The sequence below is a fragment of the Kitasatospora sp. NBC_00458 genome (genome assembly GCF_036013975.1).
GTDB lineage: Bacteria > Actinomycetota > Actinomycetes > Streptomycetales > Streptomycetaceae > Kitasatospora.
Map to the genome: position 1 here is coordinate 4,329,898 of NZ_CP107904.1, position 56,079 is coordinate 4,385,976.

Below are 56,079 nucleotides of genomic sequence, written 5' to 3' on the forward strand. Positions count from 1 at the left end.
CCCAGCGCTCGCGCGAACCGGACCAGGTCCGGCGCGGTGGCGAAGCCGCCGTCCCCGGGGCTGTCGATGAAGCTGCGGCCCGGGTTCCTGCCGAGTACGTCCGGGTACGGGCTGCCCTTGTCCAGTTGGCGGACCGCGTCCACCTGGCTGCCGTCGGCCAGCGTCATGTACGGGTGCGCGACGTGCTCGTCGGTGAGCCATTTCGGCCGGGTGTGGAACGCCGAGCCGGTCATGCCGCAGCGCCCGAAGATGTTCTCCTGCGCGTAGTCCCAGTACGTCTTGCCGCTCACGGCCTCCACGATCAGCGCGGGGATGCCGACATCGGCGCCGGAGTGGCTGGTGCGAGTGCCGGGGGCGGCCACCAGCTCGGACTGCCGGACCCACTGCTCGTAGTACTCGTGCACCTCCTCCCGGCTCTGGAAGATGCGTTGCACGTCCTCATCCGGGGTCTTCAACCCGGAGGTGCCGGAGAGCAGGTGGTGGATGGTCACCTGCTCCGCGATGTCCTCGGCGTAGCCCTTCAGGTGGGTGCCCACCGTGTCCGACAGGCTCAGCGCGCCCTGCTGCGCCAGCTGCAGGACGGCCACCGCGCCGAACGGCTTGCCCGCCGAGCCGAGGCTGAACGCGGTGCCTTCGTGGTTGCGGATCCCCTTCTCCCTGTCGGCCATGCCGTAGCTGCGGGACAGCACCGTCCGGCCCCGGTGCGACAACAGCACCACGCCGGAGAACCTCCCCTCGGCGGCCAGCTTCGCCACGTACTGGTCGTAGGCTCCGCCAGGACGGGTGGCCGGTGGGAGCTCGGAGCCGGCTGAGTCCGGGTCGGCGCGGCCGGGTCGGGCGCCCACCAGCGGCGCGCCGGCAGCCACCACGCCGGCGGCCGCCAACCCGCCCCACCCGAGCAGTCGCCGCCGATCGACACCACGTACGGAATCCGGGTCCATGATCACGGTCCTTTCCTGATCGAGAAATCGACCGGTGCGGGTCTACCGGCAACCGCTGTCGGCAACCGATCACCCGCCCTTGTGGTCCTCGTGCCTCCACTGAAGACGGAGGGCCGTTGCGGTGGCGTAGGCGATTCTCGATACGCCTGCGATACGCCGAATCACCGACGTCCCGGGGCCTGCGGGACGGGTTCGCCGTCACGCCCGCCCGCCTGCCCCCGCCGTGAACGCCCAGGAACCGCGGCGGCGGCACGCGCAACCACCGGGAGGTCTAGTGGCTGCTCGGGGACGGTGCCTGCGGCGTGCCGGGGAGACGAATCGTGACGAGGAGACCGCCGGTGGGGCGGGGCGCGAGGTCGATGGTCCCGTCGTGCGCTCGGACGATGCTGTGCACGATGGCCAGTCCGAGGCCGACCCCGGCATGTTCGTCGGTGCGTGTGCGTTCCGTTCCGCGTCGGAAGGGTTCGGTGAGGGTCGGTAGCAGTTCCCACGGGAGTGGAGGGCCGGTGTTCTCCACCCGCAGCACGCTCGCGTCGCGCTGCGATTCGATGTGGACCGTTACGGTGCCGCCGGAGGGGACGTTGTGGACGATCGCGTTCTGGACGAGGTTGGTCACCATCCGCAGAATGAGCGCCGCGGAGCCGAGGGTCTGCGCCTTCTCTCCGGTGACGTCGAGCGTGATCCGGCGCCTTTCGGCGAGGGGCAGCAGCGTTTCGGTGGCTTCCTCGGCGATGAGGGACAGGTCGACGGGCTCGCGGGTGAAGCTCTTGCGGTCGGCTCGGCTGAGCAGCAGGAGGGCCTCGGTGAGGTCGATCGCCCGCGTGTTGACGGTGTGGAGGCGGTCGATGAGTTCGCCCTGGTCCCGCGTGGGGTCGTTGCGGGCGAGGTCGAGGAGTGTCTTCGAGATCGCCAGCGGGGTGCGCAGTTCGTGGGAGGCGTTCGCGGCGAATCGCTGCTGTTCGGTGACGTGGGATTCGAGTTGTTCGAGCATGAGGTCGAACACGTCGGCGAGTTCACGGAATTCGTCCTGGCGACCTCGCATGCGGACCCGATGGGACAGTGATCCGTTCGCGGCCGTCCGTGCCGCGTCCGCGATCCGTGTGAGTGGTGCGAGCATCCGGCCGGCGAGGATCCATCCTCCCAGGAGGCCGAACGCCAGCAGGAAGGCCAGTGCCACGGCCGCGGCGGGGGCGAACACACGCACGAGGAGGTAGCGGTTGGGTGCGACCCCGAGAAGGCCCTGGGGGCTGTCGGGTACGTGGCGCAGCAGGAACACCCACACCACGGCCAGCAGGAGAGTGCCGGCGATGAGGAGGAATCCGGCGTAGCTGATGGTGAGTTTCAGGCGGGCGCTGAGCCCTGGGCGCCTATTCACGAGTGCCGCTATTCACGAGTGCCGCCGGGGCGAGTGGGGTCCGTACCGGTGTCGATTCGGTAGCCGACGCCGGGCACCGTGGCGATGAGCCATGGTTCGCCGAGTCGTTTGCGCAGACCGGAGACGGTGATGCGGACGGCGTTGGTGAAGGGGTCGGCGTTGGCGTCCCAGGCCCGCTCCAGGAGTTCTTCGGCGCTGACGACACCGCCTCCGGCGGCGACGAGGACTTCGAGCACGGCGAACTGCTTCCGCGTGAGCGCGACGTAGCTCCCGTCTCGGAAGACCTGCCGGCGGAAGGGGTCCAGCCGAAGGCCCGCGATCTCGCTGACCGGGGGTCGGGCGTGCGCGCGTCTGCGGTCCAGCGCCCGCAGCCGCATGACGAGCTCCCGGAGCTCGAACGGTTTGGTGAGGTAGTCGTCGGCGCCGAGCTCGAACCCGGACGCCTTGTCGTCGATCCGGTCGGCAGCGGTGAGCATGAGGATCGGGATGCCGCTGTCGGAGGCGACGATCCGTCGGGCGATCTCGTCGCCGGAGGGGCCGGGGATGTCGCGGTCGAGGACCGCGAGGTCGTAGGAGTTGACGCTGAGCAGCTCCAGAGCGGAGTCGCCGTCGCCCGCGATGTCGGCGGCGATCGCTTCCAGCCGGAGACCGTCCCGGACGGCTTCGGCCAGGTAGGGCTCGTCCTCCACGATCAACACGCGCATACCCGGAGCCTAGGCAGCACGGCATATCGCCGGCATATGCTTCTCCACCCGGCTCGGGCTCAGCCCCGCCGTCGTCCACCGGCCCGTCCCACGCCCCGGCCCGTCCCACGCCCCGGCCGTGCCGCGGCTCGGCCGCGTTGCCGGATGGTGCGACGCTTCAGAGCTCTCCCACCGTCGTCCCGCAGCAGGTGGGCAGCCGCGGGTGAGTGCCGCCTCCCTAGGGGGCTGACCCGGGGTCGGCAGGGTCCAGTTGTGCTGTGATCATCTGATGATGATTCCGGGGCCGTGATCCCGTCCCGCCGGTGGTCCCGGACCGATAGCGTTTGCTCCGGACACGTGAGGCGGGGACGGCCGTGCCGGGCGTCGAGGGGAGCGTGGGCATGCAGCCGCTGGCAGCGGACGATCCGCGACAGGTGGGCGAGTACCGGTTGCTGCGGCAGCTCGGTGCGGGCGGCATGGGCCGGGTCTACCTCGGCCGGACCACGGGCGGGCGGACGGTCGCCGTCAAGGTGGTCCGTCGCGATCTGGCCGGGGACCCAGAGTTCCGGGCCCGGTTCCGTCAGGAGGTGGCGGCGGCCCGGCGGGTCAGCGGCACCTGGACGGCACCGGTCCTGGATGCGGACACCGAGGGCGGGCATCCCTGGGTGGCCACCGGCTACGTCGCCGGGCCCGCGCTCACCGCCGCCGTACGGGAGTTCGGGCCGCTGCCCGAGCCGGCCGTGCGGACCCTCGGCGTCGGCCTCGCCGAGGCGCTCGCCCATGTGCACGGCCTCGGGCTGGTGCACCGGGACGTCAAGCCGTCGAACGTGCTGCTGACGCTGGACGGGCCGCGCCTGATCGACTTCGGCATCGCCCGCGCCTTGGACGCCACCACCGCGCTGACCCAGTCCGGCCAGGTGTTCGGGTCGCCGGGCTTCATGTCGCCGGAGCAGGCGAACGGGCTGCCCGCCGGGCCGGCCGGCGACGTCTTCTCGCTCGGCGCGGTGCTCGCGTACGCGGCGACGGGCACGATGCCGTTCGGCTCCGGGGTGAGCGCGCCCGTCCTCCTCTACCGGGTGCTGCACGAGGAGCCGGACATCTCCGGGCTGGCCGGGCCGCTGCACGCGATCGTGCGCGACTGCCTGGCCAAGGACCCGGCCGCCCGTCCGACGCCCGGTCAGCTGCGGGAGCGGCTCGACGGCGACGGCACGGCCGCCGCCCGGCTGGGGCACGGGGACTGGCTGCCGACGGCGCTTGCCGCGGCGGTCGGGCGCAGTGCCGTGCAGCTGCTGGACCTGGAGGGAGAGCGGGAGGCCGGAGAGGGGACCGTCGCGGGGGACGGGGCCACTGCGGGGACTCCCGCAACGGCTCCTGGCACCCGGGCCCCCGCCGAGGCCCGGACGGTCGCCGAGGCGGCGAGGGCGGCGCGAATGGCCGAGGCGGCGATGGCCGGACCGGGCGGCGGTGTGCCCGGGTTCGGCCCGCCGGCACCGCCGGGCTTCGGCCCGCCGGCGACGGGGCCGGCCGGACCGTACCCGCCGACCCCGCTCCCCACCCCCTTCCCGGCACCGTCGGCACCGTCGGCACCGGTCACGACAGCGGGCTACGGGCCGCCCCCACAGCCGCGCGGCCGGCGGGGGTACGGCGCGCTGGCGGCCGTACTGGCCGTCGTACTGCTGCTGGGCGGTGGATACCTGCTGACCGAGCGGCTGCAGGACAACGACCGGCAGGCCGATGCTTCCGCCGCCGCGTCGAAACCCGGGCCGACCGCCCCGGCCGCGGGCGGGACGTCGCCCGCCGCCCCGGCTGCGGAGAGCCCCGATCCGGCCGACGACAGCCCCGCGCCCGGCGCGGTCCCCACGGACCCGGGGCCGGGCATCGTCCCCACGAAGTACCTCGGGACGTGGGTCGGCGAGCGCAAGGCCGCCAACGGGGACGTCACCACCCTCACCCTCACCATCGTCCAGTCGGCGCCGAGTGAGGAGAAGAGCAGGATCCGCGCCGAGACGCCGAACACCGGCACCTGGTGCGAGGGCGCGTGGACGCTCAGCGAGGCCGACGAGAGCAAGGCCACCTACGCGTCCCGGGAGACCGGCTCCTCGCCCGGTGACACGTGCATCACCGACAGGTCGATCTACCGCCTGATCACGGCGCCGCCGGACGGCACACTCCGCTACAGCCCGGACCTGCTCAAGCCGGAGGAGTACATGGTGCTGCGGAGGAAGGGCTGAGGCGCATGGAACGATGACCGAGCGCGTAGCCACCGGGGCCTACGAGCTCGGGCTGGTCTCGGGTGCGGGGCTCGAAGCCGAGGTGCCGGGTGGCCTCGGGATCGCCGTGGACGGCCAGGAGCGCGGCGGTGTCCCCGGGTTCGGTCTCGCGCGGTGACAGGCGGGGGCCCACAGGTCGACTGGGGTCGTGGCCACGGAGCCCACCTGCGCCGTCACCGGACGAGGACCGGGCACCGACGCCGAACGTGCTCCCGTGTACGGCCGCCCGTCCGCCCCGGCAGGTGCTTCCTGTCGGGGCGAACCGGGAGCGGGGAACCGGGCGGCTGGTCAGCGGAAGTCGGCCGGGTGGTCCGCGGCCCACTGCGCGTACGGGCGGGCCGGACGGCCGGTCAGCCGCTCGACGGTGTCGTTCACCAGGGCCGGCTTGCCGACCGTGTCCGCCATCAGGTCCAGCAGAGCGCCCACGAAGTCGGCGTCCATGAACTGGCTGAGCTGCTCCCGCACGGCCTGCGCGGCCACCTCCTCGAAGCGCAGCTCACGGCCCAGGGCCCGGCCGAGCAGCTCGACCTGCTCGGTCTGGGTGAGCGACTGCGGCCCGGTCAGCTCGTAGACCCGGCCGGAGTGTTCGGCGCTGCCGAGCACGGCGGCGGCCGCCGCCGCGACGTCGAGCTCGTGCACCACCGAGGCGGCCGCCGCGGCGTGCGGCCCGCGGACGACGTCGCCGCCCTGCAACTGCATGGCCCAGGCCAGCGAGTTGATCGCCGGGAAGTACAGGCGCAGGAACGTCCAGTCGACGCCCGTCGCCTTGATCTCCTGCTCCACCCGCGCGTGGTAGGCGGCGATCACATCGGGCTGCGGGTCCGCGCCGTCGGTGACGGCGCCCGAGGACAGGAACACGACCTGCCGCACGCCTGCCTGCCGCACCCGGTCCAGCAGTGGCCGTGCGTCCGTGCCGTAGGGCAGCACCAGGAACAGCTCGGTGACGCCGTCCAGCGCGGGCCCGAGCGTCTCCGGCCGGGTCAGGTCGCCGCGCACCACCTCGACGCCCTCGGGCAGTCCGGCCCGCTCGGGGGTGCGCGAGAGGGCCCGGACCTGCCGTCCGGCGCCCGCCAGCGCCTCCACCGTCTGCCGCCCGAAGTGCGCGGTCGCTCCGATCACGAGGATCATGACGGATCCCTCCAAATCACCGTTCCGGTCAGTGCCTTCGCGACAGACAGTAGGAGGCGTCTAGGACGGTTTCCGTCCTAGAAAGAGCCGACGGGGCACATTCCCGGCGGGCCTGCGCGAGCACGGCCGACTCCGGCGCGTCCGGCGCGTCCGGCGCTTCCGGTGCGTCCGGTGCGTCCGGCGCTTCCGGTGCGTCCGGTGCGTCCGGCGCTTCCGGCGCTTCCGGCGCTTCCGGTGCAAGGAGGCTCCGCGCACCGCCCGCCGGTACGGAGAGCGATCCGATGTCGGAGCGATCACGAATCAGCGAAGGCCGGGCCCGCCGGCACGGGCCGGGGCTTTGATGTCCACCAAGCCCAGCAAGGGCCACCGGTCCCGCGGACCCGTCCCCCCGGAAAGGTGTCGAAACCATGGCCTCCGGAGCAGTAGTCCTGACGAAGGCGTCCCCCGTCGTCTCCCTGGACAAGCACGGCGTGACATCCGGTCTCATCCGGGTCAACCTGAACTGGACCTCGCCGCAGGCCGCCGCCCGGCGGGAGGCCGGGGAGGCGCGGGGCCTGTTCCAGAGGGTGCGGGCCTCACTGCGGGCGGGAACGGCCAAGGACGTGGACCTCGATCTCGGCTGCATGATCAGGTTCAGTGACGGCGGCAAGACCGTCGTCCAGGCGCTCGGGAACTCGTTCGGCGCGGTGGGCCACTTCCCGTACGTCGCGCTGGACGCGGACGACCGGACCGGCGCGCGGGCTGCGGGCGAGAACCTCGTGATCAACCTGGACCACCAGGCCGAGTTCTCGAAGCTGCTGCTCTTCGTCTACATCTACGGCGGCGGCGGGGACTTCCGCGGCCTGGATGCCGTGGTGACCCTCGCCTCCGACCGCGGTGACCGGTTCGAGGTGCGGCTCGACGACTGCCCGCCGCACGCACACGCGTGCGCGATCGCCCTGATCAAGCGGCGGAAGGGCGAACTCGTCGTCGGGCGCGAGGTGAGGTGGTTCACCCCGCAGGACGGTCCGGGCATCCAGGACACCATCTCCCGGGCGTACCGGCTGGGCATGACGTGGACGCCGGGGACGAAGTAGTCCGCTCGGGCGGCGCGCACGTGGCGGTTGCGGCATGACGCTCCGCCAGGCGCCGCCGCCTGGCGGAGCGTCATGCCGGCAGGGGGCGCCCGTCCTCCTCCCGACCGTGCCGCGGAGGGCCGGCTCGCCGGGGGTGGCCGGAGGTCCTAGGGTCGACGGGTCGTACCCGGGATTCGCCGGGACGTTCGAGTTGGGGGCGAGATGGAAACTCAGGGTCCTGGTGCGGGCGCCGGGTCGGATCCCGTGGCGGCGGCCGGTCGGCTGTTGGGGAAGGTCCGTGAGGGCAACGAGTACGCCCGCCGGAAGAAGCGGCGGTTCCGCCGGTCCTCGACGGTCCTCAAGGTCACGACGCTCTCGCTGTCGGCCGCCTCGACGATCATCCTGGGCCTGCAGAGCCTGAACGTCTGGGCCGGCCTGGCCTTCGCCCTCGTCGCGTGCGTCACCCTCCTCGGGGCCATCGAGCCGTTCTTCAACTGGCGGTCGCGGTGGGTCCTGATGGAGGAGACGCAGTACCGGTTCCAGCGCCTCGCCGACGACCTCGAATTCCTCCTGGACTCGACGCCCGCCGACGAGCTCACCCACGACGGGCTGCGGCCGGCCTTCCAGGAGTACCAGGGCGTGTGGGCCGACCTGAGCCGGAACTGGCTGGAGCAGCGCCGCGCCTCGACCGCCTCGACCGACCGTCAGTGACCACGCCCCCGTGCGGGGGAGCGGTCAGCCCTGGTCGGTCCCCGGCCAGGCACGGAGCTTCTCCGGGTTGCGGACGGCCCAGATGCGGGTGACGCGGTCGCCGGTGAGCTCGAAGGCCGCCACGGTCACGGTGACGCCGGTGTGCTGGGCGACCAGGCCGGGCCGGCCGTTGACCGAGCGTTCCAGGAGCGTCAGCCCGGGGGCCTTCTCCGCGATGTGGATCAGGTACTGGGCGATGCGCTCGCCGCCCTGGACCGGGCGGAGGGCGGCACCGACCAGGCCGCCGCCGTCGGCGATCATCGTGGCCTCGGGGTCGAGGAGGCCGACGAGGGCCCTGATGTCCCTGGCCTCCCACGCCTCCTTGAAGTGCCGCACCAGCCCCGCCTGACCGGCCCGCGCCGCCTGCCCGGTCTGCCCGGTCTGCCCGACGGCCGGTGCGGCCGGTGCGGCCGGTACGGCCTGCGAAACCGCCGGACCCTGTGCCGCGCGGACCCGGCGGCGACCCGAGGACGCCAGCTGCCGGCAGGCCGCCGGCGTCCGGCCGACGATCGCGGAGATCTCGGCGAAGGAGTACCGGAAGACGTCGTGCAGGACGAACGCCACGCGTTCGGCCGGCGTCATCGTCTCCAGCACGACGAGGAAGGCCATGTTCACCGACTCGTCCAGGGTGACCCGGTCGGCCGGGTCGGGGGGTTCGGCCCCGCCGCCGCCCGCCGGTCCGCCGATCCACTCCGCCCGGTCGGGCAGCGGCTCGGGGATCCATTCGCCGACGTAGCGCTCGCGCCGGACCCGGGCCGAGCCGAGCTGGTCCAGGCAGATGCGGCCGGCCACGGTGGTCAGCCAGGCGCCGGGCGACTCGACGGCCTCCTGCCGCTGCCGCGACATCGCGTACCAGCGGGCGTAGGTCTCCTGGACGGCGTCCTCGGCCTCGGTGAGCGAACCGAGCAGCCGGTAGGAGAGGTTGACGAGGTGTCGCCGCTCGCCGTCGAGGACCTCGCCCGCGACCGGCCGGGGCCGTCCGTGCCCCGGCCCTGATGTGGTGCTCATGGCCGCGCCCGCTCCCTGGTTCCTCGTTGCCTCCCGTCCGCTCCGCAGGCGCCGCGTCGGCGGTCCCGGTACCGGATGCCGGCGCTTGGCCTCACATTCCGCGGGCCTGCGTCGTCGGACTACCGAGACAGTACCGATCACCGCCGCGAGGCAGAAGAGGGGACCGCACCATGGCCGTGCAGACGCCGATGGAACACCGCAGCTCCACGTTCGTGCAGGTCTCGATAGCCCTGCAGACCCTGGCCCTCTTCTTCCAGGCCGCGACCGCCGGTCTGCTGCTCTCCTCCTCCCACATCGAGGTGCTGCACAGCGTGGGAGCGCGCGTGATGTACGGCGCGTCGATGGTGTACGTGCTCGCCGCGGTCCTCGCGTGGCGGCCGGGTGGCGGACCGGCCCGGCCGGTCCTCTACGCGTCCGGGTTCCTCGTGCTGGCGTCGGCGCAGGTGGTGCTGGGCGTCGCGCACGTGCCGTCGGTGCACGTCCCGCTGGGCGTCCTGATGTTCGGCCTGAGCGTGCTGGTGCTGGGCCGGAGCCTGTCGGGCCGCGCGCCGGGCCGCTCCGGCGCCCGGCCGTAGCCGCCGAGCGCCCGCCCGCCGCCGCCGTCAGTGCTCCGCGGTCCCGGCGGTCCCCGCGCTCCCGGTGCGGAGCCGGTCCGCCGCGCCCTGGTAGGCGTCGGCGGCCCGGGCGAAGTAGTCGAAGAGGACGTCGAGCTGCTCCGCCGAGTACCCGGCGAGGATCTCGCCGACCCGCTGCCGGGCCGGGGCCATGACACGGTCGAGGTCGGCGGGCCCGCCGACCGGTTCGACGATGACCTTGCGCCGGTCGCCGGGATCGGCCGCCCGGCGCACGTAGCCCGCCTGCTCCAGCCGGTCGACGAGCCGGGTGGTCGGGCCGGTGGTCAGTCCGGTACGGCCGGCCAGTTCCCCGGGGGTCATCGGCCCGGACAGCTGGAGGATGTTCAGCGCGTACAGGTCGGTGGCCCCGAGTTCGCACGCCTTGGCGCTCGCGTGGCCGTGGAGCAGCACGGCGCTCAGGTACCGGCGGTAGACCTCGCTCGCGTCGGGCCGCATGGCGGGCGTGGACACGGGCTCCCCCTCTCCGTGGTCCCTCCCCGGCGGGGAGGGGCGGTGTTCGTGCGGTGGCTTCCGGACGGCGGTGGCTTCCGGACGGCGGCCCGCCCGGGAATCCCGTCGGGCCGCCGGGTCCCAGTCCTACACGGCGGACGGCCGGTCACGGAAACGGCGGGCCGCCGGTCACGGCAACAGCGGGGACGGCCGGTCACGGAAACAACGCGGGCGGCCGGTCACGGAAACAGCGGGCCGCCGTTCACCGCAACGCCGAAGGCCCCGGCCGCGCCCGGGTGGGGCGGCCGGGGCCTTCGAGTGGTGGCGCACGGAACCGGTCCGGGGTCAGGAACGGGCCTCGGCCTGCTGCTGCAGGAGGCCGGAGATGAGCGCCTCGTCGTTGATGAGCTGGACGACGCCTTCGATGTCGGGCGCGGAGGCGCCGTTGACGGCCAGGTAGTAGGTGTGGAGGCGGCCGTGGCCCGCGTCGAGGTAACCGCCCAGGGTCTGGGCGCCGACGGCGATGCGGTTGTTGACGGCGTCGAAGCCGGCGACGGTGCCGGGCTTGGACCACACCTTGCCCTTCCCGGGGCAGGTGGGACAGCCCTCGCACACGGAGGCGAGGCTGCCGTCGACGCCGAGGATCGGGAGGGCCTCGCGGAACCGGGTCGCCTCGGGCGTGCCCTGCCAGTAGTGGAGGATCTGGTTCTCGACGCGCGGGGTCACCCGGTCGACGGGGTTGCCGCCGCGCCCGTCGAGGAGCTGCACCTGGGTGGGGTCGATGCCGGCCTGCCGGAGGAAGGCGTTGAGCACGGGGAAGCCGTCCTCGCACTGGTGGCTGCCGGCCGCCACGGCCATCAGGCAGATGCTCAGGTTGGCGCCGAGGTTGTGGCTGACCTTCAGGATCAGCCGGGTGTACTCGGCGAAGACCGGGGAGACGTAGGCGGCGACGCGCTGCGTGCCCTCGTAGGAGTCCGGCAGCGTGCCGTCCGGGTTCGGGCCGGTCGGCGGCGCGGTGACGGTGACGCCGGCCCGGGCGAGGGCCTCGATCAGGGCGGTGCGGCCGAAGGCGGCCGGGTCCTGGACGGGCGAGATCCGGAGCGTCGGGGGCGCGTCGGCGGCGATCGTCCCGGTCAGGGTGATGCGGGTGCCGTCGGGCGAGGCGGAGACGGCGAGCTCGGTCGGGCCGCCGGCGGCGACGGTCTGCACCGTCGACTCCACCTGGTACGGCGCGACCTGCGGGCGCCAGCTGAGCTGGGCGGCCTGGCCGGGGGCGGTCGGGGTGGTGAGCAGGTCGATGACGTTGTCGTTGATGATCAGCGGGGTGGGGCTCGGGTCCAGATCGGGGAACGAGGTGAACAGGCGGGAGTCGACGGCGACGTCACCGTGGACCTCGGTGATGCCCGCCTGCCGCACCTGCCCGGCGATCTCGTCGAGGCCCGCGAGCGGGTTCTCGGGGGTGAGGGTCGCCCCGGGGACGTCGTTCGCGTAGGTGTGGTCGATGGGGGTGAAGGAGACGGAACCGTCGGGTGCCGTCCGGCCGCCCATCGTGAGGTCGCCCTGGGCGATCACGACGAGCGAGCCGTTCAGGACCTCCCCGTCCCGGCTGCCGACGGCCTGGACCGGTGTGGTGAAGCGGTGGTCGCCGCCGAGGGTGTGCCAGGCGCCGGACACGCTGACCAGCTTGGCCGTCGACCCGGGGATGAAGAACTGGTCCGGGTAGATCGAGTGGATGACCTCGCCGGTCGTGTCGTCGATCTCCAGCAGGCCCCACTGGGCGTGCTGGTAGGCCGGTTTGGCCATGATCGCCCGGATCTCGGGACTGAGCGAGCGGTAGGGGTCGTCCTCGGGCGCCGCGGAGGCGGGGGCGGCCGTGCCGAGCGTCGCGGCGGCGAGGAGGACGGAGAGGGCGCCGGCCCGGAGGCGTCGCTGTCTGACGGTCGAACTCATGGATCCACCTGTCCCGGGCCGTGCTTCGGCGCCGATCCGACGGTTGCGCAGGTCCCGGGCAGGGATACCTCAGGGGCGTCCGCGATCGAACCTTCCGGGGCGCAGTTCACCCGCTCGCCCGTCGGCCGGGCCCGGAAACCCGTCGACCGGGCCGGGGAGCCCACCGGAGCGGTAGGGAGCCGAACCCCGCCCCCCACGGTGCCCCGTCACCCCCGGTCGGACGCGGCCCCCGGCCCGGGCCGGTCGTGGTGGAACGCCTGCACCGCGGCGTAGCCGGGGACCTCGGCGCCGGGGCTCGGGGCGGGGGCGCCGGCCCGGATCGCGGTGGCTCCGGCCACGGCGGCGGCCAGCGCGGTGCGGTAGAGGAGGGAGCCGAGGCTGACCCGGGAGACGCCGAGGTCGGCGAGGTGCGGGACGGTCGGCCCCGCGGGGCTGTAGAGGATGTTCAGCGGGACGTCGAGGGTGGCGCAGAGCTCCTCGATCGCGGACGGATCGGTGAGGCCGGGGACGAACACCCCGTCCGCACCGGCCTCCTGGTAGGCGGCGAGCCGGCGCCCGGTCTCCGGACCCGGGTCCGGCACGGCCAGCCAGTGGGTGTCGGTGCGCGCGTTGACGAAGAGTCCGGGGGCGGCGGCCTTGACCGCGGCGATCTTCGCGGCGTGCAGGGCGGCGGGGGCGAGCGTGTCGTCCGCCCGGCCGTCCTCCAGGTTGATGCCGACGGCGCCCGCCCCGGCCAACTCGACCGCCAGGGCGGCGACTTCCTCGGGGTCGTCGCTGAAGCCGTTCTCGACGTCGACGGAGAGCAGGTAGCGGCCGGTGCGGCCGAGGCGGCGGGCCAGCCGGAGGGTCTCCGTGCGGGTGGCGGCGGCGCCGTCGGGGAGTCCGGCGGCTGCGGCGACGCCCAGGCTGGTGGTGCCGATGGCGGGGAAGCCCTGCTCGGCGAGGAGGGCGGCGGAGGCGTGGTCCCAGGCGTTGGGGAGCAGCAGGGGCTCGCCCGCCCGGCGGTGGAGGGCGGCGAACGGAGTGGGGGCCGAGGCGCTCATCGGGTGGTCCTCTCGAACGGGCGGAGGTCGCCGACGGCGTCCGCGTAGTACGCGGACTCCGCGGCGTGGAGGGCGAGTCGGCGGAACGACCAGCCGATGCCCGGGGAGTGGTCGAGCTGGTCGGGGGTGAGTGCGGCGTACCGGGCGGCCCAGATCCGGGCCAGCCGGGTGAGCCGGCTGCGCGCCTCGTCGAGGTCGGCGGCGGTGAACGGCGCGAGGTCGGCCGGGGTGGTGACGGCCGAGGCGTGCCAGTGGTCGGGCTGGGTCGGCTCGCCGGCCAGCCGCGCCTCCAACTCGGCCAGGTGGTCGAGGAGATGGTCGGCGACCCGGCGGATCGCCTTGTGCGGGGTGAAGGTGCGGCCGTCGACGGTGACCGGGCGCCCGTCCCACCCGGTCCAGGTCCCGGCCAGGGCGAGGACGTGGTCGACCATGGCGGGGACGAGCCCGGCGGGGTCGCCGGCGGGCGGTATCTCTCCGGGGGAGGCGGGTACAGGCCCGGTCGGGTCCGAGGCGCCGTGCAGGATGCCGGAGGCGACGGCCAGCGCGTGCGTGCGGCCGGGGCAGAGCCGGGGCGGGGCGCCGAAGGTCAGCGGCGGCAGCCCGGGGCGGCCGGCCTGGGCGGCGGCGACGTCGAGCACCACCTGCGCCCCGGCGGGGACCGGCACTCCGCCCACCTCGGTGTCCCGGGCGGCGTGGCGGCGCATCGCCCGGACGGGCGGGTCGTGGTGCAGCGCCGCCGCAATCGGGTCGGCGGCGCCCGCCCCCTCGGCGGCACGGCGGGCGTTCTCGACCAGGGTGGCGGTGGCGTCGCAGGCCTGGACGAGCAGGCCGATCCGGTTGGCGGCCCGTTCGTCCTCCCCCGGCGTACCGGCGGGACCGGCGGCTCCGCCCTCGCCGCCCGCACCCCCGCCGCCCGCACCCCCGCCATCCGCACGCCCACCACCCGCGCGCCCACCGTCCGCGCCCTCACCGCCCGCGTCCCCGCCGACGGACCGCATCCGGGGCAGCAGCCAGGCCACCGCCGCGTCGGCCTCCGGGTCGTCCGGCTGCTCGACGAAGTAGGCCCGCGCCACCACGGTGACCGCCCTCGCGACCGCCTCCGGCTCGGCCAGCCCCAGTGCCTGCGCCAGCACCCGGACGGTCCGCAACCGGGCGTCCGGCTCGAACCCCGCGGCGGCCGCCACCCGCAGCGCGTCCGGGTCGAGCCGGGCGAGGTCCGCCTCGACACCCGCCCGGCGTACGGCGTGCCGCTCGCCCGCGCTGAACCGGGCGACCGTCGCGCGCAGCCAGGCCATGCCGCCGGCCGGCCCCGGGGCGGCCGGCACCGGCACCAGGGCGGGATCGGCGAGCGCGGCCGTGACGTCCTCGTACCGGTCGAACCGCACCGTCGACGGCGCGGACGCACCCGCACCCGAGCTGGGAGCGGTAGCGGGAACGGGAACGGGAACGGGAGCAGGAACGGGAACGGGAACGGGAACGGCGGTGGACGAAGCGGCGGCGGAACTGACGACCGGGGTACGCATGGCCCTCACGCTAGGCACGGGACGGTTCGGTGTCCGCCGAACCGTCCGCGCGGCACCATGGAGCCATGTCGCTCGCCCAGCTCGCCGGACTGCTCGCCGACCCGACCCGCGCCACGTTCTGCACCGCCCTGCTCGACGGCCGGGCCTGGACCGCCGGCGAGCTGGCCCGGTACGCGGGCGTGGCGCCGTCGACGGCGAGCGAGCACCTGTCCCGTCTGATCGCCGGCGGCCTGCTGGCCGAGGAGCGGCAGGGCCGGCACCGGTACGTCCGGCTGGCCGGTCCGGACGTGGCCACGCTGATCGAGGACCTGTCGACCTTCTCGCCCGCCGCCCCGGCGGACGCCCCGGCCCCGCGCTCCCTGCGCGAGTCCACCCGGATGAGTGCGGAGGCGCGCGCCCGTACCTGCTACGACCACCTGGCGGGCCGGCTCGGCGTGGCGGTCAGCGACGCCGTCCTGGCGCGCGGGCTGGTGGCGGACGACGCCGGACCGGCCCTCACCGAGCGGGGCCGGGCGTGGCTGGCCGAGCTGGGCGTGGAGCTGCCCGCCCGGTCCGGGCGCGGGGGCGGGCGCCCGGTGGTGCGCAGCTGCCTGGACTGGACGGAGCGGCGCGGGCACCTGGGCGGCGCGTTCGGGGCCGTACTGTGCCGGACCGCGCTGGACCGGGCCTGGGTGGAGCGGATCGGTTCCGGCCGGGCGCTGCGGGTGACGCCGGACGGCGACCGGGCGCTGCGCGAGCTGCTCGGGGTGGAGTTCGGGGACGGGGAGCGCCCGCTCAGCCCATCGTCTTCGCGCCGTCCAGCGACTCCCTGATGATGTCGGCGTGCCCGGCGTGCTGCGCGGTCTCGGCGATGACGTGCAGCAGCACCCGCCGGACCGACCAGGAGGCACCCGGTTCGAACCACGGTGCCTGGGGCAGCGGGTGGGCGGCGTCGAGGTCGGGCAGGGTGGCGACCAGTTCGTCGGTGTCGGCCGCGACCCGCTCGTAGGCGGCGAGCAGTCCGGTCAGGGTCTCGTCCTCGGCCATCCTGAACTGGCCTTCCCAGTCGACCTGTTCGGCCTCCATCGCGGTCGCGCCGCCGACCGCGAACCGCATCCAGCGGGCCTCCACCCCGGAGACGTGCTTGATCAGGCCGGCCAGGCTCAGCGCACTGGCCGTGGTGCGCCGGGCGGCCTGTTCGTCGGTGAGGTCGCGGACGGTGTAGCGCAGGAAGCCCCGGTGCTTGTCCAGGGTCTGCAGCAGGTCGGCGCGTTCGGTGTTCCCGCTCACTCGGCCACCATCGCAGGCATGTCGCCGACGGTCGTGCCGAGGTCGATGACGCCGAACGCCGCGCCCTGCGGGTCGCCGACCGCCGCGAACTTGCCGAAGGGGCTGTCCATCGGGCCGAAGTAGAGCTTCCCGCCGCGCCCGGTGACCTTGGCGACGGTGGCGTCGCAGTCGTCGACCGCGAAGTAGACGCTGATGTAGTTCGGCGCCTCGGGCGGCAGGTCGTCCGGGCCCGCCTTCATCCGGCCGAGCGCCGGCGCCCCGCCGACCTGGAAGATCTTGTAGTCGACGTCGCCGGCGTCCATCCGCTGGACGGTGTAGGGGAAGACGGCGGGGAAGAAAGCGTCGGCGGGGCCGGGCTCGCGGGTGACCAGTTCGGCCCAGGTGTAGGCGCCGGTCGCCGCCTGCTTCTCGAAGCCCTCGTGGGTGCCGCCCTGCCAGACGCCGAAGACGACGCCGCCCGGGTCCTTGGCGATCACCATCGTGCCGAACTCGCCGACCTGCATCGGGCCCATCAGGACCTCGCCGCCGTTGCCGCGGATCTTCTCGGCGGTGGCGGCGGCGTCCGGCGAGGCCAGGTAGAGGCACCAGGCCGACGTGACCGTGTCGCCGTCCTGGCCCGGCATCGGCGGGACGATCGCGGCGACCGCCTTGCCGTCCGAATAGGCCTGCGTGTAGTCGCCGTACTCGGACGAGGACTCGCCGAAGGTCCAGCCCAGTACGTCCCCGTAGAACGCCTTGGCGCCCTCCAGGTCGGTGAACATCGCGTCGGCCCAGCAGGGCGTTCCCTCGGGTGGCACAGGCATGGCGAAGCCCTCTCGTGCGGCGTTTTGTCCCTTTTCGCCACCCTAGCCAGTCCCCCGCCCACCCGCGCGTCCACGCGGTCCGGCCCTCCCCGCACCCCCTCCGCAGGCCCGCCGACCGCCTCCCCTCCCTTCTCCCCGCCCGGCCCCCGAACAGGACGGCGGCCCGCCGGAAGACTCCCCGACGGGCCACCGCACGTCCACAGCAGAACCAGCCGCTACCCGCTACCCGCTACCCGCTACCCGCTACCCGACGTGCGAGACCCCGGCGACCGGCAGCGGTTGCGCCCCCACCGTGCCGAACCCGGTCGGCCCGGCCGGCACCGCGCCCGGACGCGGCACCGCCTCCACCGCACCACCGGCCGCTCCCGCCCCCGCACGCGCCACCGCCGCCGGCCGCGCCGCCGCGGTGCCCAGCCCGGTCGGACCGAACCACGCGAACCCCGCCCCGTCCGGCTCCGGCGCCGCACCCCCCGCGGGAACCGCCTCTCCCGCGGCCGCCTCGCCCTCCGCCCGGGCCGCCCCGGTGCCGAAGTGCCGCAGCAGGTCCTCCTCCCGGTACCGCCGGCAGTCCCGGTGCCAGATCAGGATCCCGGCCAGCCAGTTCTCCAGCTCCCGGACGTACCCGTCGAGCATCGCCCGAGCGTCCGCCTCCAGCTCGAAGTCGTCGTACAGCACCGGGAACTCGTTCGCCGCGACGTGCTGGAACTGGGCCAGCCGCGAGTGCATCAGGTCGTCGACGATCCGGACCGCCGCCGGGTAGTCGCAGTCGAAGAAGTTCTGCACCACCAGCACCATGTTGTGCACCTCGCCCTCGAACTGCACCTCCTTCTGGTACGAGTGGAGGTCGTTCATCATGCAGGCGTAGTCGGCGGCCGCGTTCTCCAGCGAGCCCATCGAGCCGCTCGCGTAGACGCCGGCCGGGACGACCTGCCCGTGGGCCAGCCGGCAGAGGCTCATGGTGAGGTCGGACCCGAAGGTGGCCCGGCGCATCTCCAGGTAGTCGACCGGGTCCGGGATCCGGTTCTGGGCCTGGTTGCCGAGCTCCCAGATCCAGCTCAGCGTCATCTTCTCGACGGTCTCGCGGAACCGCCGCCGGGCCTCGACCGGCATCGGTCCGGTGGTCCGCGCCCAGACGTCGGCCAGTCCGCGCTCCAGCGCGTTGCCCGGCACGGGGGCCGGTTCGCCGTCGACCGGCATGAAGTCCGAGAGCCGCGCGTTGACGGCCTTGGCCCCCGCCAGGTCGCGGGTCTGCCCGAACACCGCGGGGAAGTAGTCGTCCGCGTAGGTGCCCCAAGTCAACCAGGCCGAGGTGAGGTCGAGTTGGGCCGCGCTGGCGTCCGGGTGGATGCCGGCCGCGCAGAGCGGGAAGTCGTAGTCGGCGACCTTCTCGGCGGTCCAGATGTCCGAGCCGGGCACGCCCGGCTGGGGCTCCAGCATCCCCGTCCGACGAGCCCACTCGGCCGTGTTGAGCCGTGAGAGGTCCAGGTAGGGGCTCAGCTCGACGGTGAACGGCAGCCGGAACTCGGGCAGTCGGGACGGGCCGACCTCCTGGAACGGCACGTGGGCGTGCGAACGCGCCCGCCGCACCCCGGGCTCGACGTCACCGTGCGATCCGCCGATCAGCCCCGTCCCGGGCGACTCCAGCGACGCGAACGGGAACCCGACCGCGCCGGGCCCCTGTGCCCCGGGGGCCCGCGAGGCCGGTCCGGAACGGCTCAACGAGCCCAGCTCGTCGGCGAGGTCGCTCAGCGCGCCGGAGCGCAGCACGTCCAGCGCCGACGTCCCGACCCCGCCGATCGCGAACGGGTCCCACCAGGTGGCCGCACCGGCCACCGCCCCGCCGCCGTTCATGTACCGGCTGGACCGCATGTGCCACTCGTGCCCGCCGGCCTGCCAGTCCTGCAGCCCCTTGACGTACGCCAGCACCTTGGCGCAGCCCGCCGGGTCGAGGCCGGAGTCGGCGAACAGCTGCGGGAGTTCGGTGAACACGGTGCTCTCGAACTGCTGGAGCCGCGAGGTGAGCAGGCCGTTGACGGCCTCGGCCGCCTCCTGCGTGGTGCAGTCCAGGAACTTCTCCAGCACCAGGACGCCGTTGCTGAGCTCGCCCTCGTCCTCGACCTCGCGCTGGTACGAGAACAGGTCGTTGCGCAGGTGGACCCCGTCCGAGAAGGCGTCCCGCAGCACCCGCAGCGGGCGCGCGCCCGACACCTCCGCCGGCACCTCGGCCCCGGCCGCGTACTCGATCAGCCCGGCCGACCAGGGCGCGCCGCCGACCTTACGGCGCATCTCGATGTACTCGACCGGGTTGGCGATCCGGCCCGCGTTGATGTTGGCGAGCTCCCAGAGCGACTCGTCGAGCAGGTTCCGGGTGCTCTCCGCGAACCGGACCCGCCAGTCCTCGCCCATCGACGGCACCGTGCGCCGCCAGAGGTCGGCCAGTCCGGCCTCGACGGGGTTGGTGGGCTCGGGCAGCGGGGCGCCGGGGTCGGCCGGCATGAAGAGCGGCAGCCGGTCCAGGTACGCCTTCCCGCCCGCCCGGTCGTTGGTCCGCTTGTAGATCTCCAGGAAGTGGTCGTCGAAGAAGAACACCCACACGTACCAGTCGGTGACCAGCGACAGCGCCTCGGCGGAGGCGTCGGGGTGGGTGTAGGCGCAGAGCAGGCCGTAGTCGTGGGCGTCCAGGTCGGCCCGGGTCCAGATGCCCGATCCCTCCAGCATGCCCATCTCCCGCGCCCACTCGGCGGAGTGGGCGCGGGCCTGCTCCAGATGGGGGTTGAGACGCGCCGGGTGCGGCACGTAGAAGGACGGGAGTTCGAACGGCTGTGTCACCGGGCGAGCCTTTCTGGGCGCGTCGACAAGGCCGACCGGCACGGCGGAACGGGGCTCTGCTGCACGGCACCCGCCACCCGGTCGGCTCAGCATTACCCGTCACCAACGATCTCGACCGACGAACAGGAACAGTCATATGAGATAACCCGACCGGCTCGAACACCCGCCCAAAAACCAGCCCCCCACTGGATCACCTGTGCGACTGATCGGCCCCACCCCACCCTTGCGCGGACACGCCCGCCACCCCCGGCTCAGCTCCGGCCCCCGGCTCCCAGGCTGTAGCCGACGAGTCACGAGTGCCCTCGACACGCTCGATACTGCCGACCCCCTCGTCGGCCTCCTCCGACTCAACAGGGCGCACTCGCCCGGCGACGAAGTCCGGCGCAGAATGCGGCGCCGCCAGACCTGACCCGCTGAGGCTCTCCAGGATCAGCGCCGCCGCTTCCGGTCGCCCCGCCGCCTCGGTCAACCGGGCCACCCGGTGCGCATAGACGGTGCGCTCAACCTCCTCAGCCAAGTCGACGTCGTCCATCAGGTCACTCAACGGCCCGATCACCGCCGGCCCCCGGCTCAGCCCGCTCGGGCCCACATGCCCAGGTGGCGGCGCACCCCAACCGGTCGCCTCCGACCCTTCGTCGTGCCCTTCGCCAGCCCGGGGCGCGACATCGTCCAGGAAGGGGATCCCCTGCGGACTCTTCCGGGCCACCAGATGCTCGTAAAGCCCGTCCACCGCACGGTCATTCGCCGCTGCCGAGAGCTGTGCCAGCGGCCCGATCATGTCGACCGCCCCCTGCACCTCCTCGTCGTGCCGGGACAACCACCACACCACTGCACGGCCCGGCGAACTGAGCACGTCCTCTCCCAGGTACGCCCGTTTGCTCCGCTCGTATCGCCTCTCGTGTTCCCAGACCTCCTCCGCCTTCCGAACCTCCGCGAGTTTTCCCAGTCGGTCCCGGTCCGCCTCAGGAAGGCCCAGCGAAACCCTCCCGGCCATCGCCACCACCAGCCCGGAAGTGTCCGGGCTCTGTGTGCCGAGCACACCGTCCAACCGGTGCCGGACGAGGTCCAGGCGACCTGGATGCTCACGCTCGGTCACCGCCCGCGCCCGGGCCAGCACCATCTCGATCGCGAGGCTTCCCGGCGCGGCGTGCACCAGCCCGCTCCCGTTCGGCACCGGTCTCCACCAGACTGTCGCGGAGAAGACGAAGTCGTAGTCCGGCACAGCGCTCGGGAGCGCCACCCCCGACACCACGGTTTCGTGGTACGGCAGTTCGACGGGAGCCACCTGCACCGGTGGCGGCCCCGCCACCGGTGCAGCCGACGGCACGCGCTGCGGCCCAGCTGTAGCCGGCCGAACTCGCGTCGCTGATGTCAGCAGCACAGGCAGCGCGATCCCGACGGCCAACACCACCCACAGCCAGACGGGCCACCCCGCCCATGATCCGAGGGCGACCGGCACCACCGCAGCCGCAGTGACGAGCAGCGCCGTTCGCATCTTTCCCACGGAGTTCACGTGGTCCTCTCCCCAGTCCGCCGCGCCCCTGCCGAGCCCACCGGCCCGATGCCCTGCGCGCTATCGATCTTCTGCCACAACCGCGACGCCACCTCGGCGCGCCGCGCCCGTCCGTCCACGGGCTGCGCGGCAGCGGCCCAGTCGTAGGCCCCCAGGTAGAGCCGGCCGAGCAGATCGGCCCGGTCATCGACGACACCCACCAGGGTGTCCAGCAACCGCTCGCCCTCACGCGGCGGCGCGACGGCGGCCGCCGCCAGCCACCTTCCGACTCCAGCCCTCGACCGCGCTGGCGGGTCCGTAGCCAGTACGCCCCGCAGACAGCGGACCTCCTCATCCGGCTCGGTACCGAAACACGTCGGCTCCATCAGGCTCAGGTACAGCTCGGCGTCCTGCCCGCCGTCCCGATACGCGTCCAGATGATCGGCCATCCGCGCCAGCAGCTTCCGGTAGAGCCGCCTGTCCTGCCTGACGAGGGCGAAGAGCGTGTCGCGAGCCTCCGTGACGACACTGCCGACGGTTCCCCTCGCAAGGTGGTGCAGCCGGACCAGCGCCTGGTCCGGGTGAGTCCGGGCGAGTACCTCGGCGCAGACTCGTGCCAAGACACGGACAGAACTCGGCTGAAGCCCTCCCTTCGTCGCCTGGTCGTAGAGCCAGCTACGAAACCCGGCACCGTAGCGCTCGTCCTCCAACCCCAGCCGGATGACGACGTACGCCTCCTCACCGTGCCGAGGGTCTTCAGCCCACATTCCCGCCAGCCGCTGGAGCAGGGCCCACTCCCCCATCCGTAGGCTCTGCTCCGTGAAGCGGCCGACCAGCCTGGTCCGATCGTCCAGGTTCGGCATGGATACCGGCTTCTCGACCGCCCCCGCCACCCATCTGCCGAACTGCTCGCGCAGACCCGGGAAGTAGGTCCAGAAGTGGGCCCGTACCGCACTGTCGTAGGCCAGCGAGGTGAACCGGATCCGGCCGTCGACAACCCTCAACGGCAGCTTGCCGAGCCGCTCTGCGAGATCAGCCCGTTCCAACTGGGGCCTGCCGTCCGGAGTGTGCTCCACCAGGCCGAGCAGACGGTCGGTATGGTAGAACACCGCGTCCGCCGGCGCGCCCTCCAGCATCGCCGCCGTGAACAACAGCGCTCGCTGATCACCCGAGTCGAGCGCAACCACCTGGGCCGCCACATCGTCACTGCGATCGCTCAGGGCCGAGAGCGTTTCCTGGAGCCAACCACGAATGCCACGGCCACTCCGATCCGCTGCCCGGGCCTGACGTACCAGGACGGCGAGCCGACGCATGTCCCGCATGGCGAGACCACCGAGTCGCCCGGACGGTACCTCCGCCCGGAGGTCGTCGAGGTCGAACGGCACGGCCGCGCCGATGAGGTGCCGGCGAAGCACCGCCTGCTCTCTCGGACGGCCGATCTCCAGCAGCAGGGGCTGGAGCGCGGAATCAACCAAGGCCCTGTCGGTCGAGGGAAGCACCGCAACCATCTTGGCTCCGGCCTCCGCGATCTTGCCCCGCCACCGAAGCAGAAAGCCGGCCGCACGCACGTACTCCGCCTCGGGCAGCCCGGACAGGTTCAGCAGCAGCCGCTCTCCTGGTTCCGGGTCCGGAAGCCGCTCCCGCTCTCCTGGTAGCGGCGTCTCCCGGAACAGCCTGTCGTCACCGCCCACCCGGTGCAGCGCCATGATCCCGGCCGTCCGACGCCCGTCCCCCGGAGACCCGGCCAGCAGCACAGTTGCACCCGCCGATCCAAGCCTCTCCACGACCTCTCCGTAGCCGGGTGGCGGCACAAAGCACTCGGCGAGACCGAGACGCTGGTCCAGCGCCACCCGCCAGGGCTCGGCCGTCGTCCTGTGTTCCAGGTAGTAGTCGGCGCCGATGAAGATCTGATTCCCCGAGCCGAGGTGGACCGGCCCGTTCGTCGTCTCGAACCTGGCACCGCCCCTCTCGTCGCTCACTGCTCGCGGTCGCTGCGGTGGCCGCCGCCGAACCACTGCTGTGCCCTGCCCCGTTCGACGTAGCTACCGCCGTCACCGTTGAACGTAACAGGGCCACCATTGCGGATCTCGTTGTTCTGATCGCCGCTACCCGTGTGCAGAGGGCCGTTTGCAGTGTTGATGAACGTGCCGGAGTTGCTGACGTTGCTGGCCCCGCCGTCCTGCTGGTGGTGATAGTCCCCAGCCTGAACGACACCGCCGTCCACCCGACCGACCCGGCTACCGGCAACGTCGTCTGATTCTGCTTCGATGCGGCTGATCTGCCGCTCGGCCTCGGCAAGTTGGGGCAGCGCCTCGGCCAAGTCATCCCCGAGTCGGGCAAGGTCGGCCTCCGCATTGCGTGTGTCCAGTCGGCGGTACTGGCAGTCGGCCAGCTCGACCAGTTCAGGAGGGAGGTCCCGCCGGTTGAGCCGGGTGGCCCGGCCGATCAGCACCGGCACGACCAAGGCGCCGCTTTCGAAGGCCTCGACGATCTCCCGTCGCGTCCAGTCCTCCGGGTCGTCCAGCGCGCGACGGCCGTCGGCACCCCGCGCATCGGCCCAGCGATCACCGATGACAGCGACCAGCACACTGCTGCGGCGAACAGCGGTGAGCAGTTCCTGCGGAAAGCGCCTACCGGCCTTGATCGACTTGCTGGCGCGGAAGACTCGCTCGCTGCCGAACCGCCGGGACAACTCGCGCTCGATCAAGGTGGCACCGGTGTCCTCGTCGATGGTTCGGTAGTTCACGAAGATGTCAGGCATGACGGATCACCTCTCCAGTGGATGATTACCCGGGCCGGCCCGGGCAGGTTCAGCGCAGACGGCGAAGGGTCCGGTCTGCTGTACGCCGACCTACGGCTGCCCTGGGTGGAGCGCCACGGCGAGCGCGGCCTGCAGGTCGAGCACTTTTCCGTTGGCCCGAAATCGGGCCAACTCGCGGGCCAGTCGGGCAACATCGGTGGCGATCGTCGCCGACCTCAACGCCGTCACGAACGGTAGGAGTTCGGCAGCCAACACACAGGCGTGCTCAACCTCACCGGCGGCCGCGTGCGCGAGGGCCCGCCGCAGCCCGTACCGAGCGCGGCTGCGGACGGCATGCACGGGGATCCGTGCGTACTCACGGTCAAGGGCCTCGGCTGCCTGTGCGGGGCGGCCGAGGTCATGGAGACACCATCCGGCGACCATGGCGGCTGGGTCAGCCAGGTTGCCGGTGCCGAGCACCGGGTCGCCGGCGTCGTCATCGGCCGCCGCCCGCGCCAGCAACTCGCGTGCCCTGTCGAGGCTTCGCATGCTGGAAGCGTGATCGCCGGCCAGAGCATGCCCCTGGGCCTCGCGCTGAGCAGCGAGGCCGCGGATGCGCGGCGGAAGGCCGCTTCCCTGCGCCGAGGCGACGAGTTGGACGGTCTGGGCCGCATCGCCCGCGTAGTACGCGACGAGGGCCCTTCGGACGAGTGCATACGAAGCAAGGTCGCGGTCACCACCGGCCTCGGCCAACTCGACCGCACGCGCGGTCCACCACAGCGCAGACGGATTGTCGTCGGCCTCCTGCGCCATCCACCCGGCGTACTCGGCATACCGGGCGGCCAGATTCAGCAGCCTTGCACGCCCCACCGTGTCAGCCTGGAGCGCGAGTTCACGCAGGGTGTGGGTCTGCACCGTGAGCATCGGCAGCAGCAATGCGGGGTCTGTGCTCTGACCCAGCAGACGCATCTGGTCGAACTGCAAGCGGAAGATCTCGACTGGCGCCGCATCCACCGACTGCCAGGTCGGCGCCCCCACCGCGCCCACCCCGCCCACGTGCTGCTCCACGCCGGTACCAACTGAGCCCAGCCCCAGTATCGAAGTCGCCCCAGCCACGAGCAGTTGGCGCCGCCCAAGGCCACCGGGCCAACGGACACCGTCCCGGTCGACTTTGAGTAGCAGGGGCTCGTCGTCTAACAGGCCGTCGTCCACCCCCGATGCGCGCCCGGTCCCGGCTTCGGGCGGCGCCAGCTTCTCCAGTTCACCACCGGCGCCGAGGCGGGCGTCGCAGCGACGGGCCAGGTCGGGCGGCGGGACCTTTCGTCCGCACTCGATCTTGCTGAGGTGGCCCTTGCTGTAGCTGAGCAACTCGGCAAGCCGGGTGAGTGTCAGTCCGGCAGCGATCCGCCGTCTGCGCAGCTCGGGACCGAATTCATTAGACCTGTGCATGCCAATCCCCTTCCAGGAACCGTCCACCCAGGTGCCTGCGTCTCGGACCGGAAGCGGCTCTCCCCCTGCTTCCGCATGAATATTGACATGCGGGCCAGCGGGGCGAGCGGGGATTGACAGTGTTTCCCGTTTCCTCTTTTCAAGGCACTCGCCATTGCCGATTCAACGACCACGCGACCTGCGGACAAAGGGAATTGGCGACAAGTCCACCAAGGACCAAGCTCCCGCCCCGAGTCGAGAAGCGCCCATCCACCCGACCCATCCGACCCGCCCTTGTCCGGACGCGCCCGCCGCCGCGGGTCAGTAGCCGATCGTGAAGCGGCGCTGGACGAAGCGGGGCAGCTCGGCCTCGTCGACGAGGGCGACGGCGGCATCCTCCGCCGAGATGCGACTCTGCCCGTCGGCGTCGAGGACCGGCTGGTCGCCGCCGATCCGGAAGCGGCCGGTGCGCTCGCCGGGGGCGATGGACTCCGCCGGACTGAAGTACGTCCAGAGCCGGTTGGAGGTCCGCAGGACGTCCAGGGCGTCCCGGTGGCCGCGTACGGCGGCGGCGTAGTCCCGGGGCAGACCGATCCTGTCGAGGGTCTCGTGCAGGAGTTCGTCCGAATCCGCCCGGACGAGGCCCGGCTCGACCTCCAGGCTGCCGGCGCCGCCGATGACGATCAGCCGGGTGCGGGGGTGGGCCTCCAGCGCCTTCAGCAGCGCCCGGGCAGCGGTGGCGTAGGCCGAGGGGTCCGCGATCGACCGGCGCAGGGTGTCGGCCATGTCCCTGGCGGCGTTGCCGGGCTGGTAGGCACTGATGAGCACGTCCAACCCGGGCAGGGCGGCCGCGATGCTGCCGGCGTCGAGGACGTCGACGCTCCGCCAGACGACGTTCTCCCGCTCCTCGTGGATCCAGGCGGCGTCCCGGCTGAATGCGGTGACCAGGTGCCCCCGCCCGAGGGCTTCGGCGACGACACGGCTGCCGATGGTCCCGGCGGCTCCGATCACTCCGATGTGCATGGCTCTCCCCTGTGGTCCGGCACGGCACGTCCGGTGCGTCCGACACGTCCGATGCGTCCGTGCGTTCGACACGACTTGATACGGCGTGGCAAAACTATACGGCGTGCAGTTTCGATACGGCAATCAGAATCGAGGCGCTGTACAGTGATCGACGTGGAGAGCGCGGAGAGCACGACGACGAGAAGCACCCGCGGGCGCCGCGAGCGGCTGCGCGCCGAGACGACGGCGGAGATCAAGGGCGTCGCGCTGGCCCTGATGGCAGCGGGCGGGCCGGACGCCATCACGCTGCGGGCCATCGCCCGGGAGATGGGCATGACGGCCAACGCCATCTACGGCTACTTCGCCACCCGCGACGACCTCGTCACCGCGCTGATCGACGACGTCTACACGGCCCTGGCCGACGCCGTCGACGCCGCGTGGGCCGCCACGCCGATCGAGCAGCCGGCCACCCGGATCCGCGCCTGGGCGCACGCATTCCGGTCATGGGCGCTGGGCAACCCCGAGGGCTTCCGGCTCATCTACGGCGACCCCGTCCCCGGCTACCGCGCCCCCGAGGGCGGCGCCGCCCCGGACGCCGCACACCGCGTCTGCACCGGACTCGCCGGCCTGGCCGACGCCGCCTGGCCGCACGCCGGACACCTCCACGAGAACACCGGGTTCGCCCCACCCGCCGCCGACCCCGCCGCCGCCCCGGCCACCGACTCGGCCACCGCCGACGCGCCCGGCTTCGACTGGTCCGACTTCGACCCCGGCCTCCTGGCCAAGGTCCGCCCGGCCTACCCCGACCTCCCCCCGGCCGGCGTGGCGCTGGCCCTGCGCCTCTGGGGCTCGCTGCACGGCATGGTCTCCCTGGAGATCTACGGCCACCTGAGCCGGCAGACCACCAGTCCCGACAAGCTCTTCGACCAGGAACTCGGCGCACTCGTCCGCTCCCTGGGCCTCACGGTGCCGCACGGCTGACAGAGTGTCGGGTGACCGGACCACCCGGGCGGGCGGTCGACCCGCCCGCCCGCCGCCGACCCCTGGGGGCACCAGCCGTGGAGTACACCGAGATCGAGCAGAAGTTCCGACTCCTCGGCACCCCTGAGGAGTTGAAGGACCGGCTCACCGCCCGCGGCGCCGCCCCCGGCCGGCCGAGCCGCCAGGTCGACACCTACTACAACGCACCGCACCGGGACTTCCTCGACAACCGGGTGGTCTCCGAGTGGCTCCGCGTCCGCGTCGAGGACGGCGCGGCCTCGCTCAACTTCAAGCGCTTCCACCCGCTTCCGGAGCCGGTCAAGACGCACTGCGACGAGTACGAGAGCACGGTCGCCGACGCCGAGGCGGTCCGCCGCCTCCTGGACGCCCTCGACTTCGCCGAACTGACCGTGGTCGATAAGACCCGCGAGGAGTGGCACGTCGACGGGGTCGCCGTCGCCTTCGACACCGTGGCCGGCCTCGGCGACTTCGTCGAGTTCGAGTTCAAGGGGGACGCCCGCACGGTCGAGGAGGCCACCGCCCGCCTGGAGGCGTTCATCGCCTCGCTCGACGCCCCGCTGGGGCCCCGCGTCCACCTCGGCTACCCCCACCTGACCCTCGGCCTGGAGTGACCGGCGTCCGCGCCCGCCACCACGAGGTCCGACGGGCCTCCTTCTCGACAGCAAAACAACTCCGCCGACGAACCACCCGCTCGCGCCGGGCAATCCACCCCTTCTGGCGTGTTGACGCCGTCGCCTCCTCCCCCGTCCAGCAGACTGGGCGCGACCCGAGTCCACGCTCCGAGGAGGTCATCCCCATGAACGTCACCGTGCGGCTTGCCCAGCAGCCCGAGGCCGACGAACTGCTCGGGCGGAGCCCGCTCGCCGCGCTCGTCGGGATGCTGTTGGACCAGCAGGTGCCCATGGAGTGGGCCTTCGCCGGGCCGCTCACCATCGCACAGCGGCTCGGGCACAAGGACCTCGACGCGCACGAGATCGCCGCGTACAACCCGGAGGCCTTCGTCGCACTGCTGTCCGAGAAGCCCGCCGTGCACCGCTACCCGGCGGCGATGGCCAAACGCGTGCAGCAGCTCTGCCAGTTCCTGGTGGCCCAGTACGACGGGGACGCGGCCGCGCTCTGGCGGAGCGCGACGACCGGCAAGGAACTGCTCAGCCGGCTCAACGCCCTCCCCGGGTTCGGGAAGCAGAAGTCGCAGATCTTCCTGGCCCTCCTCGGCAAGCAGTACGGCGTGCAGCCGGCCGGCTGGCGCGAGGCCGCCGGCGGCTACGGCGAGGAGGGGGCCTTCCGCTCGGTCGCGGACATCACCGGCCCGGAGTCGCTGGAGCAGGTGCGCGCCCACAAGCAGGAGGTGAAGCGCGCCGCCAAGGAGGCCAAGGCGGCGGCCGACGCCAAGGCGAAGGTCAGGGCCTGAGCGCCCGTCACCGCCGGTACCCGGCACTCGCTGTGGAGTGCCGGGTACCGGCGGCGGCGGACGTTCCCACCGCTCAGATCAGCAGCAGCGAGGCGACGGCCGGCGCCATGTAGACCAGCGGGAAGGGGACGTGGGCGTACGAGCGGGCGCGGAGCACGGTGATCACGGCGCCGGTGAAGTAGAGCACCAGCCCGATCGCCGCCAGCACTCCGACCACCGGCACGAACAGTCCGGCCAGCAGGCCCAGCGCCCCGGCGGCCTTGGCCACGCCGAGCAGGTTCCACCACGAACGGGGCACGCCGTACTCGGCGAGCGGCTCCACGACGTAGGCGGCGCGGGTGAACACCGACCAGGCCGAGAAGCCCGCCATGAGGGCGGCGACGACGGTGACGATGATGAAGGCGATGGACATCGGGGCTCCTCGTGCGGTGGGCGTTCGCTGCGTTCTCACTCCTCTGACCCGCCGGACCGCGCCCGTGTGACAGCCGTACCGAAAAACTTCCGCGGGCCCGGCCTCACACCCCCGAACAGCCCCGAACACCCCCGTGCGACCCCGTTCGGCCGCGCCCGTCCCCGCCCGTCCCCGCCTCGACCGACATGCCGGCGGGCCCCGGCCGCGCATCGCGACCGGGGCCCGCCCTCCACGGCGGCACTCAGACCAGCACCGGCTCCGACGGCCGCTCCGACGACGCGGCGTCAGCGGCGCCGGGCGCAGCACCCGTTCCGTCCACGCTCCCCGTTCCGTCCACGCTCCCCGTTCCGTCCACGCTCCCCGCACCGGCCGACCGCCGCGCCGGCAGCGCGAACATCAGCAGGAAGACCACCGCCAGCACCCCGAGCACCCACCACATCGCGTGCACGAACGCCGCCCCGAACGCGTCCCCCACCGAGGGGGCCGCAGCCGGAATCGCACCGAAGAACGCCACCGAGACCAGCCCGAGCCCCAGCGCCAGCCCCACCTGGTTCACCGTGTTGATCAGCCCGGACGCCGAACCGGCGTGCTCCTTGGGCACCTCGGCCAGCACCGAGTCCGTGATCGGCGCGACGATCAGGCCCATCCCGGCGCCCATCACCACCAGCGGCAGCGCCATCTGCCAGGGCGCGATGCCCGTGCCGTACCGCTCGGCCTCGCCGATGTACAGCAGCACGCCCAGCCCCATCACCAGCGCCCCCGCCTGGAGCACCTTCCGCCCGAACCGCGGCACCAGCTGCTGGACCGAGAGCCCGGCCGCGACCGAGATCGCGATCGAGAACGGGATGCCCGTCGCACCGGCCTTCAGCGGGCTCCAGCCGAGTCCGAGCTGCATGTAGAGCGTCCAGACCAGGAAGAAGATCCCGGAGACCACCCCGAAGGTCAGCTGCACCCCGATCCCGGCGGCGAAGCTCCTGACCCGGAACAGCGACAGCTCCACCAGCGGCGAGCCGTCCCGCCGCTCCTTCACCCGCTCGTAGGCCACGAACAGGGCGAACACCGGCACGCTCCCGGCCATCACCAGGTGGCCCCAGAGCGGCCAGCCGGCCTCCCGGCCGTGGGTCAGCGGGTAGATCAGCATCAGCAGGGCGGCGCTGGCCAGCACCACGCCCACCAGGTCGAGCTTCAGCGCCCGTTCGGCCTTCGACTCGCCGATGAAGACCCGGCCGAGCAGCAGCCCGGCCACACCGACCGGCAGGTTGATCAGGAAGATCGGCCGCCAGCCCAGCCCGAACAGGTCCCACTCCGTCAGCAGGGCGCCGATCAGCGGACCGGTGACCGCGCCCAGCCCGACCACCGCGCCGAACAGGCCGAACACCTTGCCGCGCTCCTCCGCCGGGAAGGTCGCGTGGATGATCGACAGCACCTGCGGCACCATCAGCGCCGCCGTCCCGCCCTGCAGGATCCGCATCGCGACCAGCATCTCGGCCCCGCCCGCCAGCCCGCACAGCGCCGAGGCGAGCGTGAAGCCGCCCATGCCGATCAGGAACAGCCGCTTCCGGCCGTGGATGTCACCCAGCCGGCCACCGGTGATCAGACCGATCGCGAACGCCAGCGCGTACCCGCCGGTCACCCACTGCACCGCGGAGAACGACGCACCCGTCGACTCCTGGATGCTCGGGATCGCGATGTTCACGATCGTGACGTCCACCAGGTCCATGAAGGAGGCCGTCATCACGATCGCCAGCGCGATCCACCTCCGCCGGTCCGTCGCCCGGTCCGAAACCGCAATACCCACCGCACGCTCCTCGTCGCCGTTCCTCAGCACGGGACGACAGTAGGAGGCATCTAGGCCAGATCCTGTCCCAGACTTCCGGCACCCTGGATCCCATGACCGACACTCCGGCACGACTCCTGAGCCTGCTCTCCCTCCTCCAGACCCCGCGCGAGTGGCCCGGCAGCGAGCTGGCCGGGCGCCTCCAGGTCAGTCCGCGCACCATCCGGCGCGACATCGACCGGCTGCGCGAGCTCGGCTACCCGGTCGAGGCCACCATGGGGCCGATCGGCGGCTACCGGCTGGTCGCGGGCACCGCGATGCCGCCGCTGCTGCTGGACGACGAGGAGGCGGTGGCCATCGCCGTAGGCCTCCGGGCGGCGGCCGGACACGCGGTGGTGGGCATCGAGGAGGCCTCCGTCCGCGCCCTCGGCAAGCTGCTCCAGGTGCTGCCCGGCCGCCTCCGCCACCGGGTGTCCGCCCTCGACAAGGCCACCCTCCCGCTGCTCGGCGGCGACGGCCCGACCGTCGACCCGGAGGACCTCACCGTGCTCGCCAACGCCGTCGCCAACCACGAGCGCCTCCGCTTCGGCTACCGGGCGGGCGACGGCGCCGAGACCCGGCGGCAGGTGGAGCCGAACCGGCTGGTCTCGGCCGGCCGGCGCTGGTACCTGGTCGGCTTCGACCTCGACCGCGAGGACTGGCGGATCTTCCGGGTGGACCGGATCAGCGAGCCCCTCGCCACCGGCGCCCGCTTCACCCCCCGGCCGCTCCCGGCCGAGGACGCGGCCGCCTACGTGGCGGAGAAGCTCCGCCGCCTCGCCCCCGCCTACACCCTGGACGCCACCCTGCACCTGCCCGCCGCCGAGGTCGAGCGCTGGCTGAACCGCAACGGCGACACCGAGGTGGAGCCCGTCGACGAGCACACCTGCCGGCTCCGCTCCCGCGCCGACTCCCTGGAGTGGCTCGCGATGCGGCTGCTCATGCTGGGCTGCGACTTCGAAGTGCACGAGCCACCCGAGATGCACGCCCACCTGCGCGCCCTCGCCGCCCGGGCCGCGCGCGCGGCCGACGCCGGGAGCTGACCCACCCCGCCGAGCCCGCCACTCCGAACACGCGCCGCCGAGCCCGCCCCGCCGAACCCGACGGCCCGCCGCCCGGCCCGGAACGCCGGACGCCGCCGCCCGCGGTCGAACGGGCGGCGGCGTCGGCGAAGGCGGCGGCAGCGGGTAGGCGGCCGGGGACCGGGGCCGGGCGGTCCTCAGACCCCGTACTCGGCGGTGAGCACCGCGCGGGCCAGGGTGTGGAAGGTGATGTTGAAGCCGATCTGGGCCGGCGGGAGGTCCGCGGCGACGTCCAGCGCGTCCACGTCCAGCGCGTGCACCGCGAAGGCGTAGCGGTGGGCCGGTCCGGGCGGCGGGGCGGCGCCGTCGTACTTGTTGCCGGGGAAGTCGTTGCGCCCGTGGAAGGAGCGCTCGCCCGGCAGGTCGGCGTCGGAGGCGCCGGCGCCGCGCGGCAGCCCGGTGGTGTCGGCGGGCAGGTCCAGGGCCAGCCAGTGCCACCAGCCGGAGCCGGTCGGGGCGTCCGGGTCGTAGCAGGTGACGGCGATGGAGCGGGTGCCCTCGGGCAGGCCGGACCAGGACAGCTGCGGCGAGAGGTTGGCCCCGGCGTGGATGAACTCCTCGGCCAGCGTGCCGCCTTCGGTGACGTCCTCGCTGGTCAGCTCGAAGGACGGGACCTGCGGCAGGAACTCGTACGGGAGCGGCGGACGGACGCTCATGGGGAGGGTCACCTCTCGACGGGTCGGGAACGGCCCGGGACCGGGCCGGGGTTGATCGGCACGATTCACCTTAGTGGGGTGACCGATCCCCCGGCCCGGCCCTACAGTCGGTTCCATGGCCCCCCGATTCGCCCGTCTGCTCCGCGACTCCCGTCTGGCGCTGTTCACGATGCTCGGCGCACTGGCCGTCATCTGGGCGGTCCAGGTGGCGAACTGGCTCGACGACTACCGCCTCTCCTACGAGTACGGCATGAGCTCGGGACGGCTGGACGAGCTGCCCGACATGTTCACCATGCCGCTGCTGCACTTCGGCTGGGACCACATCCAGGCCAACTCCTGGCCGCTGTTCGCCTTCGGCTTCCTCGCCGCGTACCGGGGCATCAAGCGGTTCCTGCTGGCGACGCTGCTGATCGTGGTGGCCGGCGGGCTCACCGTCTGGCTCTTCGAGCGCCCGGAGGCCGTGACGGCCGGGGCCAGCGGCCTGGTCTACGGGTACTTCGGCTACGTGGCGCTGCGCGGGATCTTCGACCGCAACCTGCTGGACACCGCCATCGGCCTGGTCGTCGGCGCGCTGTACTCCTACCTCCTGCTGGGCGTCCTGCCGAGCGCGCAGGGCGTCAGCTGGCTGGGTCACCTCGGTGGGCTGGTCGGCGGACTGGCCGGAGCCTGGCTGCTGCGCGACCGTACGCCGAAGCCCCGGCCCGCCGCCGCGGGCACGGGCGGCGGCGGCACCGGCACGGCCGGCGGCACCGGCACGCACTCCGGCGCCCGCGCCGATCTGCTCAAGGAACTCGACGATCTGGGCATCTAGGGCGTCTCCCGGCCCTCCGGTGCGCCCCGAGCCGGGTCCCGACGTGCGCCGCGGCACCGAACCGCCAGGTCAGGTATAGACCATTCCCGCCCCTGCGGTTAGCGTGAGTACGCACCTCGCCCCCTGCTCCGGAGCCGCACCGTGGAGTCGTCCGTCCTCGCCTTCGCCACCGACCTGATCGACGAGGGGGCCGACACCTTCTTCGGCAACCTCACCGACCGGGCCGGGGTCGGCGGCGTCACCCTCGCCTCGGTCTACCACGAGGCCCGCGACGTCTTCCCGCACAACCCGCACCGGGTGATCCGCTACCTGGAACCGGGCGCCGCCTACTTCCGCCCCGACCCGGCGCTCTGGTCCGGGCAGCGGCTGCGGCCGGTGCCGTCCACCGCGATCGGCGACCGCGACCCGTTCGCCGAGGCCGCCGCCGAGGCCGACCGCCGGGGCATGAAGCTCCACGCCTGGACGGTCTTCTGCCACAACGACCGGCTCGGCTTCGAGCACCCGGACTGCGCACCGGCCAACGCCTTCGGGGACCGCCACCTCACCGAGCTCTGTCCGGCCAACCCGGAGGTCCGCGCCTACGCCGTGACCCTGGTGGCCGAGCTGGCCCGGTACGGGGTGGACGCGATCCGGGCCGAGTCGCTGCACTTCCACGGCCTGCGCCACGGCTACCACCACGAGCGCTACTTCGAGGAGCTGGGCCCGGTCACCGAGGCACTGCTCGGCCTCTGCTTCTGCGACCACTGCCGCGCCGCCGCCGTCCGCGCGGGCGTGCCGGCCGACGAGGTGGCCGGGGCCGTCCGCACCGAGCTGCGCCGCCGGCTGGCCGACGACGCGGCCGCCGCCGAGCCCGCCGCACTGGACGAGCTCGCCGACGGCGCCGTCGCCGCCTACGTGGACGCCTCCGCGGCGACGGTGACCTCGCTGGCCGCCGAGGTCGCCGGGGCGGCGCGGCAGCACGGCATGCGGCTGAGCTTCATGGACGGCGGCGGCCCGGGCACCGGCTGGCTGTCCGGCATCGACCTGCCGGGGCTGGCCGGGGCGGCCCACCAGATCGAGACGCTCGGCTACGCGCGCACCCCGGAGGCGGTCCGCGAGAAGATCGCCGCCTTCGCCCTGCACGGGGTGCGCCCCCAGGACATGGCGGTGATCCTGCGGCCGATGGCCTCGGACTGCGACGGCCCGGCGAACCTCGCCGCCAAGATCTCCGTCCTCCGCGAGCTGGGCGTGCCCGAGGTGGAGTTCTACAACTACGGCCTGATGCGGCTCTCCTCGCTCGACCGGATCGGCGCCGCGCTCGCCTGACCCCGGTCCGCCGGGCCCCCTTCGCCTCCGCCCCGCCCCTCCCCGCCCTCACCTCACCTCACCTGCGCCGCCGGGACGTCCCGAACAGGCTCCGGGAGATCTCCCGCCCGAGCTGCGTCCCGGCGGACCGGGCGAAGGACTTGAGCGCCGGGTTGCTCAGCAGCGACCCGAGCAGCCCGCCGCCCGCCTTCTCCCCGTCACCCTCCCGCGCACCCTGCGACTCCCGCCGCGGCCCCTCCCCCGAACCCGAACCCGAACCCGAACCCGGACCCTGCCCGGCACCCGGCCCCGGGACGGGCTCCGCCTCCGGCCGGGCCGCCCGCGCCGCCAGCTTCTCGTACGCCGACTCCCGGTCGATCGCGTCCCGGTACTTCGCCGCGATCGCCGACCCGTCCACCGCCGCCCGCAGCGCGGCCGGCTCGATCGGCCCCATCAGCGACTGCGGCGCGCGCAGCCTGGTCGCCGCGACCGGGGTCGGCGCGCCCTTCTCGGAGAGCACCGTGACCACCGCCTCGCCCGTCCCGAGCGAGGTCAGCACCTCCCCCAGGTCGTACGCGGGCGACTTCGGGAAGGTCGAGACGGTCGCCCTGAGCGCCTTGGCGTCGTCCGGGGTGAAGGCCCGCAGCGCGTGCTGCACCCGGTTGCCGAGCTGCGCCAGCACGTCCGCCGGCACGTCCTTCGGCGTCTGGGTGACGAAGAAGATCCCGACCCCCTTCGACCGGATCAGCCGAACGGTCTGGGTGATCGCCTCCAGGAACGCCTTGGAGGCGCCCTTGAACAGCAGGTGCGCCTCGTCGAAGAAGAAGACCAGCTTGGGCCGGTCGAGGTCGCCCACCTCGGGCAGCTCCTGGTAGAGGTCGGCCAGCAGCCACATCAGGAAGGTCGAGAAGAGCCGCGGCCGGTCCTGCACCGCCGGCAGTTCCAGCACCGACACCGTGCCCCGGCCGTCCGCCGCCGTCCGCAGCAGCTCGGCGGTGTCGAACTCCGGCTCGCCGAAGAACGCTCCGGCGCCCTCGTTCTCCAGCATGGTCAGCGAACGCAGGATCACCCCGGCGGTGGCGGCGGAGAGCCCGCCGATCCCCTTCAGCTCCTCCTTGCCCTCGGGCGAGCCGAGGAAGGTGATCACCGCGGTGAGGTCCTTGAGGTCGTACAGCTCCAGCCCGTTCCGGTCGGCGTAGTGGAAGACCAGGCCGAGCGAGGACTCCTGGGTCTCGTTCAGGTCCAGCACCTTGGACAGCAGCAGCGGGCCGAAGCTGGTCACCGTGGCCCGGAGCGGGATGCCGGTGCCGAGGCCGCCGAGCGCGTAGAACTCGGCCGGGCAGCCCTGCGCCCGCCAGTCCTGCCCGACCTCGGCGGCCCGGGCGGCGGTCCGCTCCCCGGGCAGGCCGGGCGCGGCCACGCCGGAGACGTCGCCCTTGATGTCGGCCAGGAAGACCGGCACCCCCTGGGCGGAGAGCTGTTCGGCGATCAGCTGGAGGGTCTTGGTCTTGCCGGTGCCGGTCGCGCCCGCCACCAGCCCGTGCCGGTTGAGCACGCCGAGCGGCACCCGCACCTGGGCGTCCGGGTGGGCGGTGCCGTCCAGCAGCACCGCGCCGAGGTCGAGTGCGGGCCCGGTGAAGGCGTAGCCGTCGGCGATCTCGCGGACCGCGGCCGGCACGACGGCACCGGTCGCCCCTCCGGGGACCGTGCCGGGCGACGTGCCCGACGACCCGCCGGGCGACCCGCCGCCCGGCGACACGCCGGTGGCGGAAGACGGCGGGGAAGGCGGCTCGGCAGGGGACATCGGGCACACTCCAGGGCAGAACAGCGGATGGACCTTCGCGACATTTCCCATGAAACAGCCGCATTCCGCTGCCCGCAGCTCGCACCCGAGCGCGTGGCGGCGCCGCGGCTGCTGCGCCATCCGCCGCCCAAACGGTAGGCTTTCCGTGTGATCTTCAAGCGCATCGGCAATGGGCGGCCGTACCCGGATCACGGCCGTACCAGCACCCGCCAGTGGGCGGACGTCGCCCCGCGCCCGGTGCGACTCGACCAGTTGGTGACCACCAAGGGCCAGCTGGACCTGGAGACCCTCCTCGCGGAGGACTCCACCTTCTACGGGGACCTCTTCGCGCACGTCGTGAAGTGGCACGGCGACCTGTACCTGGAGGACGGGCTGCACCGGGCGGTCCGCGCCGCGCTGCAGCAGCGCCAGGTGCTGCACGCCCGTGTCCTCGAAATGGAATGACGGACCGGCCGCCGACGGGGACGTCGGGCTAGCCGATCCCTCACACGACGTCGGACCGCCCTCCGGTCACCACCGGAGGGCGGTCCGTTCGTACCCGGGTACCCCCTTTCGGGTGCCGGTGTACTCCAGATGATGATCGTTTAGTACCTTCGCAGCCGTACGGCACTAATCTGCTGACTACGGCCGCGGCCCCGTTCCGACACCGCGCCCCGGCCGGCCCGTCACCCGATCCCCGCCCTGGTACGAGGGGGAGACAAACCGTGAGCATGTTGACTCCCCAAGGCCTGAAGGGGAAGCAGTACCGCATCACCGGCAACGCCTATCCGCGGCTGGGCCGACCGCCGAGGAAGAGCCGCAAGGTGTTCGCCCTGATCGGCGCGCTGCTCGCGCTCGCGCTGATCGGCCTCGGCGGCGTCCAGCTCTGGGACATCTTCAGCGGGAAGGGCAAGCACGCCACGGCGCAGGCCTGCGCCTCCCCCTCCGGCAAGCCGCTGGCCGCCCCCGCCCCGGACGCCACGCCGACCGCCCCGGGAGCCCCCGGCGCCCCGGTCGACCCGCACGCGATCCCCCAGCCGGCCACGGTCACCGTGAACGTCTACAACGCCACCGCCAAGGCCGGACTGGCCGCCCGGACCGCCGAGGAGCTGAAGAAACGCGGCTTCACCATCGGCAAGGTCGGCAACGCGCCCGCCGAGCTGGACAAGAAGGTGCCCGGCACCGCCCAGGTGATCGCCGGTCCGGCCGGCGCCGGAGCCTCCACCCTGGTCGGCTCGGTGATCGCGGGCGCCACCAGCACGGCCGACACCCGCACCGACGGCACCGTGGACTTCGTGATCGGCGACAGCTACAACGCGCTGCTCGACGATACCCAGGCCGCCGCCGCACTGGCCCTGGCCACCAAGCCCACACCGGCCCCGAGCACCACCGGCAGCTGCTGAGCCGCAGCCCGGACCACGGACGAGGAGAGCCCCCCGGCGATGCGCCGGGGGGCTCTCCTCACTCGTACGGGGGACTCAGCCGGCCGTGCCGTACAGCCGGTCGCCGGCGTCGCCGAGGCCCGGGACGATGTAGCCGTTCTCGTTCAGCCGCTCGTCGACGGCGGCGGTGACGACGGTGACCGGCAGGCCCGCCAGCTCCTTCTCCATCACCGCGACGCCCTCGGGGGCGGCCAGCAGCACGACGGCGGTGACGTCGGTGGCGCCGCGCTCGATCAGCATCCGGATCGCCGCGACCAGCGTGCCGCCGGTGGCCAGCATCGGGTCGAGCACGTAGACCTGGCGGCCGGAGAGGTCGTCCGGCATCCGGGTGGCGTACGTGGAGGCCTCCAGGGTCTCCTCGTTGCGCACCATGCCGAGGAAGCCGACCTCGGCGGTCGGCAGCAGCCGGGTCATGCCGTCCAGCATGCCGAGGCCGGCCCGGAGGATCGGCACCACCAGCGGGCGCGGGTAGGACAGCCGGGTGCCGGTGGTCACCGCCACCGGGGTGGTGATCTCGACCTCGTCGGTGCGGACGTCCCGGGTGGCCTCGTACGCGAGGAGAGTCACCAGCTCGTCGGTCAGGCGACGGAAGGTCGGCGAGTCGGTGCGCTCGTCGCGCAGGGTGGAGAGCTTGTGGGCGACCAGGGGGTGGTCGACGACGTGGATCCGCATGCATCGAGGTTAGCCCGCGCCCGGACGCCCGTACGACACACCGTGCCAGCCGCGGGCGCGCCGCACCCCGTCCGTCCCCCACTCGGCCGTGACGCGCCGTGACGCGCCGAGAACGTCCGGACGGACCCTCTTCCTGTGGTATCAATCGGGCCGATCTGGGAAAGTCACGTCTTATGACGAGCAACCCGAACAGCGGGGACGGCTCGGCGGACGGGGCCGGGACCTCGTCGGGCGGCCGTTTCAGCCCGCCTCCGGACCACCCGGAGACCGAGGCGGAACGCCGCAAGCGGCGTGCCGTCTTCCTGCGCGAGCTCACCGAGGCGCGCGAGCTGCGCGAGCGGGTCCAGCCCCGCCGGACCAAGGAGCGCCGGATGCGCGAGGCGATGCGGATGCGAACCTTCCGGATCTGACAAGCCTCCACGGCTTCTCCACAGTCCCCCTCCCACCCGGTCGCCCGTTCGCCGTCCGGCGGCCAACCCTTCCGACACGACCTGCAAAGACGCGCTGCAGAACACCCCCCGCAGAGCCGGGCTTTCTGTCACGATTCCGATGGGACGGTCCGAACAGCGGACCGCCTCTGGCGCGGGGGCGGCCAGTTCCGCGTTGCCCGAGAGCGCCGACAGCCGAGACCGAGATCTTGGGGAGTGTCCCTGGTGGCGTACTTCGCTGCAGTGCTTGCTCGCACCGAGGACGGGTGGGATGTGAGCGAGACGGAACTCGACAACGTCGAAACCCTCGCCGATCTGGCCGACCTGGCCCGGGAGGCGACCCAGGACGACGACAGCGTCCTGGTCTTCATTGAACAGGAGGACGCCTGGTTCGCCATCGTCCGGGTGGACGGCGAGGAGGACCCGCGGATCTTCGTGTCGGACGGCGCCGCCGCCGCCCGCAGCTCCTACGGCTCCGTCCTCACCGACGAGCTGGTCGACCAGGCCGGCGAGAGCGAGTTCGGCGACCTCGACAACCTGGTCGCCGAGCTGGAGGAGGAGGCGGAGGCCGAGGAGCAGGACGACGACGAGGAGGGCGGCACCCACGGCGGTGTCCCGGTCGGACCGCTCGGCGACGCCCACCTGCTGACCGAGTTCGGCTTCGCCGCGGACGCCCTGCTCTCCCTCAGCGGCGAGGGCGCGGTGCCGGGCGACGCCCTGGAGGAGATCGCCGAGGCGCTCGGCTGCGGCGAGGTCCTGGAGGCGGTCCGGTAACGGTCCGTGTCCGTCACCCGGACGGCCGGATGCCCGCCATGCCCGACACTGGATGCCATGCAGTCCGCCCGCCCGATCCAGCCGCTGCCCGCCCCCGTCCGCCCCGACCCGGTCCGTGACCGCTGGGCGGCGCCGATGCGCCTCGCCATCGCCGAGGCCGCGCTGGCGCCGGCCACCGGAGACGTCCCGGTCGGGGCGCTCGTCCTCGGACCGGACGGCGAGGTCCTCGGCCGCGGCCACAACGAGCGCGAGGCCGTCGGCGACCCGACCGCCCACGCAGAGGTCGTCGCCATCCGCCAGGCCGCCGCGAAGCTCGGCGAGGCCGCGCGCAGCGCGCCGGACGGGGGTGGCGGCGGGCGCCGGGAGGGGGAGTGGCGCCTCGGCGGCTGCACCCTGGTCGTCACCCTGGAGCCCTGCACCATGTGCGCGGGCGCGATCGTGCTCTCCCGGATCGACCGCGTGGTCTACGGCGCCCTCGACGAGAAGGCCGGCGCGGCCGGCTCCCTCTTCGACGTGATGCGCGACCGCCGGCTCAACCACCGCCCCGAGGTGATCCCGGGGGTCCTCGCCGACGAGTGCGGCGCCCAGCTCCGCGCCTTCTTCGGCGCCCACCGCTGAACCACCGCCGACCGCCTCCGGCAGTCGCCGCGCACCGGGCGCGCGGGCCGCCACCCGCCCCCTCCCGATACGGATTTCGTGACGGCGCCACCCGTCCGGTAGAGTTCCCCTCGGTAGCGTGTCCGAGCGGCCAAAGGAGCACGCCTCGAAAGCGTGTGTGGGGGCAACTTCACCGTGGGTTCGAATCCCACCGCTACCGCCAGAGAGCCCGAGGGCCCGTCCGGAAGTCCGGACGGGCCCTCGGCGTTTCCGCGCACCCTCATACGCGGAAAGGGCTCCGCACCCGGGGGGCCGATGACCACCAACGCCCAATCGAGTACGGAGCCTGGAAGGGGGGAGCGGCTCGGGGGGACTGACCGCTCCCCCGGCGGAGTCCCACAACCGGGAGTCGCTTCGGGGGGAGTCGCGACACCCGGTCCCACAGCGGGGAGCTCCGGATCCACGCACCGGGGATTCCTGCCAGATCCTCGGTACGTCATCCATCCTGCCGTCGGATCCCCGAGCGGGCACCCGGAGAAAGGCCCCTGTCGCGGGGACCTTCGTCCCGCCGGGTGAACGCGTCGCACACCTGATAGGCCGTCCGGGTGGATAAGCTGCCCACTGCAGAGGACCGCTCGGGGACCGGATGGCGGCGGCCCACAGCTCGGAGGAAGGTCACCGGATGGCGCAGGCGAAGAAGATCGGAATGGTCCTCCTGCTCATCTTCGTGCTCTACACGATCATCACCTCGCCGGCCCGTGCCGCCGAGCTGGTCCAGTTGGGCTTCGAAGGCATCTCGAACGCCGCCAAGGCGGTCGGCACCTTCATGACGGGGCTGGTGAAGTAGCCGGCGACCCACCGGCTACGGTGGGCCCCGACCCCACCCCCGTCCGCGAGGAGCGGCATCGTGATCCGGCACCTGGTCCTGTTCAAGCTCAACGAAGGCGTCGGCAGGGACGACGAGCGCGCGCTCGCCGGCGCCAAGGCGTTCGCCGAGCTCGGTCCGGTCGTCCCCGAGCTGCGCGAGTGGGAGTGCGGCTGGAACACCACCGAGCGCGACATCGCCTACGACTACGCGATCAACAGTCTCGTCGAGGACCGCGAGGCCCTGCAGGCGTACCTCACCCACCCGGCCCACCAGGCCGCGGCCGGCCAGTGGCGCGAGTTCGCCACCTGGGTGATCGCCGACATCGAGGTCTGAGCACGGAGGACCGTCCGGACGCGCCCCGGCGCGTCCCCCGGACGGCCGCGGCGCCCCGCCCGGAACCCGGGCGGGGCGCCTTGCTCTGTCCCGGAACGATCCCCGGGCCGCGCCTCCGGGAGTCCCGCCGGAGCCCCCGCACAGCACCAACACACCTCAGTTCGGTACTTGCCCGACGTGCGCCCGCCTTGTGATGCTATGACCGGTTTTGCCGGACATCGCGAGGTGGTGCACGAAACCCGACGACACCCGGTCCACAGGTCTCACCGTTGTCGACTTTGGGAGGGGTGACGTGTCCGTGCGGACACCAGGGAGCGCGCCGGACGACGAGGTACTGGCCTCCGTGATCAGCCCGGCCGGGGAACTCCGCCCCGACGGCCTGCGCGGACCGGGCGGCCGCCCGGTGGTGGACGTACGGACCCTGACCCGGGTGCTCTTCGAGCGGCTCGCCGAGCTGCCCGCGGACGCCCCCGAGCGGGAGCGGGTCCGGGCCGCGCTGATCGAGGTCAACATCCCGCTGGTCCGGTACGCCGCCACCCGCTTCCGCAGCCGCAGCGAGCCGATGGAGGACGTCGTCCAGGTCGGCACGATCGGCCTGATCAACGCCATCGACCGGTTCGACCCCACCCGGGGCGTGCAGTTCCCGACCTACGCGCTGCCGACCATCCTCGGCGAGATCAAGCGCTACTTCCGGGACAACGTCCGCACCATGCACGTCCCGCGCCGGCTGCAGGAGCTCTGGGTCCAGGTCAGCGGCGCGATGGAGGAACTGACGGTGACCCACGGCCGGGCCCCCAAGGTGCCGGAGATCGCCGCCAGCCTGCGCATCCCCGAGGAGGACGTCCGGGCCTGCCTGGACGCCGGGCGGGCGTACAACGCGGCCTCCCTGGAGGCGGCCCAGGAGCACGAGGGCGGACTGGCCCTGCTCGACCGGCTCGGGTACGAGGACTCGGCGCTGGCCGAGGTGGAGCACCGGGACATGGTCCGCCACCTGCTGGTGCAGCTGCCCGAGCGGGAGCGGCGGATCGTCATGCTGCGGTTCTTCGCGAACCTGACGCAGTCGCAGATCAGCACCGAGCTGGGGATGTCCCAGATGCACGTCTCCCGGCTGCTCTCCCGGATCCTGACCAGGCTCCGGACCGGCAACTCCTGGGAGGACTGACCGTCACGGTCCCCGCCGGAACGGGACGGAGCGCCGCGCGACGGCCGGATCGCTCCGCGTTACCGCCGCGTGACGTCTTGCGACCTCCGGGTTTGCCGGAGACCGTGTTCCGGTATGGAGGGGGAGGGCCCCGCTCGGGAACCGCCGGGCCGGGGCGCCCGTTCAACTGTCAGTCACAAGGGGGTGGGTGCATGTCCGGAGAGCTGGGCACTGCGGAGATCCACGCTGGTCAGGCCCAGGGCGCGACGGTCGCCGTCGACCGGTTCCCGTTCCAGCGGGGTCCGGCGGCACCGCCCGGCACCGGAACGGCGCCGCCCCCCGGCGGGGCGGGACCGGTGACGCCCGCGGAGCCCGCCCCGACGCCCGCCGCCGGGGCGGCCCCCGGACCGGCCCAGGAGGCCGCCACGGCCCAGCCCGGGGCGGGACTCGACACCCGGACGCTCTCCCGCTCGCTGTTCCTGCGGCTGTCCGCCCTGGAACCCGGCAGCGCCGAGCACGCCTACGTCCGCGACACCCTGATCGAGCTGAACCTGCCGCTGGTCCGGTACGCCTCGGCGCGGTTCCGCAGCCGCAACGAGCCGATGGAGGACATCGTCCAGGTCGGCACGATCGGCCTGATCAAGGCGATCGACCGGTTCGACCCGGAGCGCGGGGTCGAGTTCCCGACCTTCGCCATGCCGACGGTGGTCGGCGAGATCAAGCGCTTCTTCCGGGACACCAGCTGGTCGGTCCGGGTGCCCCGGCGGCTCCAGGAGCTGCGGCTGGCGCTCACCAAGGCCGGCGACGAGCTCTCCCAGCGGCTGGACCGCTCCCCCACCGTGGCCGAGCTGGCCGCCTGCCTCGGCGTCAGCGAGGAGGACGTGGTCGAGGGCCTCGCGGTCGGCAACGCGTACACCGCCAGCTCGCTGGACTCCAGCCCGGGCGAGGAGGACGGCGACGGACCGCTGGCCGAGCGGCTCGGCTACGAGGACCTCGCGCTGGAGGGCGTGGAGTACCGGGAGTCGCTCAAGCCGCTGCTGGCCAAGCTGCCGCCGCGCGAGCGCCGGATCATCATGCTGAGGTTCTTCGGCAACCTCACCCAGTCGCAGATCGGCGAGGAGATCGGCATCTCCCAGATGCACGTCTCCCGGCTGCTGACCAAGACCCTCACCCAGCTCCGCGAGGGCCTGATCAGCGAGGGGTGACGCTCGACGCCCGCCCCCGGGGCGTGTCCGGCGGTTCCCGCCGGACACGCGGCCCCTCGGCCGCACCCCGGGCCGCGCCGGGCGTTTCAGTCCCCCGCGGTTCAGCCCCGCGATGTCGGCCCGGACCGCGGGGCGGTCGACCGCCTACGGCTCCAGCAGGTTGGCCCGCAGGCCCGCCAGCACCTCGTCGTCCAGGCCGAGGCCGTCCGTCCAGAACGCCTCGAACCCGGACCAGCCCGCCTCGACCTCCTCGAACGCCGCGTCCAGGTAGTCGCGCTCGGCCCGGAAGATCGGCAGCAGGAGCTCGGGCTCGCTCATCAGGCCGCGGGCGCGGAAGTTCTCCACGACCGCGTCGACGACCGCGGCCGCGCGCTCATTGGTGAGCAGGTAGTCGGCGTACACCGTCTCCCGGTCCACGCCGAGCGCGGTGAGCAGCACCGCAGCCGTCCAGCCGGTGCGGTCCTTTCCGGCCGAGCAGTGGAAGATCATCGGCGCGCCGCCGGGCGCGGCCAGCAGGCGCAGGACCGCGGCGAACCGTTCGCGCGCGATCCGGTCGGTGACGAACCAGCGGTAGAGACCGGTCATCATCGCGCCCGCCCGGCCGTCGCCGAGCAGGGCGCGCTGCTTCTCGGCGCTGCGATCGGCGAGCGCCTCGCGCAGCGTCGCGTAAATGTCGAAGTCGACGGCGAAAAGCGGCAGGTGATGCAGGGTCATGCCGTCGGGCTCGGCGCGTTCCACCGTGATCGCGGTGGCGGGTCCCTCGGACACCGCGATCGCCGCGACCGGCAGGCCGGGGACCCGGTCGGGACCGGCCTCGCGCACCTCCTCCAGGCTGCGCAGGTCGACGACCTGCCGCAGGCCCAGAGCGGCGAGCAGGCCGAGATCCTCGCCGGTGAGCCGGTTGAGGCCGTCGCTGCGCAGGGCGGCACCGGAGCGGAGCACCCGGCCGTCGGCCGTCGGGTAGCCACCGAGGTCGCGGGCGTTGACGGCACCGAGCAGACCGAGGCTGCGGGCGGCCGGGGAAACGACGGTCTCGGTCTGCTGCTCGGTCACGCGGCGGCCTCCATTGGATATTCGGACGGTGACGTGGCACAACCCTGCGCGATATTGCATGAACCTGTCCATCGAAACGGCAGGACGTGCGAGAGTGTGGTGCGCGACGCCGCCAGTGTAGGGTCCCGCCCGCCTGCCCAGGACACACGGTGGGTGAGCAGCGGTAACGCTCAGGCTCCGGTTTTTAATTTTTAATTGATTATTTGCGCAGCCGGTGCGGTTCCGGCCACAATCAGCGCTTTCATGGCTCAGCCATGAACGTTGGTAACAGATTCGCTGCACTCCTGCCCATTTGGTCCCACCTGGAACGGAGTCTCCACCAGGATGGGCGCCGGGCAGCCTGCTGCCTGCGAACAGCGACAGGGCGGGCGAGCGCCGAGCAGCGGAGCGCCCTGCCCAGGGGAGGAAAGACAACATGGGTCGAGCGACCCGAAGAGTTGCCGCCTGCGCGGCAGCCGTTCTGCTGGCCGGCGGCCTGCAGTCGTCCCTCGCGCACGGTGCCACCACGACGCCCCGGATCGACCTCACGGTCCTGGTCATCAGTGACGGCGGACCGGCGACGGCGGCTATCGCCGCCGAGCTCAAGAGCCAGGGCACCCCGTACAAGATCGTCGATCTCAACGACGCCAACCGTCCGGTGATCGACGCCGCCTTCCTCAGCGACACGCTGAACGGGCAGCCCCGCGGCAAGTACCAGGGCATCGTCCTGCCCAACGACAACCCGTTCGCGGCCGGCTCCGCCGAGATGACCGCGATCGCCGCGTACGAGGCCGCGTTCAACGTCCGCCAGGTCGACGCGTACACCTACGCCCGGCCCGAGGTCGGCCTGAACTGGGCCGTCAACCCGGGCTACATGGGCACCCTCGACGGCTTCCAGGGCGAGGTCTCCACGGCCGGCCTGACGGGGTCGTTCGGGTACCTCAAGGGCTCCGTCCCGTTCGAGGACAACGACCCGGCCGTCTCCGAGAGCTACGGCTACCTGGCCACCCCGCTGGCCACCCTGCCCGCCGGATCGACCTTCACCCCGCTCGTCGAGGTGCCGATCCCGGGCAGCACGGCCAAGGGCTCGCTGGTCGGCGAGTACAGCCACGACGGCCGCAAGGAGCTGGTCGTCACCTTCGTCTACAACCAGTACCAGCAGCAGTACCGCCTGCTGGCCCGCGGCATAGTCGACTGGATAACCCAGGGCGTCCACCTCGGCTACGACCGCAACTACTTCGCGGCCCACGTCGACGACGTCTTCCTCTCCGACGACCGCTGGGACACCGTCCTGAAGTGCACCCCCGGTGACGTCACCTGCCCGCCCGGCACCCCCGAGACGGCCAACCCGATCCGGATGACGGTCGCCGACGCGCAGTACGCGAAGCAGTGGCAGACCGCCAACAACTTCACCATGGACATGGTGTTCAACGGCGGCGGCAGCGAGGACTGGAAGGCCGACCACGAGACCACCACCGACCCGGTGGTGGACCAGATGATCGCCGACCAGACCAGCTACCGCTGGGTCAACCACACCTACACCCACCCGTACCTGGGCTGCCTCCAGGACGTGTCGGTGGTCCCGTGGAAGTGCACCAAGGACGGCGCGGGCAACACCGTCTGGATCGACCAGGCGACCATCAACGCCCAGGTCAAGAACAACCTCGACTGGGCCGCCGCCCGCAACCTCACGCTGGACAAGACGGAGCTCGTCACCGGCGAGCACTCCGGTCTGCTGACCGCCCCGCAGGAGACCAGCGACAACCCGTTCCTGGCGCCCGCGCTGGCCGCCAACGGGGTCAAGTGGACCGCCAGCGACGCGTCCCGAGAGGCCGCCCAGCGGTCCATCGGCTCGGGCGTGCTGACCGTCCCGCGCTACCCGATGAACGTCTTCTACAACGCCGGCACGGCGAAGGAGCAGACGGACGAGTACAACTGGATCTACACCAGCGCGGCCAACGGTGGCAGCGGCGTCTGCGAGAACAACGCCAACTCCACCTGCCTGCCGACGCCGCTGGACGTGAACACCGGCTACCTCTCGTACATCGTTCCGCTGGAGGCCCGGATCGACCTCGGCCACGTGCTGAGCAACGACCCGCGGCCGCACTTCATCCACCAGTCGAACCTGTCCGAGGACCGGATCGTCTACCCGGTGCTGGAGCGGATCCTCTCCACCTACCGCTCGCTGCACGCGGACAACACGCCGATCGTGAACCTGGCGCAGAAGGACCTCGGCGTCGAGTTCCAGCGCCGCGCGGCCTGGAACACGGCGCTCACGTCCGGCCAGGTCACCGCCTACCGGGTCGGCGACACCATCACGGTCAACGCCCCGGCCGGCGTCCAGGTCCAGGCCACCATGCCGACCGGCACCGTCCAGAAGCTGGCCATCGGCACCACCGCGTTCGGCACCGCCTACGCCGGCTCGCTCTCCGGCTGGGTCAAGCCCGGCCAGCTGCAGAGCGGGATCCAGCTGAAGCTGCCGGCCGCCGCCACCCCGGCCTCGGCCCCGGCCGCCGCTCCCGGCGTCGCCGCCAAGTCGGTCACCGCACCGGCCCCGAGCGACACCAAGGTCGTGCCGCAGGGCACGGCGGACGCCGTCCCGGCCGGTCCGGGCGACACCGACCGCACCGACGCCCCGACCCTGGTCCCCGGAAGCGGGGCCCCGGTGGCGGGCAAGGGCGCGGTCACTGGTACCACTGCTGGTAGCACGACCGGTACCGCCGGGAAGGCAGCCGGCAAGGGCACCACCCAGCAGCACGGCAAGGCCTCCGGGGGGAAGGCCGAACCCGCCAAGAAGACCGCCGGACAGCCCGGCACCCGCTAGACAGGTGACCCGGTGGCGGGCCGGTCCTCCCGGCCCGTCACCGGAACCACCCGACCCGGCCACCACGGCCGGGTGCTTGACGCAAGAACAGGAGGGGGGACAGAGATGCGCGTCACCCTGCTCACCGAGGGGACGTACCCGCACCAGCACGGTGGTGTCAGCGTCTGGTGTGACCAGCTCGTCCAGGGCATGCCGGACGTCGACTTCGACATCATCGCCGTCACCGGAACCGGCCACGAACCGCTGGCCTGGGAACTGCCCGCCAACGTGCGGTCCGTCACCACGGCCCCGCTCTGGGGTCCGGCCTCCGACGGCCGGGCGCCACGCGGCAAGGAGATGCGGCGTTTCCTCAACGCGTACGAGCGCTTCCTGCACTCCATCCTGGACCCGGTCTACACCACCCACTTCGGCACCGAGCTGTACGGCTTCGCCGACCTCGCCCAGCGCGGACTGCTCAGTCCGGCGCTGCGCAGCGAGCGGGCCCTGCGCACCCTCCAGCACGTCTGGACCCGCGAGTACCTCTCCACCGCCGTCTCCCGGCCCACCCTGCACGACGCGCTGAACGCCACCGACCTGCTGGAGCACGCGCTGCGGCCGCTCTCCGCCGAGCCGCCCCGCGAGGGCGTGGCGCACGCCGCCAGCGGCGGCCTCGCCACCCTGCCCGGCCTGATCGCCTCACAGCAGTACGGCGTACCGTTTCTGCTCACCGAGCACGGCATCTACCTCCGCGAGCGCTACCTCGGCTACCGCACCGGCCCGTACCGCTGGCCGGTCAAGGCCCTGCTGCTCGGCTTCTACCGGATGCTCGCCGAGGAGAGCTACCGGCGGGCCGCGCTGGTCACCCCCGGCAACCGGTACAACCGGCGCTGGGAGGAGCGCGGCGGCACGCCCTCCGCGCACATCCGGACCGTCTACAACGGCGTCGACCCCGCGGCCTTCCCGCCCGCCGGGCCCGAGCCGGAGACCCCCACGCTCAGCTGGGCCGGCCGGGTCGACCCGATCAAGGACCTGGAGACGCTGATCCGCGCCTTCGCGATCGTCCAGCGCGAGATACCCGACGCGAAGCTGCGGCTGTTCGGCGGCACGCCCAAGGGCGGCGAGGCGTACCGCGACGGGTGCATAGCCCTGGCCGCCGAGCTCGGCATCGCCGACTCGGTGGTCTTCGAGGGCCGCGTCGCGGACATCACCGACGCGTACGCGGCGGGGAACGTGGTGATGCTCTCCTCCATCAGCGAGGGCTTCCCGTTCACCCTGATCGAGGCGATGTCCTGCGGCCGCTCCACCGTCTCGACCGACGTCGGCGGTGTGCGGGAGGCGGTCGGCGACACCGGCCTGGTCGTCCCGCCGCGCGAACCCGAGCCGATGGCCGCCGCCGCGATCGAGCTGCTGCGCGACCCGGAACGGCGGGCCCGGCTCGGCGAGCAGGCCCGGCTGCGGGTCATCGAGCAGTTCACGCTCCGCCAGAACATCGACGGCTTCCGCGGCATCTACACCGAGCTGCTGGGCACCTCCCGCTGGCTGCCGGAGGGCGTGGTCGCGGTCACCGACGGCCCGCCGGACCCGGACTGGGAGCAGCCGTCCGAGCACGAGCGCAGCGAGGTCACGGCATGAGCGGCCCGCTCCGCCTCGTCCCCGACGAGGCCGGTCCCGACTGGGCCGAGCAGACCGTGCAGCTGCGCACCCTCCCCCCGCGGGGGCGGCGCCGCCCGACCCTGCCCGCGCAGCTCCCCACGCCGGTCGAGGACCCGCTCGACCTCTCCCCCGACCCGCTGGACGAACTCGCCGAGCGGCTGCGCGACGTCTGCGCGGACGCCGTCCACCCGTACGAGATCGCGGCCTTCCTGGAGTCCGACGGCCTCTCCGACGAGCAGGCGGCCCTGCTGTACGGCCGGCCCGACGCCTTCACCGTCGCCGCCGAGCTGTTCGAGAAGGTCGAGCGCCGCTACCCCGGGCCGAGCGCGGAGTTCGCCAACCCCTGGCGGGCCGACCCGTGGCGCTGCGTGGTGCGCGGTCTGGTGTTCGCCCTGCCCGGCCTCGGCTACCTGCTCGGCGCCAACCTGTTCGCCGCCGACCGGATGCGGTTCGGGCTGCCCTCGGGCATGCTCGCGCTCTCCGTCGCCACCCTGGTGAGCTGGGCCTGGAACCAGGCGCTGGCGCACCGCGCGTACGCCTGGCTCGGCCGGGGCCGGCGCCGGTCCGCCGGGGCCTGCCTGGCGATCGGGGCGCCGCTGGGCGCGCTGGTCGCGGCCACCGCCGGGTACGTGGTCGGCGGGCCGCTGGGCGCGCTGTGCTTCGCCGCCGGGCAGTCCGGCTACCTGGCGGCGGCCACCGTGCTGCTGGTGCTCGGCCGGGAGAAGTTCCTGCTGCTGGCCCTGGCGCCGTCCGCGGTCGGCGCCGGCGTGGTGCTGGCCGTCGACGTGCCGCAGACGGTCCGCACCGCGGTGCTGCTGGCCTCGCTCGGCCTGGCGATCGGCCTGGCCGCCCGGGAGCTGGTGCGCTGCCGGCGCGGCGAGGCCGAGCCGGTGCCGCTGCGGCTGCCGCTCGTCAAGGAGGTGCCGCACCTGCTGTTCGGCCTGGCCGTCGGCACCCTGACCATGATCGCCGGCCTCGGCGTCACCGTGCACGAAGCGGTGCGCACCGGTGCCGCCGAGGGCGCCTCGGCCAGCCCGACGGGGCCGGCCATGATCGCCCTGACGCTCAGCCTCGGCCTCGCCGAGTGGCTGCTCTTCCGGTACCGGGCGATGGCCGTGGCCGCGCTGCGGACCAGCCACACGCCGATCGAGTTCGTCCGCCGCACCGGGGGCGTGCTGCTCGGCTGCCTCTTCATCTACCTCACCACCGTGGCCGCCCTCGACGCCGCCGCCACCGTGCTCTGGCCCGGCGCCCCGGCGCTGGGCGTCCCGGAGCTCGGCGCGCTGCTGCTGCTGGGCGGCTCGCTCTGGCTGGCGCTGCTGCTGAACGCCTTCGGGCTCAGCTGGAGCACCGCCCTCATCTGTCTGGCCGCCGCGGGTGCCGAGTGCGCCGGGCTGCTGACCGGTGTGGACCCGACCGTCCTGCAGCTGATCGGCTGCGGGGCCGCGGCCGCGGTCCTCACCGCCATCGCCGGGCCCGTGCTCGGCCGCACCACCAAGCACCGCTGAACCATCCCCGGCCGGGTCACCACACCGTCCACACACCCGGCCGGGTCGAGCAAAACAAGTCCCCAGAGAGAAGAAAGCGAATCACCGCATGAGCAGCGTCGCCGTCACCGGAGCCGAAGGCTTCATCGGCTCCCACCTCGTCGAGGCCCTGGTGGCCGACGGCCATCACGTCCGCGCGATGGTCCAGTACAACTCGTTCTCGTCGTTCGGCTGGCTGGAGACCCTCTCCAAGGAGGTGCTGGACTCGGTCGAGATCGTCCTCGGCGACGTCCGCGACCCGGGTTCGGTCAACGGCCTGGTCAAGGGCACCGAGGCGGTGTACCACCTGGCCGCCCTGATCGCGATCCCCTACTCGTACCAGGCACCGCACTCGTACATCGAGACCAACGTGACCGGCACCCTCAACGTGCTGGAGGCGGTGCGCCACCTGGACATCCCCCGCCTGGTGCACACCTCCACCAGCGAGACCTACGGCACCGCGCAGACCGTGCCGATCACCGAGGACCACCCGATCAACACGCAGTCCCCGTACGCCGCCTCCAAGGCGGGCGGGGACCGGCTGGCCGACAGCTACCACGCGAGCTTCGAGACCCCGGTCGTCACGCTGCGCCCGTTCAACACCTTCGGTCCGCGCCAGTCGATGCGCGCCGTCATCCCGACCGTGATCGCCCAGCTGGCCGCAGGCGAGACCGAGATCACCCTCGGCGACCTGCGCCCGACCCGCGACTTCATGTTCGTCAAGGACACCGCGCTGGCCTTCCGCACGGTCGGCACCGCCCCCGCCGAGGCCGTGGTCGGCCGGACCTTCAACGCCGGCACCGGCGGCGAGATCTCGGTCGGCGACCTGGTCTCCCTGGTCGGCAAGCTGATGGGCGTCGACGTCACGGTGAAGGAGGACGAGCAGCGGATCCGTCCGACCAACTCCGAGGTCATGCGCCTGGTCGCCGACGCGACCCGGCTGCGCGCCGCCACCGGCTGGACGCCCGCGCACTCCCTGGAGGAGGGCCTGGAGCAGACCATCGAGTTCTTCCGCGACCCGGCCAACCTGGCCCGCTACAAGACCGACATCTACAACGTCTGACCAGCCCGCCTTCCGTCCGCTCCCGGCATCGAAGGCCCCTTTGTCGCACCGACTTCCGTGGGGGAAACACCATGCACGCAGTGATCCTGGCCGGTGGTAAGGGCGTCCGTCTCCGCCCCTACACCACTGCGCTTCCCAAGCCGCTCGTCCCGATCGGCGACCAGCACGCGATCCTGGAGATCGTGATGCGCCAGCTCGCCGCCGCGGGCTTCAAGACCGTCACCCTGGCCATCGGCCACCTCGGCCACATCATCCGCGCCTACGTCGGCAACGGCTCCCAGTGGGGGCTGCGGGTCGGCTACGCCGTCGAGGACAGCCCGCTCGGCACCCTCGGCCCGCTGCTCACCATGCAGGACCGGCTGCCCGAGCACTTCCTGGTGATGAACGGCGACGTGCTCACCGACCTGGACTTCGCCGGTGTGCTCAAGCACCACGAGGCGGCCGGGGCGCCGCTCACCATCGCCACCTACGCCCGCCAGGTCAAGATCGACTTCGGTGTGCTGACCACCGAGTCCGGCTCGATCACCGGCTTCCAGGAGAAGCCGACCATCGACTACCGGGTCTCGATGGGCGTGTACGGCGTCTCGCGCTCGGCGCTGGCCAAGTACACCCCGGGTCTGCCGCTCGGCTTCGACGAGCTGGTGCTGGACCTGCTGGCCGCGAAGACCCCGCCGGCCGCCTACGAGTTCGGCGGCTACTGGCTGGACATCGGCCGCCCGGACGACTACGACCGGGCCAACGCCGAGTTCGCGCTCAACCGCTCGCTGCTGCTCCCGGGCGAGGAGGCCGAGGGCCTGTACGCCGTCCCGAGCGGACAGGAGCTGCCGATCCCGGCCGCCCGCACCGCCCCGGACACCGCCGCCGACCAGCCCGCCTCGGTGGGCCAGGCCGGTTCCGAGAACGACGGACGGGCCGCGTGAGAATCCTGCTGCTCGGTGCCGACGGCTTCCTCGGCCGGCACGCCGCCACCGTCCTGCGGTCCCTGCCCGGTGCCACCGTGCTGACCGCCGGGCGGCGGCCCGACCACGACCTGCGCCTCGACCTGGCGGCCGCCCAGGCCGGCCCGCTCGGGGAGCAGCTGGCCGCGCTCGCGCCCGACGCGGTGGTCAACTTCGCGGGTGCGGTGGCCGGCAGTGCCGTCACGCTCGCCGAGGTCAACGCCCGGGGCCCGGCCGTGCTCTGCGAGGCGCTCGGACAGGGCGTCCCGGAGGCCCGGCTGGTGCACATCGGTTCGGCCGGCGAGTACGGCGTCTGCGCCCCCGGCGACTCGCTCGCCGAGGACTCCGACGCCCGCCCGGTCAGCGTCTACGGCGCCACCAAGCTGGCCGGCTCCCTCGCGGTGGCCGGCTCGCCGCTGGACGCCGTGGTGCTGCGGGTGTTCAACCCGGTCGGCCCGGGTGCCCCGGCCGGCTCGCTGCCCGGCCGGCTGGCCGCCGAGCTGCGCCGGGCCGCCCCGGACGGCGCCGAAGGCGTGGTGAAGGTCGGGGACCTCTCGGCGCACCGCGACTTCGTCGACGCCCGGGACATCGCCCGTGCGGTCGGCCTCGCCGTCACCGCCCGGGGCCCGCTGCCCCGGGTGCTCAACCTCGCCTCCGGAACGGCCAGGCCGGTCCGCGCGATCGCCGACGGCCTGGCCGCGGCGGCCGGGTTCACCGGCCGGATCGACGAGAGCGGCGCCGGTTCCGAGCGGTCCACGGCCGTCTCCTGGCAGCAGGCCGACGTGTCGGCCGCCGCCCGGGCGCTCGGCTGGCGGCCGGAGACGGGTCTCGACGAGACGCTGCGCGACCTCTGGCTCTCCACCGGCCCGCTGGTCGCCGCATGACCGGCGCAAGCCACCACGACGGCCGCCTGCTGGTGCCGCTGTACGTCCACCCCGCGGTGGACCCGGCGGCCTGGCAGGCGGTCGCCGCCGCCGACCCGAAGCGGATCGCCGCCGTCGTGCTGAACCTCGCCGACGGCCCCGGCGAGCCCGACCACGTCTTCACCGAGGCCGCGGAGCAGCTCCGCGGGGCGGGCCTGCCGCTGCTCGGCTACGCCGACACCGACTACGGCCGCCGGCCGCACGCCGCCGTGGTGAACGACATCCTGACCTACCGTCAACGGCACGGGATCACCGGCGTCTACCTCGACCAGGTGTCCACCGCGCCGGGCGCCCTGCCGCACTACCGGCGGCTCGCCACCGCGGCCCGGGCCGCCGGCTGCGCCACCGTGGTGTTCGGCCACGGCGACCACCCCGATCCGGGGTACGCCGAGGTGGGGATCGCGGACCTGCTGGTCACCTTCGAGGGGGACTGGGCGGCCTACCAGTCGCTCACCCTGCCGCTCTGGACCGGCCGGCACGCCGCCGCCCGGTTCTGCCACCTGGTCTACGACGTGCCCGCCGAGCGGGCGCGCGAGGCCACCGCACTGATCGCCGCCCGCCGGGCCGGCGCGGGCTGCGCGGTCCCGGGCTCCGGGGAGAACCCCTGGAGCACGCTGCCGCACGACCTGACCGTCCCCGGACTGGCGTCCCAGGCATGACGCCGACGGTCCCGCGCCGCCGACCCGGCGCGGCCCGGCCGGCCACCGTCGCATCGCCCGCCGCCGTCGCGGCCCGACCAACCCGACCGGCCCGACCGGCCCGACCGGTCACCGCGGCACCGGCCACCACTCGGACCGGCCGCCGCCGGACCGACCACGCCCCGATCGCCCGTCACCGACCTGCCCGTCACCGAACGGACCTGACCCGACCCGGAGTTCGAGCACCGTGACCCGCCGTACCCGGCCCCTGCTGGCCGCCCTCGCCCTCGCCACCACCCTGCTGGCGACCTCGTGCAGCAGCTCCGGCCCGGAGGACGAGGACGACCCCTCGGCCGACGCCACCGGCGCCCAGCCCCCGGCGGCCACCGCGGCCCCGGTCCCCGGCAGCCCGACCACCCCGGCCGACTCCCCGTCGGACCCGGCCGGCACCCCGGCGACCACCCCGCCCGCGCCGGGCACGCCGCCCGGCACCACGCCGCCCGGGACCCCCGGCACCCCGACCGCCCCCGCCCCGGGGACCCCGGCGGGCACGCCCGGCACGCCGACCGGCACGACCCCGGGCACCACACCGGGCACCCCGCCCGGCACCACCACCGGGACACCGGGCGGCGGAACGCCGGGCGGCACCTCGAACGGCGCCCGCTGGCAGCCCACCCCCGGCCTCGCCTGGCAGTGGCAGCTCGGCGGAGGCGTCGATCAGTCCGTCGACGTCCCCGTCTACGACATCGACGGCTTCGAGACCGACGCCTCGGTGGTCGCCGCGCTGCACGCCAAGGGCCGCAAGGTGATCTGCTACATCAACGCCGGCTCGTGGGAGGACTTCCGCCCCGACTCCGCCGCGTTCGCCAAGGCCCTGCAGGGCTCCGGCAACGGCTGGAAGGGCGAGAAGTGGTTCGACATCCGCAAGCTCGACCAGCTGAAGCCGCTGATGGCGGCACGCTTCGACATGTGCAAGCAGAAGGGCTTCGACGCCGTCGAGCCCGACACCATCGAGGCGTACAACCAGAACAGCGGCTTCCCGCTGACCGCCGAGGACCAGCTCCGGTACAACCGCATGCTCGCCTCGCTCGCCCACGAACGGGGCATGGCGATCGGCCTGAAGAACGACCTGGACCAGATCCCGGCCCTGCTCGCCGACTTCGACTTCGCCGTGAACGAGGAGTGCGCCGAGTTCAACGAGTGCGGCCGCCTCTCCCCCTTCATCCAGGCGGGCAAGGCGGTCTTCCACGTCGAGTACAAGCTCGGCACCGAGCGCTTCTGCTCCCAGTCCAAGTCACTGGGGCTCAGCTCGATGCAGAAGAAGCTCGAACTGGACGCCTGGCGGAAGCCCTGCTGAGGAAGAAGGGCCGCAGAGCCGCCAGGCATTCCATCGCGAGGGTTACTTGACGGCGAGCCAGATGACGGCGCCCACC

The 56,079-nt window shown here is 73.0% G+C and carries 52 protein-coding genes, 1 tRNA gene and 1 pseudogene (2 of these 54 cut by a window edge); 30 read left to right on the plus strand and 24 right to left on the minus strand.

What is annotated here, in order from left to right; all coding sequences use genetic code 11:
- The 3 genes from OG550_RS17750 to OG550_RS17760 all read right to left on the minus strand — a co-directional run.
- A protein-coding gene (locus tag OG550_RS17750; RefSeq protein WP_327678704.1) for a serine hydrolase domain-containing protein crosses the window boundary here: on the minus strand, positions 1 to 941 show its 5' portion. 295 nt of this gene lie to the left of the window's left edge; 941 of the gene's 1,236 nt are visible here — the first part of the coding sequence; the start codon lies at positions 939 to 941; its stop codon lies off the left edge, out of view.
- A 271-nt stretch (positions 942 to 1,212) separates the two neighbouring features.
- Positions 1,213 to 2,316, minus strand: coding sequence for a sensor histidine kinase (locus OG550_RS17755; protein ID WP_327678706.1), 1,104 nt, complete (start codon positions 2,314 to 2,316; stop codon positions 1,213 to 1,215).
- An 8-nt stretch (positions 2,317 to 2,324) separates the two neighbouring features.
- On the minus strand, positions 2,325 to 3,020 hold the full coding sequence (locus OG550_RS17760) for a response regulator transcription factor (RefSeq protein ID WP_327678708.1): 696 nt from the start codon (positions 3,018 to 3,020) through the stop codon (positions 2,325 to 2,327).
- A gap of 380 nt (positions 3,021 to 3,400) precedes the next feature.
- Between OG550_RS17760 and OG550_RS17765 the strand changes: the two genes are divergently transcribed.
- Both OG550_RS17765 and OG550_RS17770 read left to right on the plus strand, forming a co-directional pair.
- Positions 3,401 to 5,230, plus strand: a complete 1,830-nt coding sequence (locus OG550_RS17765; RefSeq protein ID WP_327678710.1) for a serine/threonine-protein kinase — start codon at positions 3,401 to 3,403, stop codon at positions 5,228 to 5,230.
- A 13-nt stretch (positions 5,231 to 5,243) separates the two neighbouring features.
- On the plus strand, positions 5,244 to 5,387 hold the full coding sequence (locus OG550_RS17770) for a hypothetical protein (protein WP_327678712.1): 144 nt from the start codon (positions 5,244 to 5,246) through the stop codon (positions 5,385 to 5,387).
- A 170-nt stretch (positions 5,388 to 5,557) separates the two neighbouring features.
- Here the strand turns inward: OG550_RS17770 and OG550_RS17775 are convergent, their stop codons facing one another.
- Positions 5,558 to 6,397 (minus strand): NAD(P)H-binding protein, encoded by an 840-nt coding sequence (locus OG550_RS17775; protein ID WP_327678714.1) that lies wholly within the window; start codon positions 6,395 to 6,397, stop codon positions 5,558 to 5,560.
- A gap of 407 nt (positions 6,398 to 6,804) precedes the next feature.
- Between OG550_RS17775 and OG550_RS17780 the strand changes: the two genes are divergently transcribed.
- Both OG550_RS17780 and OG550_RS17785 read left to right on the plus strand, forming a co-directional pair.
- Positions 6,805 to 7,473 (plus strand): hypothetical protein, encoded by a 669-nt coding sequence (locus OG550_RS17780; RefSeq protein ID WP_327678716.1) that lies wholly within the window; start codon positions 6,805 to 6,807, stop codon positions 7,471 to 7,473.
- A gap of 264 nt (positions 7,474 to 7,737) precedes the next feature.
- Positions 7,738 to 8,163, plus strand: a complete 426-nt coding sequence (locus OG550_RS17785) for a DUF4231 domain-containing protein (RefSeq protein ID WP_327678719.1) — start codon at positions 7,738 to 7,740, stop codon at positions 8,161 to 8,163.
- A gap of 24 nt (positions 8,164 to 8,187) precedes the next feature.
- Here OG550_RS17785 and sigJ read toward each other — a convergent pair whose 3' ends face one another.
- Positions 8,188 to 9,210 (minus strand): RNA polymerase sigma factor SigJ, encoded by a 1,023-nt coding sequence (gene sigJ, locus OG550_RS17790; protein WP_327678721.1) that lies wholly within the window; start codon positions 9,208 to 9,210, stop codon positions 8,188 to 8,190.
- 170 nt (positions 9,211 to 9,380) lie between these two features.
- Here sigJ and OG550_RS17795 point away from each other — a divergent pair, with 170 nt between their 5' ends.
- A complete protein-coding gene (locus tag OG550_RS17795; protein ID WP_327678723.1) occupies positions 9,381 to 9,785 on the plus strand; it encodes a hypothetical protein in 405 nt (134 codons plus the stop codon).
- A gap of 27 nt (positions 9,786 to 9,812) precedes the next feature.
- Here OG550_RS17795 and OG550_RS17800 read toward each other — a convergent pair whose 3' ends face one another.
- From OG550_RS17800 to OG550_RS17815, 4 genes are all read right to left on the minus strand, one after another.
- Positions 9,813 to 10,295: a MarR family winged helix-turn-helix transcriptional regulator gene (locus OG550_RS17800; RefSeq protein ID WP_442906011.1), complete on the minus strand. Its 483-nt coding sequence runs from the start codon at positions 10,293 to 10,295 to the stop codon at positions 9,813 to 9,815.
- Between the two features lie 324 nt (positions 10,296 to 10,619).
- Positions 10,620 to 12,224, minus strand: coding sequence for a D-alanyl-D-alanine carboxypeptidase/D-alanyl-D-alanine endopeptidase (dacB, locus tag OG550_RS17805; RefSeq protein ID WP_327678725.1), 1,605 nt, complete (start codon positions 12,222 to 12,224; stop codon positions 10,620 to 10,622).
- Between the two features lie 206 nt (positions 12,225 to 12,430).
- Complete coding sequence (locus OG550_RS17810; protein WP_327678727.1) at positions 12,431 to 13,267, minus strand: isocitrate lyase/PEP mutase family protein; 837 nt, start codon at positions 13,265 to 13,267, stop codon at positions 12,431 to 12,433.
- Entirely contained in the window at positions 13,264 to 13,698 is a 435-nt protein-coding gene (locus OG550_RS17815) for a hypothetical protein (protein WP_327683946.1), read from the minus strand. The genes OG550_RS17810 and OG550_RS17815 overlap by 4 nt, the downstream gene beginning before the upstream one ends.
- Before the next feature lie 1,157 nt (positions 13,699 to 14,855).
- Here OG550_RS17815 and OG550_RS17820 point away from each other — a divergent pair.
- Positions 14,856 to 15,602 (plus strand): ArsR/SmtB family transcription factor, encoded by a 747-nt coding sequence (locus OG550_RS17820; protein ID WP_327678729.1) that lies wholly within the window; start codon positions 14,856 to 14,858, stop codon positions 15,600 to 15,602.
- Here the strand turns inward: OG550_RS17820 and OG550_RS17825 are convergent.
- From OG550_RS17825 to OG550_RS17860, 8 genes are all read right to left on the minus strand, one after another.
- A complete protein-coding gene (locus OG550_RS17825) occupies positions 15,565 to 16,059 on the minus strand; it encodes a DinB family protein (protein ID WP_327678731.1) in 495 nt (164 codons plus the stop codon). The genes OG550_RS17820 and OG550_RS17825 overlap by 38 nt on opposite strands.
- Positions 16,056 to 16,862 (minus strand): VOC family protein, encoded by an 807-nt coding sequence (locus tag OG550_RS17830; RefSeq protein ID WP_327678733.1) that lies wholly within the window; start codon positions 16,860 to 16,862, stop codon positions 16,056 to 16,058. The genes OG550_RS17825 and OG550_RS17830 overlap by 4 nt, the downstream gene beginning before the upstream one ends.
- 243 nt (positions 16,863 to 17,105) lie before the next feature.
- A complete protein-coding gene (locus tag OG550_RS17835) occupies positions 17,106 to 19,691 on the minus strand; it encodes a terpene synthase family protein (RefSeq protein WP_327678735.1) in 2,586 nt (861 codons plus the stop codon).
- 190 nt (positions 19,692 to 19,881) lie between these two features.
- Complete coding sequence (locus OG550_RS17840; RefSeq protein WP_327678736.1) at positions 19,882 to 21,204, minus strand: hypothetical protein; 1,323 nt, start codon at positions 21,202 to 21,204, stop codon at positions 19,882 to 19,884.
- Complete coding sequence (locus OG550_RS17845) at positions 21,201 to 23,162, minus strand: hypothetical protein (protein WP_327678738.1); 1,962 nt, start codon at positions 23,160 to 23,162, stop codon at positions 21,201 to 21,203. The genes OG550_RS17840 and OG550_RS17845 overlap by 4 nt, the downstream gene beginning before the upstream one ends.
- A complete protein-coding gene (locus OG550_RS17850; RefSeq protein ID WP_327678740.1) occupies positions 23,159 to 23,944 on the minus strand; it encodes a TIR domain-containing protein in 786 nt (261 codons plus the stop codon). The genes OG550_RS17845 and OG550_RS17850 overlap by 4 nt, the downstream gene beginning before the upstream one ends.
- A 90-nt stretch (positions 23,945 to 24,034) precedes the next feature.
- Entirely contained in the window at positions 24,035 to 25,372 is a 1,338-nt protein-coding gene (locus OG550_RS17855; RefSeq protein WP_327678741.1) for a helix-turn-helix domain-containing protein, read from the minus strand.
- 300 nt (positions 25,373 to 25,672) lie between these two features.
- A complete protein-coding gene (locus OG550_RS17860; protein ID WP_327678743.1) occupies positions 25,673 to 26,374 on the minus strand; it encodes an NAD(P)-dependent oxidoreductase in 702 nt (233 codons plus the stop codon).
- Positions 26,375 to 26,527: 153 nt separating this feature from the next.
- Here OG550_RS17860 and OG550_RS17865 point away from each other — a divergent pair, with 153 nt between their 5' ends.
- The 3 genes from OG550_RS17865 to OG550_RS17875 all read left to right on the plus strand — a co-directional run bounded on the left by OG550_RS17865 (position 26,528) and on the right by OG550_RS17875 (position 28,766).
- On the plus strand, positions 26,528 to 27,334 hold the full coding sequence (locus OG550_RS17865; RefSeq protein WP_327678745.1) for a TetR/AcrR family transcriptional regulator: 807 nt from the start codon (positions 26,528 to 26,530) through the stop codon (positions 27,332 to 27,334).
- 77 nt (positions 27,335 to 27,411) lie between these two features.
- Positions 27,412 to 27,966 (plus strand): class IV adenylate cyclase, encoded by a 555-nt coding sequence (gene cyaB / locus OG550_RS17870; protein ID WP_327678747.1) that lies wholly within the window; start codon positions 27,412 to 27,414, stop codon positions 27,964 to 27,966.
- 185 nt (positions 27,967 to 28,151) lie between these two features.
- Positions 28,152 to 28,766 carry an HhH-GPD-type base excision DNA repair protein gene (locus OG550_RS17875; RefSeq protein ID WP_327678749.1) on the plus strand — a complete coding sequence of 205 codons (615 nt, stop codon included), beginning with the start codon at positions 28,152 to 28,154 and terminating at the stop codon, positions 28,764 to 28,766.
- Positions 28,767 to 28,839: 73 nt separating this feature from the next.
- On the opposite strand, the gene OG550_RS17880 is transcribed toward OG550_RS17875, so the two are convergent.
- Together OG550_RS17880 and OG550_RS17885 are read right to left on the minus strand one after the other, a co-directional pair.
- Positions 28,840 to 29,178, minus strand: coding sequence for a DoxX family protein (locus OG550_RS17880; RefSeq protein ID WP_327678751.1), 339 nt, complete (start codon positions 29,176 to 29,178; stop codon positions 28,840 to 28,842).
- 241 nt (positions 29,179 to 29,419) lie between these two features.
- Entirely contained in the window at positions 29,420 to 30,913 is a 1,494-nt protein-coding gene (locus tag OG550_RS17885) for an MFS transporter (RefSeq protein WP_327683948.1), read from the minus strand.
- Between the two features lie 155 nt (positions 30,914 to 31,068).
- On the opposite strand from OG550_RS17885, the gene OG550_RS17890 reads away from it, so the two are divergent.
- Positions 31,069 to 32,037: a helix-turn-helix transcriptional regulator gene (locus OG550_RS17890; protein WP_327678753.1), complete on the plus strand. Its 969-nt coding sequence runs from the start codon at positions 31,069 to 31,071 to the stop codon at positions 32,035 to 32,037.
- A gap of 176 nt (positions 32,038 to 32,213) precedes the next feature.
- Here OG550_RS17890 and OG550_RS17895 read toward each other — a convergent pair whose 3' ends face one another.
- Entirely contained in the window at positions 32,214 to 32,732 is a 519-nt protein-coding gene (locus OG550_RS17895; protein WP_327678755.1) for a YbhB/YbcL family Raf kinase inhibitor-like protein, read from the minus strand.
- A 115-nt stretch (positions 32,733 to 32,847) separates the two neighbouring features.
- Between OG550_RS17895 and OG550_RS17900 the strand changes: the two genes are divergently transcribed.
- Positions 32,848 to 33,543, plus strand: a complete 696-nt coding sequence (locus tag OG550_RS17900) for a rhomboid family intramembrane serine protease (protein ID WP_327678757.1) — start codon at positions 32,848 to 32,850, stop codon at positions 33,541 to 33,543.
- A 141-nt stretch (positions 33,544 to 33,684) separates the two neighbouring features.
- On the plus strand, positions 33,685 to 34,848 hold the full coding sequence (locus OG550_RS17905; RefSeq protein WP_327678759.1) for a hypothetical protein: 1,164 nt from the start codon (positions 33,685 to 33,687) through the stop codon (positions 34,846 to 34,848).
- 58 nt (positions 34,849 to 34,906) lie between these two features.
- Here OG550_RS17905 and OG550_RS17910 read toward each other — a convergent pair whose 3' ends face one another.
- On the minus strand, positions 34,907 to 36,631 hold the full coding sequence (locus OG550_RS17910; RefSeq protein ID WP_327678761.1) for a helicase HerA-like domain-containing protein: 1,725 nt from the start codon (positions 36,629 to 36,631) through the stop codon (positions 34,907 to 34,909).
- A gap of 147 nt (positions 36,632 to 36,778) precedes the next feature.
- Between OG550_RS17910 and OG550_RS17915 the strand changes: the two genes are divergently transcribed.
- The gene (locus tag OG550_RS17915) at positions 36,779 to 37,075 is read left to right on the plus strand and encodes a type II toxin-antitoxin system VapB family antitoxin (RefSeq protein ID WP_030061387.1); all 297 of its coding nucleotides are present in this window, start codon (positions 36,779 to 36,781) and stop codon (positions 37,073 to 37,075) included.
- Between the two features lie 266 nt (positions 37,076 to 37,341).
- Complete coding sequence (locus tag OG550_RS17920) at positions 37,342 to 38,013, plus strand: LytR C-terminal domain-containing protein (RefSeq protein ID WP_327678763.1); 672 nt, start codon at positions 37,342 to 37,344, stop codon at positions 38,011 to 38,013.
- Between the two features lie 75 nt (positions 38,014 to 38,088).
- On the opposite strand, the gene upp is transcribed toward OG550_RS17920, so the two are convergent.
- Positions 38,089 to 38,724 (minus strand): uracil phosphoribosyltransferase, encoded by a 636-nt coding sequence (upp, locus tag OG550_RS17925; RefSeq protein WP_327678765.1) that lies wholly within the window; start codon positions 38,722 to 38,724, stop codon positions 38,089 to 38,091.
- A 173-nt stretch (positions 38,725 to 38,897) separates the two neighbouring features.
- On the opposite strand from upp, the gene OG550_RS17930 reads away from it, so the two are divergent.
- The 8 genes from OG550_RS17930 to OG550_RS17965 all read left to right on the plus strand — a co-directional run bounded on the left by OG550_RS17930 (position 38,898) and on the right by OG550_RS17965 (position 44,070).
- Positions 38,898 to 39,134 (plus strand): hypothetical protein, encoded by a 237-nt coding sequence (locus tag OG550_RS17930; protein ID WP_327678767.1) that lies wholly within the window; start codon positions 38,898 to 38,900, stop codon positions 39,132 to 39,134.
- 291 nt (positions 39,135 to 39,425) lie between these two features.
- Positions 39,426 to 39,926: a tRNA adenosine deaminase-associated protein gene (locus tag OG550_RS17935; RefSeq protein WP_442906012.1), complete on the plus strand. Its 501-nt coding sequence runs from the start codon at positions 39,426 to 39,428 to the stop codon at positions 39,924 to 39,926.
- 57 nt (positions 39,927 to 39,983) lie between these two features.
- The gene (locus OG550_RS17940; protein ID WP_327678771.1) at positions 39,984 to 40,544 is read left to right on the plus strand and encodes a nucleoside deaminase; all 561 of its coding nucleotides are present in this window, start codon (positions 39,984 to 39,986) and stop codon (positions 40,542 to 40,544) included.
- Positions 40,545 to 40,656: 112 nt separating this feature from the next.
- Positions 40,657 to 40,746: transfer RNA gene (locus OG550_RS17945), tRNA-Ser, on the plus strand.
- 483 nt (positions 40,747 to 41,229) lie between these two features.
- A complete protein-coding gene (locus OG550_RS17950) occupies positions 41,230 to 41,370 on the plus strand; it encodes a hypothetical protein (protein WP_320437731.1) in 141 nt (46 codons plus the stop codon).
- Between the two features lie 60 nt (positions 41,371 to 41,430).
- Complete coding sequence (locus OG550_RS17955) at positions 41,431 to 41,724, plus strand: Dabb family protein (protein ID WP_327678773.1); 294 nt, start codon at positions 41,431 to 41,433, stop codon at positions 41,722 to 41,724.
- Positions 41,725 to 42,016: 292 nt separating this feature from the next.
- Positions 42,017 to 42,886 (plus strand): RNA polymerase sigma factor SigF, encoded by an 870-nt coding sequence (locus OG550_RS17960; protein ID WP_442906014.1) that lies wholly within the window; start codon positions 42,017 to 42,019, stop codon positions 42,884 to 42,886.
- Between the two features lie 191 nt (positions 42,887 to 43,077).
- Positions 43,078 to 44,070 (plus strand): RNA polymerase sigma factor SigF, encoded by a 993-nt coding sequence (locus OG550_RS17965; RefSeq protein ID WP_327678774.1) that lies wholly within the window; start codon positions 43,078 to 43,080, stop codon positions 44,068 to 44,070.
- Between the two features lie 144 nt (positions 44,071 to 44,214).
- On the opposite strand, the gene OG550_RS17970 is transcribed toward OG550_RS17965, so the two are convergent.
- A complete protein-coding gene (locus OG550_RS17970) occupies positions 44,215 to 45,123 on the minus strand; it encodes a tyrosine-protein phosphatase (protein WP_327678776.1) in 909 nt (302 codons plus the stop codon).
- Positions 45,124 to 45,538: 415 nt separating this feature from the next.
- On the opposite strand from OG550_RS17970, the gene OG550_RS17975 reads away from it, so the two are divergent.
- The 8 genes and pseudogenes from OG550_RS17975 (at position 45,539) to OG550_RS18010 (ending at position 56,003) form a co-directional block, all read left to right on the plus strand.
- Positions 45,539 to 47,926, plus strand: coding sequence for a hypothetical protein (locus tag OG550_RS17975; RefSeq protein WP_327678778.1), 2,388 nt, complete (start codon positions 45,539 to 45,541; stop codon positions 47,924 to 47,926).
- A gap of 105 nt (positions 47,927 to 48,031) precedes the next feature.
- Complete coding sequence (gene pelF / locus OG550_RS17980; RefSeq protein WP_327678779.1) at positions 48,032 to 49,537, plus strand: GT4 family glycosyltransferase PelF; 1,506 nt, start codon at positions 48,032 to 48,034, stop codon at positions 49,535 to 49,537.
- Positions 49,534 to 51,066 (plus strand): hypothetical protein, encoded by a 1,533-nt coding sequence (locus tag OG550_RS17985; protein WP_327678781.1) that lies wholly within the window; start codon positions 49,534 to 49,536, stop codon positions 51,064 to 51,066. Before pelF ends, OG550_RS17985 begins: the two co-directional genes overlap by 4 nt.
- Positions 51,067 to 51,154: 88 nt before the next feature.
- Complete coding sequence (locus OG550_RS17990; RefSeq protein ID WP_327678783.1) at positions 51,155 to 52,147, plus strand: SDR family NAD(P)-dependent oxidoreductase; 993 nt, start codon at positions 51,155 to 51,157, stop codon at positions 52,145 to 52,147.
- Positions 52,148 to 52,218: 71 nt separating this feature from the next.
- Positions 52,219 to 52,926 (plus strand): annotated as a pseudogene (locus OG550_RS17995) (nucleotidyltransferase family protein); the annotation flags it as partial.
- A gap of 137 nt (positions 52,927 to 53,063) precedes the next feature.
- Positions 53,064 to 53,969 carry an NAD-dependent epimerase/dehydratase family protein gene (locus OG550_RS18000; protein ID WP_327678785.1) on the plus strand — a complete coding sequence of 302 codons (906 nt, stop codon included), beginning with the start codon at positions 53,064 to 53,066 and terminating at the stop codon, positions 53,967 to 53,969.
- The gene (locus OG550_RS18005; protein ID WP_327678787.1) at positions 53,966 to 54,667 is read left to right on the plus strand and encodes a spherulation-specific family 4 protein; all 702 of its coding nucleotides are present in this window, start codon (positions 53,966 to 53,968) and stop codon (positions 54,665 to 54,667) included. The genes OG550_RS18000 and OG550_RS18005 overlap by 4 nt, the downstream gene beginning before the upstream one ends.
- A gap of 226 nt (positions 54,668 to 54,893) precedes the next feature.
- Positions 54,894 to 56,003, plus strand: coding sequence for an endo alpha-1,4 polygalactosaminidase (locus tag OG550_RS18010; RefSeq protein WP_327678789.1), 1,110 nt, complete (start codon positions 54,894 to 54,896; stop codon positions 56,001 to 56,003).
- 42 nt (positions 56,004 to 56,045) lie between these two features.
- On the opposite strand, the gene OG550_RS18015 is transcribed toward OG550_RS18010, so the two are convergent.
- Positions 56,046 to 56,079, minus strand: partial view of a hypothetical protein gene (locus OG550_RS18015; protein WP_327678791.1) — the final stretch only. The gene runs 161 nt beyond the window's last position; only the last 34 of its 195 coding nucleotides appear in the window; its start codon lies off the right edge, out of view; it ends in the stop codon at positions 56,046 to 56,048.

Excerpts from the sequence above, each read along its gene's own strand:
- OG550_RS17760 (WP_327678708.1), bottom strand. The coding sequence starts at position 3,020 with ATGCGCGTGTTGATCGTGGAGGACGAGCCCTACCTGGCCGAAGCCGTC.
- OG550_RS17930 (WP_327678767.1), top strand. The coding sequence starts at position 38,898 with ATGACGAGCAACCCGAACAGCGGGGACGGCTCGGCGGACGGGGCCGGG.
- OG550_RS17985 (WP_327678781.1), top strand. The coding sequence starts at position 49,534 with ATGAGCGGCCCGCTCCGCCTCGTCCCCGACGAGGCCGGTCCCGACTGG.
- OG550_RS17965 (WP_327678774.1), top strand. The coding sequence starts at position 43,078 with ATGTCCGGAGAGCTGGGCACTGCGGAGATCCACGCTGGTCAGGCCCAG.
- OG550_RS17795 (WP_327678723.1), top strand. The coding sequence starts at position 9,381 with ATGGCCGTGCAGACGCCGATGGAACACCGCAGCTCCACGTTCGTGCAG.
- OG550_RS17850 (WP_327678740.1), bottom strand. The coding sequence starts at position 23,944 with ATGCCTGACATCTTCGTGAACTACCGAACCATCGACGAGGACACCGGT.
- OG550_RS17940 (WP_327678771.1), top strand. The coding sequence starts at position 39,984 with ATGCAGTCCGCCCGCCCGATCCAGCCGCTGCCCGCCCCCGTCCGCCCC.
- OG550_RS17855 (WP_327678741.1), bottom strand. The coding sequence starts at position 25,372 with ATGCACAGGTCTAATGAATTCGGTCCCGAGCTGCGCAGACGGCGGATC.
- upp (WP_327678765.1), bottom strand. The coding sequence starts at position 38,724 with ATGCGGATCCACGTCGTCGACCACCCCCTGGTCGCCCACAAGCTCTCC.
- OG550_RS17895 (WP_327678755.1), bottom strand. The coding sequence starts at position 32,732 with ATGAGCGTCCGTCCGCCGCTCCCGTACGAGTTCCTGCCGCAGGTCCCG.
- OG550_RS17875 (WP_327678749.1), top strand. The coding sequence starts at position 28,152 with ATGAACGTCACCGTGCGGCTTGCCCAGCAGCCCGAGGCCGACGAACTG.
- OG550_RS17810 (WP_327678727.1), bottom strand. The coding sequence starts at position 13,267 with ATGAGCGCCTCGGCCCCCACTCCGTTCGCCGCCCTCCACCGCCGGGCG.
- OG550_RS17780 (WP_327678716.1), top strand. The coding sequence starts at position 6,805 with ATGGCCTCCGGAGCAGTAGTCCTGACGAAGGCGTCCCCCGTCGTCTCC.
- OG550_RS17830 (WP_327678733.1), bottom strand. The coding sequence starts at position 16,862 with ATGCCTGTGCCACCCGAGGGAACGCCCTGCTGGGCCGACGCGATGTTC.
- OG550_RS17890 (WP_327678753.1), top strand. The coding sequence starts at position 31,069 with ATGACCGACACTCCGGCACGACTCCTGAGCCTGCTCTCCCTCCTCCAG.
- OG550_RS17990 (WP_327678783.1), top strand. The coding sequence starts at position 51,155 with ATGAGCAGCGTCGCCGTCACCGGAGCCGAAGGCTTCATCGGCTCCCAC.
- OG550_RS17910 (WP_327678761.1), bottom strand. The coding sequence starts at position 36,631 with ATGTCCCCTGCCGAGCCGCCTTCCCCGCCGTCTTCCGCCACCGGCGTG.
- OG550_RS17860 (WP_327678743.1), bottom strand. The coding sequence starts at position 26,374 with ATGCACATCGGAGTGATCGGAGCCGCCGGGACCATCGGCAGCCGTGTC.
- OG550_RS17920 (WP_327678763.1), top strand. The coding sequence starts at position 37,342 with ATGTTGACTCCCCAAGGCCTGAAGGGGAAGCAGTACCGCATCACCGGC.
- OG550_RS17885 (WP_327683948.1), bottom strand. The coding sequence starts at position 30,913 with ATGACGGCCTCCTTCATGGACCTGGTGGACGTCACGATCGTGAACATC.
- dacB (WP_327678725.1), bottom strand. The coding sequence starts at position 12,224 with ATGAGTTCGACCGTCAGACAGCGACGCCTCCGGGCCGGCGCCCTCTCC.
- OG550_RS17880 (WP_327678751.1), bottom strand. The coding sequence starts at position 29,178 with ATGTCCATCGCCTTCATCATCGTCACCGTCGTCGCCGCCCTCATGGCG.
- OG550_RS17975 (WP_327678778.1), top strand. The coding sequence starts at position 45,539 with ATGGGTCGAGCGACCCGAAGAGTTGCCGCCTGCGCGGCAGCCGTTCTG.
- OG550_RS17950 (WP_320437731.1), top strand. The coding sequence starts at position 41,230 with ATGGTCCTCCTGCTCATCTTCGTGCTCTACACGATCATCACCTCGCCG.
- pelF (WP_327678779.1), top strand. The coding sequence starts at position 48,032 with ATGCGCGTCACCCTGCTCACCGAGGGGACGTACCCGCACCAGCACGGT.
- sigJ (WP_327678721.1), bottom strand. The coding sequence starts at position 9,210 with ATGAGCACCACATCAGGGCCGGGGCACGGACGGCCCCGGCCGGTCGCG.
- OG550_RS18005 (WP_327678787.1), top strand. The coding sequence starts at position 53,966 with ATGACCGGCGCAAGCCACCACGACGGCCGCCTGCTGGTGCCGCTGTAC.
- OG550_RS17775 (WP_327678714.1), bottom strand. The coding sequence starts at position 6,397 with ATGATCCTCGTGATCGGAGCGACCGCGCACTTCGGGCGGCAGACGGTG.
- OG550_RS17820 (WP_327678729.1), top strand. The coding sequence starts at position 14,856 with ATGTCGCTCGCCCAGCTCGCCGGACTGCTCGCCGACCCGACCCGCGCC.
- OG550_RS17765 (WP_327678710.1), top strand. The coding sequence starts at position 3,401 with ATGCAGCCGCTGGCAGCGGACGATCCGCGACAGGTGGGCGAGTACCGG.
- OG550_RS17815 (WP_327683946.1), bottom strand. The coding sequence starts at position 13,698 with ATGGTCGACCACGTCCTCGCCCTGGCCGGGACCTGGACCGGGTGGGAC.
- OG550_RS17770 (WP_327678712.1), top strand. The coding sequence starts at position 5,244 with ATGACCGAGCGCGTAGCCACCGGGGCCTACGAGCTCGGGCTGGTCTCG.
- OG550_RS17900 (WP_327678757.1), top strand. The coding sequence starts at position 32,848 with ATGGCCCCCCGATTCGCCCGTCTGCTCCGCGACTCCCGTCTGGCGCTG.